The organism is Streptomyces sp. NPDC033270, assembly GCF_055576575.1.
In genome coordinates this window covers 33,998-91,668 of the sequence record NZ_JBVIRA010000018.1, presented here as the reverse complement: position 1 = coordinate 91,668, position 57,671 = coordinate 33,998, and the positions used below count along the sequence as shown (strand labels likewise).

40 protein-coding genes, 2 pseudogenes and 1 riboswitch (1 of these 43 cut by a window edge) are annotated in these 57,671 nt (G+C 70.7%); of the genes and pseudogenes, 31 read left to right on the top strand and 11 right to left on the bottom strand.

Features of this window, described 5'->3' with window-relative positions; translation table 11 throughout:
- The 15 genes from ACZ5XZ_RS24245 to ACZ5XZ_RS24175 form a co-directional block, all read left to right on the top strand.
- A protein-coding gene (locus ACZ5XZ_RS24245; RefSeq protein WP_468981385.1) for a non-ribosomal peptide synthetase crosses the window boundary here: on the top strand, window positions 1-4,534 show its 3' portion. It extends 10,259 nt beyond the left edge of the window; only the last 4,534 of its 14,793 coding nucleotides appear in the window; its start codon lies beyond the left edge, outside the window; the stop codon is at window positions 4,532-4,534.
- A complete protein-coding gene (locus tag ACZ5XZ_RS24240) occupies window positions 4,524-5,987 on the top strand; it encodes a methylmalonyl-CoA mutase family protein (RefSeq protein WP_468981543.1) in 1,464 nt (487 codons plus the stop codon). Before ACZ5XZ_RS24245 ends, ACZ5XZ_RS24240 begins: the two co-directional genes overlap by 11 nt.
- 121 nt (window positions 5,988-6,108) lie before the next feature.
- Window positions 6,109-6,354 carry an acyl carrier protein gene (locus ACZ5XZ_RS24235; protein ID WP_468981382.1) on the top strand — a complete coding sequence of 82 codons (246 nt, stop codon included), beginning with the start codon at window positions 6,109-6,111 and terminating at the stop codon, window positions 6,352-6,354.
- Entirely contained in the window at window positions 6,351-7,931 is a 1,581-nt protein-coding gene (locus ACZ5XZ_RS24230) for an amino acid adenylation domain-containing protein (RefSeq protein ID WP_468981381.1), read from the top strand. Before ACZ5XZ_RS24235 ends, ACZ5XZ_RS24230 begins: the two co-directional genes overlap by 4 nt.
- Window positions 7,928-9,751 carry a condensation domain-containing protein gene (locus ACZ5XZ_RS24225; RefSeq protein ID WP_468981379.1) on the top strand — a complete coding sequence of 608 codons (1,824 nt, stop codon included), beginning with the start codon at window positions 7,928-7,930 and terminating at the stop codon, window positions 9,749-9,751. Before ACZ5XZ_RS24230 ends, ACZ5XZ_RS24225 begins: the two co-directional genes overlap by 4 nt.
- Before the next feature lie 2 nt (window positions 9,752-9,753).
- Window positions 9,754-11,076 carry a crotonyl-CoA carboxylase/reductase gene (gene ccrA, locus ACZ5XZ_RS24220; protein WP_468981377.1) on the top strand — a complete coding sequence of 441 codons (1,323 nt, stop codon included), beginning with the start codon at window positions 9,754-9,756 and terminating at the stop codon, window positions 11,074-11,076.
- Window positions 11,077-11,119: 43 nt separating this feature from the next.
- Window positions 11,120-11,527 carry a cobalamin B12-binding domain-containing protein gene (locus ACZ5XZ_RS24215; protein ID WP_468981376.1) on the top strand — a complete coding sequence of 136 codons (408 nt, stop codon included), beginning with the start codon at window positions 11,120-11,122 and terminating at the stop codon, window positions 11,525-11,527.
- On the top strand, window positions 11,524-12,243 hold the full coding sequence (meaB, locus tag ACZ5XZ_RS24210) for a methylmalonyl Co-A mutase-associated GTPase MeaB (RefSeq protein WP_468981373.1): 720 nt from the start codon (window positions 11,524-11,526) through the stop codon (window positions 12,241-12,243). Before ACZ5XZ_RS24215 ends, meaB begins: the two co-directional genes overlap by 4 nt.
- A 302-nt stretch (window positions 12,244-12,545) precedes the next feature.
- Window positions 12,546-13,205, top strand: a complete 660-nt coding sequence (gene def / locus ACZ5XZ_RS24205; RefSeq protein ID WP_468981371.1) for a peptide deformylase — start codon at window positions 12,546-12,548, stop codon at window positions 13,203-13,205.
- 467 nt (window positions 13,206-13,672) lie between these two features.
- Window positions 13,673-15,274, top strand: a complete 1,602-nt coding sequence (locus tag ACZ5XZ_RS24200; protein ID WP_468981369.1) for a DUF4192 domain-containing protein — start codon at window positions 13,673-13,675, stop codon at window positions 15,272-15,274.
- Between the two features lie 215 nt (window positions 15,275-15,489).
- Window positions 15,490-17,493 carry a glycogen debranching N-terminal domain-containing protein gene (locus ACZ5XZ_RS24195; RefSeq protein WP_468981542.1) on the top strand — a complete coding sequence of 668 codons (2,004 nt, stop codon included), beginning with the start codon at window positions 15,490-15,492 and terminating at the stop codon, window positions 17,491-17,493.
- A 49-nt stretch (window positions 17,494-17,542) separates the two neighbouring features.
- Entirely contained in the window at window positions 17,543-18,301 is a 759-nt protein-coding gene (locus tag ACZ5XZ_RS24190) for an NUDIX hydrolase (protein ID WP_468981367.1), read from the top strand.
- 721 nt (window positions 18,302-19,022) lie between these two features.
- Complete coding sequence (locus ACZ5XZ_RS24185; RefSeq protein ID WP_468981365.1) at window positions 19,023-20,024, top strand: FadR/GntR family transcriptional regulator; 1,002 nt, start codon at window positions 19,023-19,025, stop codon at window positions 20,022-20,024.
- 403 nt (window positions 20,025-20,427) lie between these two features.
- Window positions 20,428-21,978 carry an RNA polymerase sigma factor gene (locus ACZ5XZ_RS24180; protein ID WP_468981362.1) on the top strand — a complete coding sequence of 517 codons (1,551 nt, stop codon included), beginning with the start codon at window positions 20,428-20,430 and terminating at the stop codon, window positions 21,976-21,978.
- Between the two features lie 137 nt (window positions 21,979-22,115).
- Window positions 22,116-22,925 carry a serine protease gene (locus ACZ5XZ_RS24175; RefSeq protein WP_468981361.1) on the top strand — a complete coding sequence of 270 codons (810 nt, stop codon included), beginning with the start codon at window positions 22,116-22,118 and terminating at the stop codon, window positions 22,923-22,925.
- Between the two features lie 124 nt (window positions 22,926-23,049).
- Here ACZ5XZ_RS24175 and ACZ5XZ_RS24170 read toward each other — a convergent pair whose 3' ends face one another.
- Entirely contained in the window at window positions 23,050-23,280 is a 231-nt protein-coding gene (locus tag ACZ5XZ_RS24170) for a DUF7455 domain-containing protein (protein ID WP_033267354.1), read from the bottom strand.
- Between the two features lie 444 nt (window positions 23,281-23,724).
- On the opposite strand from ACZ5XZ_RS24170, the gene ACZ5XZ_RS24165 reads away from it, so the two are divergent.
- Window positions 23,725-25,845 (top strand): DNA gyrase/topoisomerase IV subunit B, encoded by a 2,121-nt coding sequence (locus tag ACZ5XZ_RS24165; RefSeq protein ID WP_468981358.1) that lies wholly within the window; start codon window positions 23,725-23,727, stop codon window positions 25,843-25,845.
- Window positions 25,846-26,130: 285 nt separating this feature from the next.
- Here ACZ5XZ_RS24165 and ACZ5XZ_RS24160 read toward each other — a convergent pair whose 3' ends face one another.
- Window positions 26,131-26,298 (bottom strand): hypothetical protein, encoded by a 168-nt coding sequence (locus ACZ5XZ_RS24160; RefSeq protein ID WP_468981357.1) that lies wholly within the window; start codon window positions 26,296-26,298, stop codon window positions 26,131-26,133.
- Between the two features lie 295 nt (window positions 26,299-26,593).
- Between ACZ5XZ_RS24160 and ACZ5XZ_RS24155 the strand changes: the two are divergent.
- Both ACZ5XZ_RS24155 and ACZ5XZ_RS24150 read left to right on the top strand, forming a co-directional pair.
- Window positions 26,594-27,764, top strand: a pseudogene (locus ACZ5XZ_RS24155) (sensor histidine kinase).
- A pseudogene (locus tag ACZ5XZ_RS24150) lies at window positions 27,761-28,435 on the top strand (response regulator transcription factor). The pseudogenes ACZ5XZ_RS24155 and ACZ5XZ_RS24150 overlap by 4 nt, the downstream one beginning before the upstream one ends.
- A gap of 153 nt (window positions 28,436-28,588) precedes the next feature.
- On the opposite strand, the gene ACZ5XZ_RS24145 reads toward ACZ5XZ_RS24150, so the two are convergent.
- The 4 genes from ACZ5XZ_RS24145 to ACZ5XZ_RS24130 form a co-directional block, all read right to left on the bottom strand.
- Window positions 28,589-29,263, bottom strand: a complete 675-nt coding sequence (locus ACZ5XZ_RS24145; protein WP_468981356.1) for a DUF7342 family protein — start codon at window positions 29,261-29,263, stop codon at window positions 28,589-28,591.
- A complete protein-coding gene (locus ACZ5XZ_RS24140) occupies window positions 29,260-30,918 on the bottom strand; it encodes an ATP-binding protein (protein ID WP_468981541.1) in 1,659 nt (552 codons plus the stop codon). The genes ACZ5XZ_RS24145 and ACZ5XZ_RS24140 overlap by 4 nt, the downstream gene beginning before the upstream one ends.
- A 661-nt stretch (window positions 30,919-31,579) precedes the next feature.
- A complete protein-coding gene (locus ACZ5XZ_RS24135; protein ID WP_468981353.1) occupies window positions 31,580-32,578 on the bottom strand; it encodes a sucrase ferredoxin in 999 nt (332 codons plus the stop codon).
- Between the two features lie 136 nt (window positions 32,579-32,714).
- Window positions 32,715-33,962 carry a citrate/2-methylcitrate synthase gene (locus ACZ5XZ_RS24130; RefSeq protein WP_468981351.1) on the bottom strand — a complete coding sequence of 416 codons (1,248 nt, stop codon included), beginning with the start codon at window positions 33,960-33,962 and terminating at the stop codon, window positions 32,715-32,717.
- Between the two features lie 113 nt (window positions 33,963-34,075).
- Between ACZ5XZ_RS24130 and ACZ5XZ_RS24125 the strand changes: the two genes are divergently transcribed.
- Complete coding sequence (locus ACZ5XZ_RS24125; protein ID WP_468981349.1) at window positions 34,076-35,245, top strand: citrate synthase/methylcitrate synthase; 1,170 nt, start codon at window positions 34,076-34,078, stop codon at window positions 35,243-35,245.
- 107 nt (window positions 35,246-35,352) lie between these two features.
- Window positions 35,353-36,516, top strand: coding sequence for a CobW family GTP-binding protein (locus ACZ5XZ_RS24120; protein ID WP_468981347.1), 1,164 nt, complete (start codon window positions 35,353-35,355; stop codon window positions 36,514-36,516).
- Between the two features lie 230 nt (window positions 36,517-36,746).
- Here the strand turns inward: ACZ5XZ_RS24120 and ACZ5XZ_RS24115 are convergent, their stop codons facing one another.
- Window positions 36,747-39,194, bottom strand: a complete 2,448-nt coding sequence (locus ACZ5XZ_RS24115) for a DNA gyrase/topoisomerase IV subunit A (protein WP_468981346.1) — start codon at window positions 39,192-39,194, stop codon at window positions 36,747-36,749.
- A gap of 301 nt (window positions 39,195-39,495) precedes the next feature.
- On the opposite strand from ACZ5XZ_RS24115, the gene ACZ5XZ_RS24110 reads away from it, so the two are divergent.
- The 4 genes from ACZ5XZ_RS24110 to ACZ5XZ_RS24095 all read left to right on the top strand — a co-directional run bounded on the left by ACZ5XZ_RS24110 (window position 39,496) and on the right by ACZ5XZ_RS24095 (window position 44,330).
- Window positions 39,496-40,836, top strand: coding sequence for a M16 family metallopeptidase (locus ACZ5XZ_RS24110; protein ID WP_468981538.1), 1,341 nt, complete (start codon window positions 39,496-39,498; stop codon window positions 40,834-40,836).
- Between the two features lie 38 nt (window positions 40,837-40,874).
- Window positions 40,875-42,257, top strand: a complete 1,383-nt coding sequence (locus tag ACZ5XZ_RS24105) for a M16 family metallopeptidase (RefSeq protein ID WP_468981535.1) — start codon at window positions 40,875-40,877, stop codon at window positions 42,255-42,257.
- 232 nt (window positions 42,258-42,489) lie between these two features.
- Window positions 42,490-42,644: riboswitch (cyclic di-AMP (ydaO/yuaA leader) on the top strand.
- 13 nt (window positions 42,645-42,657) lie between these two features.
- Window positions 42,658-43,458 (top strand): M23 family metallopeptidase, encoded by an 801-nt coding sequence (locus tag ACZ5XZ_RS24100; RefSeq protein ID WP_468981344.1) that lies wholly within the window; start codon window positions 42,658-42,660, stop codon window positions 43,456-43,458.
- Between the two features lie 182 nt (window positions 43,459-43,640).
- Window positions 43,641-44,330 carry a GntR family transcriptional regulator gene (locus ACZ5XZ_RS24095; RefSeq protein ID WP_468981341.1) on the top strand — a complete coding sequence of 230 codons (690 nt, stop codon included), beginning with the start codon at window positions 43,641-43,643 and terminating at the stop codon, window positions 44,328-44,330.
- Between the two features lie 329 nt (window positions 44,331-44,659).
- On the opposite strand, the gene ACZ5XZ_RS24090 is transcribed toward ACZ5XZ_RS24095, so the two are convergent.
- Window positions 44,660-44,941: an HPr family phosphocarrier protein gene (locus tag ACZ5XZ_RS24090; RefSeq protein WP_026170334.1), complete on the bottom strand. Its 282-nt coding sequence runs from the start codon at window positions 44,939-44,941 to the stop codon at window positions 44,660-44,662.
- A gap of 135 nt (window positions 44,942-45,076) precedes the next feature.
- Here ACZ5XZ_RS24090 and ACZ5XZ_RS24085 point away from each other — a divergent pair, with 135 nt between their 5' ends.
- From ACZ5XZ_RS24085 to ACZ5XZ_RS24070, 4 genes are all read left to right on the top strand, one after another.
- Window positions 45,077-48,136: a bifunctional acetate--CoA ligase family protein/GNAT family N-acetyltransferase gene (locus ACZ5XZ_RS24085; protein ID WP_468981338.1), complete on the top strand. Its 3,060-nt coding sequence runs from the start codon at window positions 45,077-45,079 to the stop codon at window positions 48,134-48,136.
- Between the two features lie 59 nt (window positions 48,137-48,195).
- Window positions 48,196-48,789: a DUF5998 family protein gene (locus ACZ5XZ_RS24080; protein ID WP_384440098.1), complete on the top strand. Its 594-nt coding sequence runs from the start codon at window positions 48,196-48,198 to the stop codon at window positions 48,787-48,789.
- On the top strand, window positions 48,789-49,979 hold the full coding sequence (locus tag ACZ5XZ_RS24075) for an alkaline phosphatase family protein (protein WP_468981336.1): 1,191 nt from the start codon (window positions 48,789-48,791) through the stop codon (window positions 49,977-49,979). Before ACZ5XZ_RS24080 ends, ACZ5XZ_RS24075 begins: the two co-directional genes overlap by 1 nt.
- 122 nt (window positions 49,980-50,101) lie before the next feature.
- Window positions 50,102-50,761 (top strand): thymidine kinase, encoded by a 660-nt coding sequence (locus ACZ5XZ_RS24070; protein ID WP_468981334.1) that lies wholly within the window; start codon window positions 50,102-50,104, stop codon window positions 50,759-50,761.
- Between the two features lie 81 nt (window positions 50,762-50,842).
- On the opposite strand, the gene ACZ5XZ_RS24065 is transcribed toward ACZ5XZ_RS24070, so the two are convergent.
- Complete coding sequence (locus tag ACZ5XZ_RS24065) at window positions 50,843-51,844, bottom strand: ScbA/BarX family gamma-butyrolactone biosynthesis protein (RefSeq protein ID WP_468981533.1); 1,002 nt, start codon at window positions 51,842-51,844, stop codon at window positions 50,843-50,845.
- Window positions 51,845-51,953: 109 nt separating this feature from the next.
- Between ACZ5XZ_RS24065 and ACZ5XZ_RS24060 the strand changes: the two genes are divergently transcribed.
- A complete protein-coding gene (locus tag ACZ5XZ_RS24060) occupies window positions 51,954-52,598 on the top strand; it encodes a ScbR family autoregulator-binding transcription factor (RefSeq protein WP_468981331.1) in 645 nt (214 codons plus the stop codon).
- Between the two features lie 352 nt (window positions 52,599-52,950).
- Here ACZ5XZ_RS24060 and ACZ5XZ_RS24055 read toward each other — a convergent pair whose 3' ends face one another.
- Window positions 52,951-53,736: a VOC family protein gene (locus ACZ5XZ_RS24055; RefSeq protein ID WP_468981328.1), complete on the bottom strand. Its 786-nt coding sequence runs from the start codon at window positions 53,734-53,736 to the stop codon at window positions 52,951-52,953.
- Window positions 53,737-53,995: 259 nt separating this feature from the next.
- Here ACZ5XZ_RS24055 and ACZ5XZ_RS24050 point away from each other — a divergent pair, with 259 nt between their 5' ends.
- On the top strand, window positions 53,996-54,835 hold the full coding sequence (locus ACZ5XZ_RS24050) for a sulfurtransferase (protein WP_468981325.1): 840 nt from the start codon (window positions 53,996-53,998) through the stop codon (window positions 54,833-54,835).
- A gap of 88 nt (window positions 54,836-54,923) precedes the next feature.
- On the opposite strand, the gene sepH is transcribed toward ACZ5XZ_RS24050, so the two are convergent.
- A complete protein-coding gene (gene sepH, locus ACZ5XZ_RS24045) occupies window positions 54,924-55,976 on the bottom strand; it encodes a septation protein SepH (RefSeq protein WP_468981324.1) in 1,053 nt (350 codons plus the stop codon).
- A gap of 497 nt (window positions 55,977-56,473) precedes the next feature.
- Here sepH and ACZ5XZ_RS24040 point away from each other — a divergent pair, with 497 nt between their 5' ends.
- Window positions 56,474-57,577, top strand: a complete 1,104-nt coding sequence (locus ACZ5XZ_RS24040) for a hypothetical protein (RefSeq protein ID WP_468981321.1) — start codon at window positions 56,474-56,476, stop codon at window positions 57,575-57,577.
- The last annotated feature ends 94 nt before the right edge of the window (window positions 57,578-57,671 follow it).

Sequence of the window (57,671 nt, the reverse complement as noted above, 5' to 3'; positions counted from 1 at the left end):
CTCCGGCGGTGAGTTGGAGTATGTGGGGCGTTCGGACGACCAGGTGAAGATCCGTGGTTTCCGGGTGGAGTTGGGTGAGGTCGAGGCTGCTCTGGCGGGTGTGGCCGGGGTGGAGCGGGCCGCTGTGGTGGTGCGGTCGACCGATGCCGGTAAGCAGTTGGTGGGGTATGTGGTGCCCGCCGATGCGGTCGCCGGTGTGGATGGTGCGGTGGTGCGCGGCGAGGTGGCCGTGCATCTGCCGGAGTACATGGTTCCTGCGGTGGTGATGGTCGTCGAGGATCTGCCGCTGACGGTGAACGGCAAGTTGGACAAGCGGGCTCTGCCGGAGCCGGAGTTCACGGGTGGGGTGTATCGGGCGCCGTCGTCGCCGGTGGAGGAGATCCTCGCGGGGATCTTCGCCCGGGTGCTGGGTCTGCCGCAGGTGGGCGTGGACGACTCCTTCTTCGACCTGGGCGGAAACTCGTTGTCGGCGATGCGGGTGGTCGCGGCGATACGGGAGTCCTTCGACTCCGAGATCGGTGTGCGCTCGCTGTGGGATGCGTCGTCGGTGTCGAGACTGGCCCATGTGGTGGGTGCGCTGCCGGGTGCGGGTGCGGGTGCGGCGTGGGTTCCGGTGGTGCGTCCTGAGCGGTTGCCGCTCTCGTTCGCGCAGCGCCGGTTGTGGTTCATTCACCAGTTGGAGGGGTTGTCGGCGACGTACAACATTCCGCTGGTGCTGCGGCTGAGCGGTGAGTTGGACGTACTGGCGCTGGGTGCGGCCGTCGCCGATGTGGTGGGCCGGCACGAGAGTCTGCGGACGGTCTTCCCGGACGTGGACGGCGTGCCCGAGCAGCGCATCCTCGACGTGGCCGAGGCGGACTTCGGCTGGGACGTCGTCGAAGCCACCGCATGGACGGCACACCGGCTGGACGAGGCCGTCGGTGCGGTGGCACGCCACGAGTTCGATCTGGCGGCCGAGATCCCCTTCCGCGCCCGTCTGTTCGCGGTATCCGCCACCGAACACCGGCTGGCCTTGGTGGTGCACCACATCGCGGGCGACGGCTCGTCGCTTGCGCCGCTGGTACGCGATCTCCTCACCGCCTACCGGGCGCGTGGCGCCCATACGGCCCCCCAGTGGTCGCCGCTGCCGGTCCAGTACGCCGACTACACGCTGTGGCAGCACGAACTCCTCGGCGACGAGGCGGATCCCGAGGGCCGGCTCGGCCGGCAGACCCGCTTCTGGGAGCAGGAACTCGCCGGATTCGAGGGGCTGTTGGAGCTTCCGACGGACCGGCCGTATCCGGCGGTGGCCGACCACCGGGGCGGTCAGGTCCTCGTCGAGTGGCCCGCGGAGCTGCAGGAACTGGTGCAGCGGGTCGCACGGGAGCACGACGCGACGACGTTCATGGTGATGTCGGCGGCGCTGTCGGTGCTGTTGTCGCGGTTGAGCGGCAGTGCGGATGTGGCGTTCGGCGTGCCGACGGCGGGCCGTGGGCGGACCGAGTTCGACGACATGGTCGGGTTCTTCGTCAACACGCTGGTGCTGCGGACGCAGGTCTCGGGCGAGCAGAGCTTCGGTGAGCTGCTCGGTCAGGTCCGGGAGCGGAGCCTGGACGCCTTCGCGCACCAGGATGTGCCCTTCGACGCCCTGGTGGACCGGCTCAACCCCGTCCGCACCCAGGCGCACCACCCGCTGATCCAGGTGCTGTTCGCCTGGCAGAACATCACCCTGCCCGACCTGTCCCTGCCCGGCCTGGACATCTCCCCGGACCAGGCGGACACCCTCACCGCACGCATGGACCTGACGTTCAGCCTGCGTGAGCGGTTCGACGACTCCGGTCGGCCCGCGGGCATCGGCGGCGTCGTCGAGTACCGCACCGACGTCTTCGACGCCGAGACCGTGGCACGCGTGGTGGCCCGGTGGCAGCGGCTGCTCACGGTGATGGTCGCCGACGCGGACCGCCCGGTGATGTCGGTCGACCTCCTGGACGAGGAGGAGCGGGCGGAGCTGGACGTGCTCGGTCAACGCGCCGTGCTGTTCGAGCAGGCCGACGACCCGTCGATTCCGCAGCTGTTCGCCGGGCAGGTGGAGCGGCGGCCGGACGACGTGGCCCTGGTGTTCGAGGGCCGGTCATGGACGTACCGGGAGCTGGACGAGGAATCGTCGCGGCTCGCACACCTCCTGTCCGGCCGCGGTGTGGCTGCCGGGGATGTCGTGGCGCTGCTGCTGCCCCGTTCGGCGCACACCGTGATCGCCATCCTGGCGCTGCTGAAGCTGGGCGCGACGTACCTGCCGATCGACGTCAACCACCCCGACGAGCGCGTGGTGTTCCTCCTCGACGACGCAGCGCCCCTCGCGGTCCTGACCACCGCCGAACAGGCGCACCGCGTCGACGGATCCGGTGTCCCGGTGGTCGACGTCGAAGATCCCGACATCAGCGCGCAGCCGACCGCCGCACCGCCGCTGCCGGACGCACACCGCGTTGCGTACATCACCTACACCTCCGGAACGACCGGTGTGCCCAAGGGCGTTGCCATCACCCAGGCGAACGTGACGCAGATGTACGCCCCCTCGGAGCGGGCGTTCGTGCCGACCCCGGACCAGGTGTGGTCGCTGTTCCACTCCTACGCGTTCGACGTGTCGGTGTGGGAGATGTGGGGTGCGCTGCTGCACGGCGGACGCCTGGTCGTCGTCCCCGAGGACGCCGTCCACTCCGCCACCGACTTCCATCGGCTGCTCATCGACGAAGAGGTCACCACCGTCAACCAGACCCCGTCGGCGCTCGAAATGCTGTCGCCCGAGGGACTGGACGGCGTACGGACCGTCTTCGTGGGCGGCGAGGCGAGTTCGCCCGAGCTGGTCGAGCGCTGGGCGCCCGGCCGCGCCATGATCAACGGCTACGGCGAGACCGAGACGTTCTATGCGTCCATGAGCGGTCCCATGCAGCCCGGCAAGGGTGCGCCGATCGGTTCGCCGGTTCCGGGTGACGCGCTGTTCGTGCTGGATGCCGGTCTGCGCCGGGTGCCGGTCGGCGTGGTCGGCGAGCTGTACGTGGCGGGCCGCAGCGTCGGCCTGGGCTATGTGGGCCGCGGGGGTCTGACGGCCTCGCGGTTCGTGGCGAACCCGTTCGGCCCCCCGGGGTCGCGGATGTACCGCACCGGTGACCTGGTGCGGTGGAACGCCTGGGGCGAGCTGGAGTACGTGGGCCGCTCGGACGACCAGGTGAAGATCCGTGGCTTCCGGGTGGAGCTGGGCGAGGTCGAGGCCGCCCTGGCCGGTGTGGCCGGTGTGGACCGGGCCGCTGTGATCGTGCGGCCGACCGATGCGGGCAAGCAGTTGGTGGGTTACGTGGTGCCCGCCGACGCGGCGACCGGCCTGGACGGCTCGGCGGTGCGCGGCGAGGTGGCCGTGCAGCTGCCGGAGTACATGGTTCCGGCCGTGGTGATGGTCGTCGAGGACTTCCCGCTCACCGTCAACGGCAAGCTGGACAAGCGGGCGCTGCCCGAGCCGCAGTTCACGGGCGGTGCGTACCGGGCGCCGTCGTCGCCGGTGGAGGAGATCCTCGCGGGCATCTTCGCGCGGGTGCTCGACCTGCCCCGGGTGGGCGTCGACGACTCCTTCTTCGACCTCGGCGGGAACTCCCTGTCGGCGATGCGGGTGGTCGCCGCCGTACGGGAGTCCTTCGACTCCGAGATCGGCGTGCGCGCGCTGCTGGAAGCACCGACGATCAGGGGACTGAGCCGGCAGCTCTACAGCTGGTCGCAGTCGGACGAACTGCCCCAGGTCACCAGGCTCCGGCAGGGCCCCGGCGATCCACTGTTCTGCATTCACCCCGGTGGCGGCGTCAGCTGGGCCTACCAGGCCCTCGGCAACGTCCTGAAGCGCCCGATCGTCGGCATCCAGCAGACCGTCGACACCGGCGAACGGCCCCGCACCGTACGGGAGATGGCCGAGCTCTACGCCGACCTGGTGCAGTCGATCCGGCCCGAAGGGCCCTACGACCTGCTCGGATGGTCCTTCGGCGGCGTGGTCGCCCATCAGATGGCGGTCGAGCTGCAGCGCCGGGGCGCGCAGGTGCGACGGCTGGTGCTGCTGGACGCGGCCATGGTGGAGCCCGGTGTGACACGGGCGGCGGAAGAGGAGTTCGACGAGGTCGATGTGCTGCGGTACTTCGTCTCCAAGAACGTCGAGCTGCCCGCGCCGCCCGAGCTGACCTCCTCCGAGCAGATCGTGGAGTGGGTCGAAGGCCAGTCCTCCCTCGGCGCCGCCATCCCGCCGGCCTGGATCATCAGCCACGTCGTACACAACCTCCGATACAACTCGGAACTCTGGCACGGCCATACACCGGAAATGTTCGACGGCACCGCCGTGGTGTTCAAGGCAATGGGGGCGGAAGTCGATTCGGGCTACTCGCGCGACTGGACGCCCTTCGTCACCGGTCCGGTCAAGGAATACGAAGTCGCATGCGAACACAACGACATATTGAGTCCCGATGTGTTGGACGCCTATGGCGACCTTCTGAAAGCAGGATTGGCAGGTGTCGATGATGAGTAAAGCCGGTGAATTCCCCTACGAGGCCGGAATCCATCCCAAGGGGTATACGTCCCGGCCGTGGACGATCAGGCAGCTGGCGGGCCTGGGCGACGGCCTCGACACCAACAAGCGATTCCACTACCTCCTCGAACGCGGTGAGACCGGGCTCTCCCTGGCCTTCGACCTGCCGACCCAGCTGGGGCTGGACCCGGACGATGCGGCGGCAGTGGGAGAGGTCGGCCGCGCGGGCGTCTCGGTCGCCACCGTCGACGATCTGGCGGCGGTGTTCGACGGAATTCCGCTGGACCAGGTGTCGGTCTCGTTCACCATCAACGCGACCGCGCCGATGATCCTCGCCCTGTGGATCGTGGTCGCCGAGGAATCCGGCGTCGATCCCGCACTGCTGCGCGGCACGCTGCAGAACGAGATGCTGAAGGAGCACGCGGCCCGCAAGGCGTTCGTCTTCGACCTGGACGACAGCTTCCGCTTCTCGCTGGACGTCATCGAGTACTGCGTACGCCATCTGCCCAAGGTCAATCCCGTCTCGATCTCGGGCGGCCATGCCCGCGAGGCCGGCGCGAACCGGTCGCTGGAGGTGGCGCTCGGCATCGCCGACGCCGAGCAGTACCTCCAGGGCATGCTGGACCGCGGTTTCACCGTCGACGAGGTCGCGCCACGGCTGAGCTTCATCTTCGGCACCCATATGGAACTGCTCGCCGAGGCGGCGAAGTTCCGGGTGCTGCGGAGGATGTACGCGACGCGCATGGTGGACCGCTTCGGCGCCACCAACGACAAATCGACCCGCATGCGCATTCAGGTCAACACCTTCGGATCGGCCCTGGCCGCGAGTGAACCGCTCAACAACATCGCGCGTACCACCATTCAGGCGATGGCGGCGGTTCTCGGCGGGGTCCAGTCGCTGCACGTCTGCGGTTTCGACGAGGCGGCGCAGACCCCCGGCCAGCTCTCCGCGCGGGTCGCGCTGCGCGTGCAGCAGATCCTGCTGAAGGAAACCGACGTGGCCCGGTACGTCGACCCGCTCGGCGGATCGGACACGATCTCCCGCATCGCCGACGAAATCGAGCAGGAAGCACAGGGCTGGCTCGACGACATCGCCGCCCGGGGCGGACTGCTGAGCTGTCTGCGCAGCGGGTGGCTGGAGTCGCATATCGACGACATGGCCTACGCCGGCGGTGGTCCCACGGTCGGCGTCGCCGATGCCGAGGTGTCCGAGGAGGAGGAGTGGCTCACCGAACGGCAACTTCGCTCCGGCGTCGTTCCGGGGCGTCGACGGCCCTTCGAGCGGGGGACGTGTGAGGCCGAACTGCGCGCCCTGACCAGCGACGTCGCGGCGGGACGCAACGTCATGGAATCGATGATCGCGGCTGCGCGGGCACGGGCCAGCATCGGCCAGATGCAACGTGCGGTCGCGGACGGACTGGCGGCCGCCGCGAACGACGGCCAGGCCCGCTGAACGGCAGTGCCAAACGCCGTCCCCGTGAAGTGCGGTGACGCGCCGACGGCAATTCCGAACAGACAGCGAACAGTCAGCGAAATAGACAGCGAATAGGTAGCGAGTAGATATGAACCAGCAGATGACCTCCACCATTTCCGCGTTCTGGGAGCGCGCTCTCGGTGTGGACGGCCTCACGCCCGAGGACAACTTCTTCGACCTCGGCGGTGACTCCCTGGTGGCGGCGAAGATCCTCGCCCTGATCGAGCGGGAGTACGGCATCGAGGCGGAACTGCGCCTGATATTCAACAACCCCACCATCGAGGAGTTCGTGGACGCCGTCAACGAGGAGCTGACCGCGGTGCCACAGCGGGGGGCCGGTGCATGACCGCACAGGAATTCCTTTCGCTGTGGGGCGGCCCGACGAAGCCGGAGTGCTTCCTCACCGACTTCGCACGGCACGTCGAGGACGACCCCGATCGCACGGCGGTCGTCGACACCGGACGCCAGTACACCTACGGTGAGCTGGCGGCCTGGGCGCAGTGCGTGTCGGCCGACCTGGAGACGGCCGGAGTGGCCACCGCAGACCGGGTCGCGGTGTCCCTGCCGCGCGGCGCGGGCGCGGTCGCCGCGCTGCTCGGGGTGATGCTCCGCGGCGCCACCTACGTGCCGCTGGATCCCGAATACCCCGCCGAGCGCCTGCAGTTCATGATCGACGACTGCGCGCCGCGTGCCGTCATCGCCACCGAGCACACCAGCGTGCGCTACGACGGCCCGATGCTGCGGATCGGTGCGGCGCCCGCCACGACCGCGGCGCCGGACATCCGCCCGGTCCCCTGCGACCCCGAGCTGCCGGTCTACGTCATCTACACCTCCGGTTCGACCGGGTGGCCCAAGGGCGTGGCACTGACCCACCGCTGCGTGGACGCGATGGTCGACTGGCAGGCCTCGCACTCGCCGCGACCGGACCTGCGTACCGCCCAGTTCGCCCCGCTGAACTTCGACGTCTCGTTCCAGGAGATCCTCGGCACGCTGTGCGGCGGCGGCACGCTGGTGATCATGCCGGAGGAGCTGCGCCGCGAGCCGGCCCGCCTGCTGCGCTGGCTGGCCGACCACCGGGTCGAGCGGCTGTTCGTCCCGTTCGTCGCCCTGCAGATGCTGGCCGTGACGGCGCGGGCGGAACTGCTCGACAAGCTGCACCTGGTCGAGGTGAACACCGCCGGTGAGCAGATGGTCTGCTCACAGGACGTCCGGTCGATGTTCGCCGGCATGCCCGCCTGCCGACTGGTCAACCACTACGGGCAGAGCGAATCCGCCATGGTGACGTCGCATGTACTGGACGCCGACCCGGCGACCTGGCCCCATCTGCCCCCGATCGGCGTCCCCCTGCCCGGATGCGAGCTGCTCGTCGCACCGGAGGATCCGGACACCCCCCACATCGGCGAACTCCTCGTTGCCGGGCACCCGTTGTCCGAGGGATACCTGGGGCGGCCGGAGCTGACCGCCCAGCGGTACATCGACATCGCCCCCTCCCCGGCCGGGCACACCCGAGCCTTCCGCACCGGGGACCTGGTCGAACTCACCGCGGACGGCGTGCGCTTCCTGTCGCGCATGGACGACCAGATCAAGATCCGCGGAATCCGGGTGGATCTCCTGGAGGTCGATGCGCAACTGCTGTCGGCCCCCGAGATCGCCGCCGCCGCGACGGCCATGGTGCCGAGCAGGTCCGGTCACACCAGCCTCCGGGCCGCGGTCGTACTCCGCGAGAGCGGCGACGCGGCCATCGAGGCCGGCATCCTCGACCGCCTGCGCACGGTGCTGCCGGAGGTGTCGGTGCCGCTCTCGGTCACCGAGCTGCCCGAACTCCCCAGAACGCCCAGTGGCAAGATCGACCGAGAGGCCGTCGTGCAGGCGATCTCCGATGATCTGAGCCGGCGTCGACGCGGCCGGGTCGGTCGCGCATGACGACGATCCTGCATGACCGGCCCGCGGACGCCGGCCAGTACGCGCTGTGGGCGGAGGCGGAGATCGATCCGTCGATCAGCGGCGGCGGATACTTCGTGGCGACCTTCCACGGCGCCGTCGACGAAGACGATCTGAAGGCGGCGGCCCAGTCGGTGCTGCACCGGCACGAGCCGTTGCGGTCGGTGCTCCGGCTGATCGACGGGCAGCTGCGCCAGTGCGTGCTGTCGGCGCAGGACGCCTGCTCCTTCGGCCGCGCCGAACTCGCCTGCGAGCAGGGCACCGAGAGGGCAGCCGTCCGTGCCTGGACGGCGCAGCACCTCCAGCGCCGCCACTGGGACCTGTCCACCGAGGCACCGATCCGCTTCCACCTCCTGACGCACGGCGACGACCGCTGCTCGGTCGTGTTCGCGGCACATCACGCCGGCTTCGACGGGCGCAGCAAGTTCCTCGTGGCCCGGGACTTCTCGGCCTACCTCGGGGACATCCGGGCGGGCCGCCCGGTACGGCCGTCGCCACTGGCCGCGCCCACGACACCGGTCGCCCCCGGCGACGTGGTCGAGGAGGCGACGGCCTTCTGGCGCCGGACCGTCGAGACGGCCACGCCGATGGCCCTGCCCGAGGGCGGACGGCTGGGAGACCGGACGATCACGTCCTCGCCCACCATCGACCTGGACCCGTCCGCGGTCGCCACCCTGCGGGAGACGGCCCGGACGCTGAAGGTGAGCACCTTCACCATGCTCCTGGCGGCCTCGATCCGTCAGTTGGCGGTGTACGGCAACAGCACCGCTCTCCTGGCGCTGGCCTCCGACGTGAGCGACGAGCACACCGGCCATGTCGCGGGCCTCCAGATCAACGTGGTCCCCGTGGCCGTCGGGATCAGCCGGCAGGCGTCGATCGAGCAGTCGGTGGAGGCGGCCCGCCAGGCGCTCTCCCACCTGGCGCGCTTCCGCCGGGTTCCGTTCGTCGACCTGGTCGCCGGCGTGCCGGGCAAACCGCTGGCCCGGCTCGGCACCGAACTCGGCCTCTCCTTTCCCCGGCCACCGGCCGGGCTGGACCTGGACATCCCGGGCCTGCGCACCGACTGGGACTTCTTCACCCCGAACACCTCGGCGACGCTGGCCAGGACACTGCAGATCCGGGCGAACTGGCCGGACTGCCGGGTGCGCCTGGACTACCGCCAGGACCTCATGGGAGCGCAGGAAGCGGAGCAGCTCCTGACCGACTTCCGCACGGCCGTCTCGGACCTCGCGGCGAACCGTACGACGCCCTCGGTCACCACGGCGGTCGCGGACCGGCCGGACACCGCCACCGACGGGATCCCCTACACCCGCGGCGGTGTCCGCGCCGGAACACTGCTGGACGAGGACCCCCCGAATCCGCCGCGCCTGGTCCCCGCGGAGGGCGTGGCGTTCACGGCGCACGGCCCGTCGGGGCAGCCGTTGCCGCGATCGATCGCGGGTGCGCTCCAGGTCCGTCTTCCCGACGGCCGCGAGATGCCCACCGGCGACTGCGGATATGTCGCCGCGGACGGCGGCGTGCGGCTGCTCGGGCCGGAACACGGCCGATGGATCTGCACCCGCAGCCTGATCGACGCCTCGGCCGTCACGCGCATCGCCCGGACCCATCCATGGGTCCGGGAAGCGGAAGTGCGGCTCGAAAGGGCCCGGACCCAGACCGCGGTGCTGGTGGTGACCGGTCGGGGCCCGGATGCCCCGACCGTGCGCGAGTTCCGCGCGTATCTGCGGAAGTGGCTGCACGGAAGCGATCTGCCGGGACGTATTCAGATCCGCCATTCCGAGATGGACAGCAAGGAAGGATGACCATGGACGAGCTTTCGGCAGCGGTGGTAGCGGGAGCCTCTCCCGACGTACTGGAACGCATTCCGGTTCCGAGTGAGTACACCGCGGCCTACCTGCGGGCCGAAGATGTCGGCATGTTCGCCGGCGTCGAGGACAAGGACGTCCGCAAATCGCTCCACATCGGGGACGTCCCCATGCCGGAGCTCGCTCCGGATGAGGTCCTGGTCGCCGTCATGGCGGCGGCGATGAACTACAACACGATCTGGTCGGCCACCTTCGAGCCGATGCCCACCTTCAACTTCCTGCGCCACTACGGAAAGCAGGGCGGGTGGGCCGCACGGCACGACCAGCCTTACCACGTACTCGGCTCGGACGCCGCCGGAGTGGTCGTACGAGTCGGCAACGGCGTCCGGAACTGGAAGATCGGCGACCATGTGGCCATCGCGACGGCCCACGTCGACGACCAGGAGGCACTCACGCACGACGACGGCATGATGGGCGCCGAGCAGCGGGCGTGGGGATTCGAGACCAATTTCGGTGGACTCGCCCATTACGCGATCGTCCGGGCGAGCCAGCTGCTCCCCAAGGCCGCTCACCTCAGCTGGGAGGAAGCGGCCAGCAATCCACTGTGCGCCGGGACGGCCTACCGGATGCTCATCAGCCAGCGCGGCGCCAACATGCGCCAGGGCGATGTGGTGCTCGTATGGGGCGCGGCGGGCGGCCTGGGCGGCTACGCGGTGCAGTTCGTCCGCAATGGCGGTGGCATCCCGATCGGCATCGTCGGCTCGGACAAGAAGGCCGAACTCGCCCGCAAGCTCGGTTGCGAGCTGGTGATCGACCGGCGTGAGATCGGTGAGATCTCCGCCGACCCGGACGCCACCGTGGCGACCGGCAAGCGGCTGGGGAAGATCATCAGGCGTGAGATCGGCGAGGACCCGAATATCGTCTTCGAGCACGTCGGACGCGACACCTTCGGCATCTCGGTGTACGTGGCCAGGCGCGGTGGTGTCATCGTGACCTGCGGATCGAGCACCGGTTATCAGCACACCTTCGACAACCGCTACCTGTGGATGCGTCTGAAGAAGGTCATCGGCAGCCACGGAGCGAACCTCTACGAGCAGTGGCAGGCGAATCGCCTCATCCAGCGCGGGCGGGTGCTGCCGATGCTGTCCGAGGTGTACCCGTTCCACGAGACCGCCGAAGCCGCGCGCATGATCCAGCTGAACGGACACCTCGGCAAGGTCGGCGTGCTCTGCCTGGCGCCGTCCAGGGGCCTCGGCGTGACCGATTCCGTACTGCGATCGCACATCGGCGAGGACCGGATCACCCCACTGATGGCGGCATGACGACGCCGGTCATCATTCAGACACAGGAAAGGCCGGGGGACAGATGAATCGCGTCCGAGTGGTTGTCGCCAAACCGGGATTGGATGGCCACGACCGAGGGGCGAAGGTGGTCGCGCGGGCATTGCGCGACGCCGGTATGGAGGTGATCTACACCGGATTGCGCCAGACGCCCGAGCAGATAGTCCGCACCGCTCTGGAAGAGGGAGCCGACGCCATCGGCCTGTCCCTGCTCTCGGGTGCGCATATGGAGTTGGTGCCCAGGATCCTGAAGCTGCTCGCCGAGAACGACGCGGCGAACGTACCGGTGTTCTGCGGCGGAATCATCCCGCCGGAGGACGCCCGGCAACTCGTCGAAATGGGTGTGCTGAGGGTGTTCACCTCGCGTGACTCGCTGCCGGAGATCATCGAATGGGCCCAGGCGAATCTGCACCTCATCGAGGTGACGGATTGACCAGCCAACAGCTCCGGGAATCGCTGGAATCCGCACGGCACGGCAATGTGCGGGCGCTGGCGCGCCTCATGGCCCGCGCGGAGAACCACCACCTCACGGAGGCCGATCTCCCAGCGTCCGAACGCTCCGCAACGGTGATCGGCCTGACCGGTCCGCCGGGCGTCGGCAAGTCGACGTTGACGTCGTGCCTCATCGCCGAGTTCCGGCGGCGTGGGAGCCGTGTGGCGGTGCTCTGTTTCGACCCGTCGTCACCGGTGACCGGCGGCTCGCTGCTCGGCGACCGGATCCGGATGCAGGAGCATTCCGAAGATCCAGGGGTGTTCATCCGATCGGTCTCCAGCCGAGGCCATCTCGGCGGGCTCTCGGCCACCGCCCGGCCGATGGTCTCGATCCTGTCCGAGGCGGGATTCGACGTCATCCTCATCGAGACCGTCGGGGCCGGGCAGTCCGAGGTCGAGATCGCCTCCGTAGCCGACCGGACAATCGTCGTCCTCGCACCCGGAGCGGGCGACGGCATTCAGCTGGCCAAGGCCGGCGTACTCGAAATCGCCGACCTCTACGTCGTGAACAAGGCGGACCAGGACGGGGTCGGCACGATCCTGCGTGAACTCCGGGCAATGGTCGCACTCGGCACGCGACCCATACCCGTGGTCACCACCACCGCCAGCCGCCGCGAAGGAGCCGCGGACGTCATCGCGGCCCTCGGAGTCGACTGACGGGCCACTGCGCATCATGGGGCACGGCCGGCCTGGACTCCGGCGACGAACCGCCGTGCCCCAACACACCTTCAGGCCGCACCAAGGGGGCGGGGGCGACCAGAGCGAAGCGCACGGGATGACGTCCGAAAGTGACTGCCCCGCGAGTCGCAACGGCGGGCCCCCGAATGCTGCTTGACGGTTTCCGTCACGCGCTTTGCAAAGAGTGCTACTTTGGAAAGTATTCGATCAAGCTGGACTGCAGCCGGCCGGTGGGCCCGTCCCCGGTCGGCTCACGCATGTGTGGAAGGCGTTGAAACTCCATGGCTGTTCAATCCGGTGACACCTCGCAGGATCGCCGAGTACGAGTGCAGGGCGAGCCCGTCGAGTCCTACCCGCAGATGGCTCCCGAGGTCGAACGGGGTGCCGTGCGCCGCATCACCGTCGTCGGGGAGGAGATCCTGCACCGACGGTGCCGGGAGGTCACCGAGTTCGGCACGCCGGAGCTCTCACAGCTGATCGACGACATGTTCGCCACGAACCAGGTGGCGGAGGGCGCGGGGCTCGCCGCCAACCAGATCGACGTGGACCTGCAGTTGTTCGTATGGGACATCACCGATGAGTGGGGCGTGCGCCACGTCGGCCACATCGCCAACCCGGTCCTGGACGAGGTCGCGACCGAGGACCGCATGCTGATCGAAGAACCCGAAGGATGCCTGTCGGTTCCCGGCCCCTACCGTGTGGTGCCCCGCGTCGACCGCGCCGTCGTACGAGGCCGCGACAAGGACGGCAACCCCCTGGTGATCGAGGGCAGGGGCTACTTCGCCCGGTGCCTGCAGCACGAGACGGACCACCTTCACGGTCACCTCTATCTGGACCGCCTTGCCCAGCGGGAGCGGAAGTCGGCGCTCCGCGAGATGGCCGAGTCCAAGGAGAAGATGTTCGCCCGCCGCGCCGCCTTGGCCAAGGAATTGGGCAAGTGACCCTGCTCCCCGACCACGCAGGGGCGTAAGCGACGGAGAATCCTCGGGCGCCCGCCCACTCCGGCAGGCGCCCGAGACCAGCTCCCCACCCGTCACCTTTCTCCCGGGGAACGGAACGACACGCAATTCTCGGCCCGCCGTCCTGCGTCCGGTTACCGAGAGAGACGCGATGCGGGCTCACTCGACGCCGCCGCAGCGCGGTAACTCGCGCGCCTGGACGGCGCCTCGTATCCGTCCACTCTGCCCCGGGCCGCGGTCGCCTTCGCGGGGGCGCTGACACTGGCGGTCGCGATTACCGCGGCTCTTGCCGCCGTGCGGGGAAGCATCCACTGCGCTGCTCACGCCCCCATGCAACCCGATGCCACTGACACCGCGCGAACCCCCGCCCGAAGCTGTGGATAACCTCGTCGCCCGCGAGTTATCCACAGGGGTCGCGGAGCGACGGCCGGTCGCGGGATCTTCGAGCCATGAATCCGCACAGCGAACCGCGCAAGCGCAGCACCGACATCAACTCCGCGGGAAAGCCCTCGGCCTCATCCGCCGCGAATTCCCCGGACGCCTCCGGCCACCCGGCGGACTCCTCGCCTCCCTCACCCGCCTCCCGCGCCCTCGAACGGCCGGCCCCGGCCATCCCCACGCAAAGCACCACCCCGCCCAGTTCCTCCGGCCCCTCCCAACCCTCCCAGCCCGCCGGCCCTTCCCACTCCGCAACCGCCGCCGCCGACTCGGCCCGGACCGAGCATGCCGAAGCACAGGTCACCCTGCGCGGACCGGCCGAGCTCGCCGACGCCCTGCCGTACCTCATGGGCTTCTACCCGGACGACTCCATCGTGATGGTGGCGCTGCACGGCGAGCGCGGCCGCTTCGGCGGCCGCGTCCGGCTCGGCATCCCGACGGACACCACCCAGTGGCCCGACACCGCCGACCAGCTCGCAGACTGCCTGATCTCAGCAGGTCAGGAGCGTGCAGCCCGGCCCGCAGCGATCATCGTCTACCTCTGCCAGGAGCCCGCGGCGGGCGAGAGCGGCAAGGACGTCAAGGACCGCCTCCGCCCGCTCGCCCAACGGCTGCGCACCGCCTGCGGCGCACTCGACGTACCCGTCCTCGAAGCGCTCTGCATCTCCAACGGCCGCTTCTGGTCCTACTGCTGCCCCGACTTCCGGTGCTGCCCCGCAGACGGCACGCCCATGGTCATGCCGGGAACCTCCGTGATGGCCGCGGCCGCCGCGTACGCGGGAATGCAGGTGCGCGGCTCACTCAAGGAAATGGAGGCCCGGCTGACGCCCCGCAGGGGGCCGCGCGCCGCCGACCAGGAGAAGGCGCTGGACAAGGCGGCCGGTGCGCTCGTCCCCCGCATGCTGCGGGCAGACGGTGCGGTGGCCGTCCGCAGGGACACCCTCGACCTGGCCGCCGCCATGATCCACCGCTTTCGCCAGGACACCCCCTCGGGCAGCAACCGGGCCCGGGACGCCTGTGACGACGCGCTGATCACCGACGCCGAGGCCGCCGACCTCATCCTCGGCCTCCAGGACCGGATCACCCGCGACCGGGCGGCCGAGTGGATGGACGGCCCCGTCGCCGCGCCCGCCCTCCGGCTCTGGCGCGCCCTCGCCCGCCGCTGCGCGGGCGGCTACATGGAACACGCGGTGGCACCGCTCACCCTCGCCGGATGGGTCTGCTGGTCCACCGAGGACGGACCTTCGGCGCGGGTCGCCCTCAGCTGCGCCCTGGCCATCGACCCCGATTACACCTTCGCGCAGCTCCTGCACCGCGCGATCAACGAAGGCCTCGATCCGGAGCCGTTGCGCCGCTGCCTGCGCGAGCAGCACCGGGAGGCGGCGGCCGCCACCGACGGTGCCGCGCCCACCGCCGAGTCGACCCCTCCCGCCGAGTCGCAGCCCGCCGCCGACGAGGCGTCGCAGCACGCGCGGCGATCGGGCCGCCCGGCCCGCTCCGGGCCCGCCGGCCGCCCCCGGGGACCACGCGGCGGCACCGGCCCCGGCGCCCGTACGACCGACGGGCGCGGCAGGCGCCGCGCGCGCCGGGACGACGACCGGAGCAGGCGATGATCGCACCGGCGCCATGCGACCGGCGTGACCTGGGCACCGGCCGGACCGTTCACCTATTTGGAGCAGGCCGTACGGATCCCCGACCCCACCAGGGAGCGCAGAGCGTGCCAGGCATCGTCCCCACCACCCAGCCGGTCCACCGGCCATCCGGAGAGCGCCGCCCGGCGCCGCCCCGCGCCCCACAACCCCAACCCGTCCACTCCTCACTGGTCTGCGTGGCCCTCCCCGCGCTCGCCGTGTCCCCCGGCTCGGGCCAGCTGACCGGCCACGGCCTGGAGGGCTTCTACCGCGACGGCCGGCGGGTCCTGTCCCACTGCGAACTGCGGGCCGGGAGCGGCGAACCGCTCGTGGTCCAGGGGAGGCTGACCGGCGCGGACCGCGCCCGGTTCATCGGGACCGTCCGCAGGAGCGGCGAGCGCGGGCCGGACCCGGAGATCCGCATGGAGCGGCTGCGGTACGCCGACGGCACCGAGCGGATCACCTTCCGCAGCAGCGTGGCCCGGCCGGTCCGGCTACCCGTCGAGATCCGGCTCGGCACGGACCTCGCGGAGCTCGGAGCCGTCGCCGTCGGCCTTCCGGGCCCTGAACTCCGGGCCGTGGTCCACGGCTCCGGGCTCCGCTGGTCGGGGCCCGGGGTGCATGCGGTGGTGAGGGCGACACCCACACCCGAGGACGCCCTCGCCTCGGCGGGGTTGCTGCGCTGGGAGCTGAGCCTGCCGCCCGGCGGCAGCCGCACCATCGAACTGCACGCCGGACTGGAGCACGCCCCCGGTCGCCCCGGCGCCGGCGCTCCCGTCAGCCGGCGCGCCGGGGGCGTCCGCATCCCCGGCCCCCGCCGCGGAACGTTCGCGCCGCACAAACGCGGTGACCGGCCGCCGCAACCCTGGGCGGCCGCCCGGCTGACATGCGACGACCATCGGGCCGACGCCCTGATGGCAGGCAGCCTCGACGATCTGTACGGCCTGACGATGCGCGACCCGATCGCACCCGCGGACGTATATGTCGCAGGCGGTTTCCCCTGGCGCTGTGGTCTCGCCCCGGCCGAGGCGCTGTGGACCGCCCGGATGCTGCTGCCGCTCGGCACCCGGCTTGCCGCAGGCACACTGCGTGCGCTGGCCCGTAGTCAGCACGCCGCCCCAGGGGCGGATTTCGGCCGAATTCCCGGTGCCCTCCGGGACGCCGGACCGCACGCCCCGCCGAGCTGCACGGGCATCGAGGCGACCTTGCTGTTTCCCACCGTTCTCGCCGAGGCGCGTCGTTGGGGCCTGCCCGAGCGGGAGACCGAGTGGCTGATGCCCGCCGCGGAGCGCTGCCTGCGCTGGCTGCGCATCGTGACCGACCCGCCGCGCGGCGGCCGCGGCGGCTATGTGCCCGACCCCGCTCCCGGCGGGCCGTACCGCTGCGAGACCCAGGCCCACGCCCACCGCGCCGCCCTGCTGGGCGCCGACCTCCTCGAGGCGTACGGATCGTCCGAGGCGGCAGCGCTGCGGGAGTGGGCCGCGGACCTGCGCTCCCGATTCCGTACGGACTTCTGGGTCGAGGACCGCACGGGCGGCCGCCCCGCGGCTCTGCTCACCGCCGACGGACGGCCCGTCCCGCATCTCGCCTCCACCACCGCCCACCTCCTCGACACCGGCCTCCTCGGCGGCGGCACCCTCGCCCCCGGCCTGCTGGACGCGGCACAGACCGACCGACTGGCCAGACTGCTCGGCGGCCCGGCCATGGACTCCGGGTGGGGCCTGCGCGGGCTGGGCGCCAAGGAGAGCGGCTACAACCCGTTCGGCCACCGCAGCGGCGCGGTACGCGTCCACGAAACCGCGATCGCCGCCACCGGCCTGGCCGCGGCCGGCCACGAACGGGCAGCCGGCGCCCTGACCAAAGGCGTCCTCGACGCCGCCGACAGCTTCGGACACCGCCTTCCCGAGATGTACGCGGGGGAGCAGCGCACCACCGACGGTGCGCCCGTCCCGCACCCGGCGGCCTGCCGTCCGGCGGCCGTGGCGGCGGCCGGCGCGATGCAGATACTGATCGCGCTCGCCGGACTGCGCCCCGACGTCCCGGCCGGAACGGTGTCCCTGCGGCCGCTGGGCACCGCCCCGCTCGGCGCGATAGAGCTCACTGACCTGAGGGTCGCGGAGCAGCCGTTCGCCCTGCGGATCAGCAGACTCGGCATGGGAATGGTCGAGGCGGCGGCGGAAGGCCTGCAGCTGGGCACCTGAGGTGCCTCGTGGGCCTGTTTATCGTCAGGCGGACGACTATGATCACGCCATGCCTCCCTACGACCCGTCGGCCTTCCCGCCCTTCGCTGTCACCGTCGACCTGGTCGTGCTCACCGTGCGCCGCCACGCCCTGTGCGCACTGGCCGTGCGCCGCGGTGAGCCGCCGTTCCAGGGGCGCTGGGCCCTGCCCGGCGGATTCGTCCGGGCCGACGAGGACCTCGAGGACGCGGCAGCCCGGGAGCTCGCCGAGGAGACCGGCCTGCACGCCCAGTCCCCGGCGGACGCGTCGCCCGCTTACGGCGCGCACCTCGAACAGCTCGCCACCTACGGCGACCCCAAGCGCGACCCCCGGATGCGGGTCGTCAGCGTCGCCCACCTGGTCCTCGCTCCCGACCTGCCCGCCCCCACTGCCGGTGGAGACGCCCACAGCGCGCGCTGGGCACCGGTGGAGACCCTCCTGGAACAGGACGACACCCGCGAGGGCGAGCTGGCCGCGCCCCTCGCGTTCGACCACGCCCGGATCCTCGCCGACGGTGTGGAGCGCGCCCGCTCGAAGATCGAGTACTCCTCGCTCGCCACGGCCTTCTGCCCGCCCGAGTTCACCGTGGGCGAGCTGCGCCGGGTCTACGAGGCGGTCTGGGGCGTGGCGCTCGACCCCCGCAACTTCCACCGCAAGGTGACCGGAACACCGGGGTTCCTGGTGCCCACGGGCGGAACCACCACACGCCAGGGCGGCCGCCCCGCACAGCTGTTCCGGGCCGGCGGAGCGACCCTGCTCAACCCGCCCATGCTGCGCCCCGAGATCTGAGCCCGGGGCGCATACCGCGTGAGCGCCGGGCCGGCGTGCGCCCTCGTGGACACGACACAGCGTCAAGAAGGACCAATTACGAGAAAATAGGACATATTACAGTACCCTGGCCGGGTGAGTTCTTTCGTGCGCCCGATAGTCGACGCCCGGCCGGCGCCTCCGGCCGGGAGCGACCCGCGCCCGGCGCTCCGCGCCGCCCCGCCCTGACGCCTCGCGCACGGCCGGCCCCGGCGTCCGGGCTGGCCTGTGTCCGCCATGCCCTCCCGGCGTGCTGTGGCGCCTCGCCTGCTCACGGGGTGAGTGGCGCCCTCAACTGCCCATGCCTGCAATGGCCGTGGCGGCACCCGGATCCTGGCTGCCTCCGTACTCCGGTTCGCCGCAACAGGGTTGGCGCCGTGAAGTCCCCACCCCCGCGCGAGCCGACCCGGGCATCGGTCGCCGATCACGCGGCCGCCGTCAAGTGCCCCTCCGGAATCGACCGAGGCATATCGGTCGCGAGGTCGCTCGTAAGCCAACTTACGGACAGCGCAATGGTGTTGGCGTTCACCGGCCCTGGCCTGCGGTGATGCACGCTCGGCGTGATACGGCTTCGCCTTCTGACCGAGTAAGGCGCCTGTTTTGGCGCGGTGTTGTTATGGCTGTTGCTCACAACTCGCCATGGAGCGTGCGTTTCCTTCCGATAAAGCGTCAATTCGGAGATGGGGGGCGATCACCCTTTCGTGTGCTTTTCACCAAAGACCTCAAGGGTGTTCAGAGTGTCGCCGACAAAGGATGCGTGAGTACCCTTGCGCACACCATGATGACCGCGGCTCGCCCCGGCGACACCGGCCTTGCAGGCCCGGGCGAGCTTGACCGCTACCCCTACGCCAACGCCGCCAACGCCGCGAGCGCCAACCACACAGCCGGTCCGGAGCGTGCAGAGCGCGTTTCGCAGGTCTGGGACGGCCCCGAAACAGACATCGGCCGAGTCGGCCGTCGCGCCGCCGGCAGTCGCGGCCGCGGCCTGCACGGCCAACTCGTCCAGCAGCTCGGGCAGATGATCGTCTCCGGCGATCTCGGCGCCGACCGCCCGCTCGTCCCCGAGGAGATCGGCCAGCGCTTCGAGGTCTCCCGCACCGTCGTCCGTGAGTCGCTGCGCGTCCTCGAGGCCAAGGGCCTCGTCAGCGCCCGCCCCAACGTCGGCACCCGGGTGCGCCCGGTCAGCGACTGGAACCTCCTCGACCCCGACATCATCGAGTGGCGGGCCTACGGGCCGCAGCGCGACGACCAGCGCCGTGAGCTGTGCGAGCTGCGCTGGACGATCGAGCCACTGGCCGCCCGGCTCGCCGCCGGCCACGGCCGGGAGGACATCCAGCAGCGGCTCGCCGACATGGTCGAGATCATGGGCCACTCCGCGGCCCAGGGCGACACCATGACCTTCTCCCGCGCCGACGCCGAGTTCCACGCCCTGCTGCTGCAGCTCGCCGGCAACCGCATGCTCGAGCACCTCTCGGGCATCGTCTCCGCCGCCCTGCACGTCTCCGGCGGCCCCAGCGGCGGTTGCGAGCGGCCGGTCGAGACATCCGTGGGCCAGCACATGAGGGTCGTCGACGCCATCGGATCCGGCGACGCCACGGCGGCCGAATCCGCGATGCGCCAGCTTCTCGCCGCACACGGCGAGGCCGTCGGCCAGGGCTCCGGGACGCCTGTCGACCACGTCGTCCCCGCGCCCCGCGAGCACTGAAGGCCCGTACGCGACCGCGTACGGACCGTAGGCGCCGCGCGGCCCCCCGTGCCCCGCGTCTCCCTCGGGCGGGGCACGCCGTACGCGGCGAAGGCGCACATGATCGCCGGATCCGGACGTCGACCGGATCCGGCGGGGGACCTTGGGAGGATTGCATGTCATATGACTGGGAATGGGTCGTTATGGGGTGTGACTCGGGCCACGCAGATTGGGCGTAACGCTCTTCAGGGAAGCGCGATGACTTAAGAGGTGATAGCCGAGGAGGGAATACGGACGGCGTTCGTGACGCTGTTCAACTCCCCGGTTGCCCCTGCGCCGTCGGTCCATCCCCACCGGCGGTCGTCGGCTCCGATCCACACTGGACGGGGTCGGAAGCCGTTTCCATCGTTCCGAGAGGTTGTTCGTGTCGGCCAGCACATCCCGTACGCTCCCGCCGGAGATCGCCGAGTCCGAGTCTGTGATGGCGCTCATCGAGCGGGGAAAGGCAGATGGGCAGATCGCCGGCGATGACGTGCGTCGGGCCTTCGAGGCTGACCAGATTCCGCCAACCCAGTGGAAGAACGTTCTGCGCAGCCTCAACCAGATCCTCGACGAGGAGGGTGTGACGCTGATGGTCAGTGCCGCAGAGGCGCCCAAGCGCACCCGCAAGAGCGTCGCAGCGAAGAGTCCGGCGAAGCGCACCGCCACCAAGACCGTCGCGGCCAAGACCGCCACGGTCAGGAAGACCACCGCCGCCGCCCCCGCCTCCGTGGCGGACCCGTCGGCCGGTGAGTCCGAGTCCGCGCCTGCGAAGAAGGCAGCGGCGAAGAAGACGACCGCCAAGAAGGCGGTCGCGAAGAAGACCACGGCCAAGAAGGCCACCGCCAAGAAGACCGCGTCCAAGAAGGACGTCGACGAGCTGCTCGACGACGAGGTGACCGAGGAGACCCCGGCGCCCGGCAAGGGCGACGCCCCCGAGGCCGCCGAGGGCGCGGAGAACGCCGGCTTCGTCCTGTCCGACGACGACGAGGACGACGCCCCCGCGCAGCAGGTCGCCGCGGCCGGCGCCACCGCCGACCCGGTCAAGGACTACCTCAAGCAGATCGGCAAGGTCCCGCTCCTCAACGCCGAGCAGGAGGTGGAGCTCGCCAAGCGCATCGAGGCGGGCCTGTTCGCCGAGGACAAGCTGGCGAACTCCGACAAGCTCGCGCCGAAGCTCAAGCGCGAACTGGAGATCATCGCCGAGGACGGCCGCCGCGCGAAGAACCACCTGCTGGAGGCCAACCTCCGACTGGTCGTCTCCCTGGCCAAGCGGTACACCGGCCGCGGCATGCTCTTCCTGGACCTGATCCAGGAGGGCAACCTCGGTCTGATCCGTGCGGTCGAGAAGTTCGACTACACCAAGGGCTACAAGTTCTCGACCTACGCGACGTGGTGGATCCGCCAGGCCATCACCCGCGCCATGGCCGACCAGGCCCGTACGATCCGTATCCCCGTCCACATGGTCGAGGTCATCAACAAGCTGGCCCGTGTCCAGCGCCAGATGCTCCAGGATCTGGGCCGCGAGCCCACCCCGGAGGAGCTGGCCAAGGAACTCGACATGACCCCCGAGAAGGTCATCGAGGTCCAGAAGTACGGACGCGAGCCGATCTCGCTGCACACCCCGCTGGGCGAGGACGGCGACAGCGAGTTCGGTGACCTCATCGAGGACTCCGAGGCAGTCGTCCCGGCCGACGCGGTCAGCTTCACGCTTCTGCAGGAGCAGCTGCACTCGGTGCTGGACACCCTCTCCGAGCGCGAGGCCGGCGTGGTCTCCATGCGCTTCGGCCTCACGGACGGCCAGCCCAAGACGCTGGACGAGATCGGCAAGGTCTACGGCGTCACGCGTGAGCGGATCCGCCAGATCGAGTCGAAGACGATGTCGAAGCTGCGCCACCCGTCCCGCTCCCAGGTGCTGCGCGACTACCTCGACTAGTCCAACCTGCCCGGACAGCGTCACGAGCCCGGTTCCTCCAGCGTGGAGGGGCCGGGCTCGCGTCCGTCCGGGTGCGGGTCGAGGCTGCTTGGGGTCACTCTGGGTTGGCGAGCTATCTCCCAGAGTCAGGAGTCCGTATGCGTCCGACCGCACGCGCTGCCTTCGGAGCCCTCGCCCTGGTCCTTGCCCTGCCGGCGTCGGCGGCCGCGGACGAGTCGGTGATCGGTGGAAAGCCCACCCAGATGTCGCAGAGCCCCTGGGCGGTCGCGCTGGCCTCCCACGCTCGCTTCGGGGCCCAGCGCTCCGGACAGTTCTGCGGCGGCGTGCTCGTCGGGCACTCCACGGTGGTGACGGCCGCCCACTGCCTGAGCAAGGAGGTGCTGGGCGTGCCCTGGCAGCAGGTGCGGGATCTGCGGATCGTGGTCGGGCGCGACAACCTCACCGGCGGCGGTGGCCAGGAGCGTAAGCCCGCGAAGGTGTGGGTCAACCCGCGCTATGACAACTGGACGAACGACGGCGACATGGCCGTGATCACGCTCGACAAGCCCGTCCCGAACCGGCCCATTCCAATAGCCGGACGGCATGACGCCGCCTACCGGCCGGGAAGCAGGGCCACGGTCTACGGCTGGGGAGACACCACGGGTGAGGGCAGCTATGCGACGCGGCTGCGGTCGGCGCACGTCAACGTGCTGCGCGACGCCGTCTGCGCGCGGGCCTACCCGGGCAGCGCCGACGGTACCTACCGGTCGCCTTCGATGCTGTGCGCGGGGGAGCCGGCGGGCGGCCGGGACGCCTGCCAGGGGGACAGCGGCGGGCCGCTGGTCGTACGCGGGCGGCTCGTGGGGCTGGTGTCATGGGGGACCGGCTGCGGCCAGGCGGGCAGCCCCGGCGTCTATACGCGCGCTTCGGCGCTGCTTCCGGCGCTGTCGGCGCACGGAGCCGGCTGAGAAGTCCAGGGGAGCCGGCGGGTATGCGTGAGCGTACGAGTGCGGGCGGTCTCCCCGGTGGTGTCGGGGGAACCGCCCGCTGCACGGCCCTGGGCCGCTGCTCGCTCGTCGTGGATGCGAAGTGTCAGCGTTCCTCATCGGACGCGGACGCCGGAGGGGCGGTCAGCCGCTCCGTCTCGTCCTGTATTTCCGCGGCGATCTTCTTGAGTTCTGGCTCGAACTTGCGACCGTGGTGGGCGCAGAAGAGCAGTTCTCCGCCGGACATCAGGACGACGCGCAGGTATGCCTGGGCGCCGCAGCGGTCGCAGCGGTCAGCGGCCGTCAGCGGGCTCGCGGGTGTCAGAACAGTAGTCACGTCGCCTCTTCTCTAGCTCGACGAGCTGTCGTACCAGGGTCAACATCCAACCAGGCCGAAAACGTTCCCGCTCGTGCCTTTTCCTCGAAAAAAATTCTCCGAGGGGGCCGGGTGCTGCCGGGTGGCGGCGAATGAGCCGTATTGCTTGGTGGTCTGATTCACGTTGGTTGCTGGGTCCGTCCCCCCGGCTGGCTTGCCGGTTGTTGATGAGGACGTGCCCGGAGCCTAAATGGTTCATGCCTCGAAGGGAACGTGATGTGCACGTCACTCGGACGTCACCCCAACGAGGGATCGAACGTACGAGCGAAATTCTACTACCATGAGCATGCGTACGGGTGGCGTCACATCGGCTCTACTAGGCCTCGGTACGCTCTGACCGGCGACACCGCCACAACCGAGTCCGCGGAATGCGGACTGCCAGAAATTCAGCGAGGAGCGAACCGCGTGACCGCCGAGATGTCCGTGCCGTCCACCGCAGTGCTGACCGGGGCAGACCGGGACGGTTCCAACTACACCGCGCGGCATCTGCTCGTCCTCGAGGGCCTCGAGGCCGTCCGTAAGCGCCCCGGCATGTACATCGGCTCCACGGACAGTCGTGGCCTCATGCACTGCCTGTGGGAGATCATCGACAACTCCGTCGACGAGGCGCTGGGCGGCTACTGCGACCACATCGAGGTGATCCTCCACGACGACGGGTCGGTGGAGGTCCGGGACAACGGCCGCGGCATCCCCGTGGACGTCGAGCCCAAGACCGGTCTGAGCGGCGTCGAGGTCGTGATGACCAAGCTGCACGCCGGCGGAAAGTTCGGCGGCGGCTCGTACGCGGCCTCCGGTGGCCTGCACGGTGTCGGCGCCTCCGTCGTCAACGCCCTCTCCGCACGGCTCGACGTCGAGGTCGACCGCAACAGCAAGACGCACTCGATCAGCTTCCGACGCGGCGTCCCCGGCATCTTCACCGAATCCGGCCCCGACGCGCCCTTCGACCCGGGCAACGGCCTGCTCAAGGGCAAGCGGATCGCCAAGACCAAGACGGGCACCCGCGTCCGCTACTGGGCCGACCGGCAGATCTTCCTCAAGGACGCCAAGCTCTCCCTGGAGACGCTGCACGCCCGCGCCCGCCAGACGGCCTTCCTCGTGCCGGGCCTGACCCTCATCGTCCGCGACGAGCGCGGCATCGACGGCGCCGGAAAGACGGAGGAGACGTTCCGCTACGACGGCGGCATCAGCGAGTTCTGCGAGTACCTCGCGCAGGACAAGGCCGTCTGCGACGTGGTGCGGCTGACCGGCCAGGGCACCTTCAAGGAGACCGTGCCGGTCCTCGACGACCGCGGCCACATGACACCGACCGAGGTCACCCGGGAACTGGGCGTCGACATCGCCCTGCGCTGGGGCACCGGCTACGACGCCACGGTCAAGTCGTTCGTCAACATCATCGCCACCCCCAAGGGCGGCACCCATGTCTCCGGCTTCGAGCGCTCGGTCACCAAGACCGTCAACGAAGCCCTGCGGTCCAGCAAGCTGCTGCGCGTCGCCGAGGACGACGTCGTCAAGGACGACGCCATGGAAGGCCTCACCGCCGTGGTGACCGTGCGGCTCGCCGAGCCGCAGTTCGAGGGCCAGACCAAGGAGGTGCTCGGCACCTCTGCCGCCTCCCGGATCGTGGCCCAGGTGGTGAGCCGGGAGCTCAAGGCGTTCCTGACCTCCACCAAGCGGGACGCCAAGCAGCAGGCACGTGCCGTCATGGAGAAGGTCGTCGCGGCGGCCCGTACGCGTATCGCCGCCCGCCAGCACAAGGAGGCCCAGCGGCGGAAGACGGCGCTGGAATCCTCCTCGCTGCCGGCCAAGCTCGCGGACTGCCGCAGCGACGACGTCGACCGCAGTGAACTCTTCATCGTCGAGGGCGACTCGGCGCTGGGCACGGCGAAGCTGGCCCGGAACTCCGAATTCCAGGCACTGCTGCCGATCCGCGGCAAGATCCTCAACGTCCAGAAGTCGTCGGTCTCGGACATGCTCAAGAACGCCGAGTGCGGCGCCATCATCCAGGTCATAGGGGCTGGCTCCGGCCGCACCTTCGACATCGACGCCGCCCGCTACGGCAAGGTCATCTTCCTGGCCGACGCGGATGTCGACGGCGCCCACATCCGCTGCCTGCTGCTGACCCTCTTCCAGCGCTACATGCGGCCGATGGTCGAACAGGGCCGGGTCTTCTCCGCCGTCCCGCCGCTGCACCGCGTCGAGCTGACCAACCCCAGGAAGGGCCAGGAGAAGTACATCTACACCTACTCGGACAACGAGCTGCGCCAGACCCTGCTCGAACTCGAGCGCAAGAAGGTCCGCTACAAGGACAGCATCCAGCGCTACAAGGGCCTGGGCGAAATGGACGCCGACCAGCTCGCCGAGACGACCATGGACCCGCGCCACCGCACCCTGCGCCGCATCAACATCAGCGACCTGGAAGCGGCGGAGCAGGCTTTCGACCTGCTGATGGGCAACGAAGTCGCCCCCCGCAAGGAGTTCATCACCAACTCCGCGTCCACCCTGGACCGTTCGCGCATCGACACCTGAGCGCACCACGGCACCCGTCGGGCGCCTTTTCCACCCATGGGTGGAGAGGCGCCCGACGCCTTTTCCACCCACTCCCCACCCTGGCTCCGATCCGGAGGGCCGCCGCGCTCCATAGCGTCGGAAGGGTCGGAATTCCCCGTTCCACGGAGCCTCAGATCATGAGCGGCCTACTCCACATCGTTGTGATCACCGCGGCTGTCGTGTTCGTGTTCATCCAGCAGTTCAAGACGCAGCGCCTCGCGTCCGAGGGCAGGAGGTGGTGGCTGACCCCCGCCGTTCTGACGGTCATGGAGCCGCGTTCTGACGGTCATGGCGCCGCGGCAACCCGGTCTCCTCGACGCCCGGCACCACACGGCATCCGCTGCCCTGCTCGCCGTGGAGCTGCTCATCGGACTGGCCTGCGGCGCCCGGCTGGGCCTGGACGACGCGTATCTGGACGGACGCGGACGGCACGGTTGTGGACCAAGGGAGGCTGGACGGCGGCCGGTGTCTGGCTCTGCGGCATGGCGCTGCGCGCCGGCCTCACGGGTGTCGCCGCGGCCATGGGCATCCAAGGGAAGCGCGGCCGTCATGCTCGGTGTCGCCGCGATGCTGCTGACACGGACCGGTGTCACCGCCTGGCAGGCCCAGGACCTGTGGCAGACGTACCGTGTGCCCGCCGCCGGCTGATGCCCCTGGCTGTACGCCCCGGGACGGAGACCCATGGGGTGAACGCCTCGCACCGCGCTACGACGACGAAGGACCGCACGTGACGCTGAACGCCTGGACGAGCTGGCCCCTGAGGGAGTCACTGTCCCGTGAGGGCAGCGGCGCCCGGTTGTGGATCGGCCGATCCGTGCGCGTCCTGGTGGTCGCGGGACTGACGTGGGCGACCGTGACGGGGCCGCACTTCCACGGCTGGGCACTGATTGCGGCCGTCGCCGGCTTGGCCCTCACCATGCTGGCGTTCCGCGGCTTCTTCCGTGTGACGCTGCAACACCGTCTGCGGCCGTCCATCGCGCTGTTCGCCGTACTGGAGGCCGCGGCCTTCGGCTTCCGGTACGCCGACGAGCGCACGCCGGCGATCGTCCGGTGGTGCGCATGCGCCATGATCGCCATGGAGCGACTGCCGTCGAGCGTCGCCGTACCGTGCGCCGGAGCGGCACTCGGTGCGTACGGGGTGATGAACACCGACAACTGGCTGACGACCACCACGACCACCACGACCACCGCAGGCCTGGCGCTGGCGGGCCGCGTCGTACGGCTGGACGCCGAGGCACGCGGCAACGCCCAGCGGCTGCTGGCCCAGGAACGGGCCGCCTGTAAGGCCGAAGCCGAATCGGCGGCACTCACCGAACGGGGACGGATCGCACGGGAGAACCACGATGGGCTCGCCCACAGTCTCAGCGCCCAGCTGGTGCACCTGGAGGCGGCACGGCTGCTGATCCAGCGCAGCACCGACCTCGAGGCCGACCGTGAACAGCTCATGGAACGGGTGGTGGCGTGCCGGGGAATGGCCCGTGAAGGGCTGGAGGGCGCCTGTGAGGCGCTTTCCGCGCTCCGCGGAGGATGGGCCCGGTCGAGGACTTCCTGCGCCGCCTGACGGCCGCTGAGGGCGCTCGGCTGGACGTTTCGGGTGAGGTTCGCCCCCTGCCGGCCGAGGCGGGCCTCGCGGTGCGCAGAGTCGCCCAGGAGCTGCTGACGAACGTACGCAAGCACGCCCCGGGCGCCCGGGTGAACGTGCTGCTGGAGTACACGGCAGACGACGTGCGCCTTCAGGTGCGCGATTTCGGAGGCCGGGGCAGGCCGCCGAGCTCGCCGAGAGTGGCTCCGGCTACGGTCTGCTCGGGATGCGGTAGCGCGCCGAATTCCTTGGCGGAACGCTTGAGTCCGGGCCCGCTGAGGAGGGTTTCGTGGTGCGGCTGCGAGTGCCGGCATGACGGCGCGTAAGACGGCACGTGTCGTGGCCGCCGATGACCAGACCGTGGTGCGTGAGGGCATCGTGATGCTGCTGGGGCTGCTCCGGGCATCGAGGTCGTCGGATCGGCCGCAGACGGTGAGGAGGCCGTCCGTTTGGTCGCCGAACTGGCCCCCGACGTCGTCCTGATGGACCTGCGCATGCCACGCTGCGACGGCGTCGAGGCCGCCCGTCGCATCCGCGCGGACCACCCCGGCACCCAGGTCGTGGTGCTCACCACCTACGCCGACGACGACTCGCTCTTTCCCACCCTGCAGGCCGGCGCCCGCGGCTACGTGACCAAGGATGCCGACGGCGATGAGATCGTCCGCGCCATCGACGACGTGCTCTCGGGCGAGGCCGGAGCGTCGCCGAGGATCCAGTGCAGGCTCCTGGAGCGCGTCACGGAGCCCGTACGGAACTTGCCGCAACCGCCCGACGAGCCACCGAACGGGCTCGCCGCCCCGCGAGGTGGAGGTGCTGAGACTGGTTGCCGACGGACAGTCCAATCCGGAGATCGCGCGCATGCCGCACGTCCCCACCGCGACGGTGGAGACCCACGTCAACAATCTCTTCGCCAAAGCGGGACTGCGCGACCGGACTCAGGCCGTCCACTACGCCTATCGCCACGGTCTCGCGCAGCCGCCCGGATAGCTCATCACCTGATGGGGTGAAGGGACCAGAACAACGCACACCACCCGGGGCGGTCGGGCGATTTATCGACAAGTCTCGGCATGTGGGGGCGGAAGTACGGGCGTTGACGGGATCGAGCGGCTTAGCGCGCGCACCTGATGTGCCGTACCGGTCTCAGACCCAGTCATAACGGTGTTCCGGGCGGCCGGTCTCGCCGTACCTGAGAGTGAGGCGTACCCGTCCAGCCCGCTCCAGCAGCTTGAGGTAGCGCTGCGCGGTCTGCCGGCTCAGGCCGGCCTGGAGGGCGACGTCCTGGGCCGACAACGGGGAGTGGGCGGAGCGCAGTACCGAACGCACACGGTCGGCAGTGGCGGAGGAGTGGCCCTTGGGCAACTCGGCGGGGCCGGCGTTGGCGGCTCCCAACGCCCCGAAGATCCGGTCCACCTCGGACTGCTCCGCCTGCCCGCCATCCGCGAACGTACGATGCAGCGCCGCGTACCCCTCCAACTTGGAGCGCAGGCCCGCAAAGGTGAAGGGCTTGACCAGGTACTGCAGTGCGCCGTGCCGCATCGCGGCCTGCACGGTCGCGATGTCGCGAGCCGCCGTCACCATGATCACGTCAGTGAGTAGACCGCGCCGTCGCAGGTCGCCGACCAGTTGAAGCCCCGTTCTGTCGGGGAGGTAGTGGTCCAGAAGGATCAGATCGACAGGGTGCGTCTCAAGGGCGGCGAGGGCTTCGGCGGCGGTATGCGCGAGGCAACTGACCCGGAACCCCTCTACCTTGGCGACATACGCCGCGTTGATCCGGGCGACGTGCACATCATCGTCCACGACCAGTACGTCGATCATTGCCTGGCCTCCGTGACGCCTGTGGAGTGACGAGCGTCCTCGCCACGTCCGGCCCGCCCGGTGGCATGGGTGTTCATCGCTGCTTCCTGGGGTGCTCCACCCAGTCGGGGAATCTCTTTGGACAGTGCGTCAGGGAGGGTGATGGTGAACACCGCGCCACCACCGGGGCGCTCGTCGACCTCGGCGCTGCCCCCGTAGCGCTCGGCGAGTCGGCGGACGAGGGCCAGGCCGATGCCGCGCTGCCCGTGGGCGGGCGGCTCCTTGGTCGTCCAACCTTCCGTGAAGATCTCCGCACGACGCGCCTCGGGCACTCCTGGCCCGTTGTCGCTGACGCGGACGATGGCGGTGTGGCCATCGGCCCGGATCTCCACTTCCAGTTGTGCGTCACGTTCGCTCGATGTGGCATCCAGGGCGTTGTCGATGAGGTTGCCGAGTACGGTGACCAGGCTGTGCGGGTCGACCAGCCGGTCGGGCAGATGAGTTTCGGGCGCGATGCGCAAGGAGACGCCACGCTCGGTGGCGACCGTTGCCTTGCCCACCAGGAGGGCGGCGAGTAGCGGATCGTGGATGCGCTCGGTGACCTGCTCCGCAGTCGCCCGATGCACGCCCACGGCCCGTGTCACAAACTCCACGGCCTCTTCGTGCAGCCCCAGTTCGAGCAGCCCGAGGAGTGTGTGCAGCCGGTTGGCGTGCTCGTGATCCTGGGCGCGCAGGGCGTCGATCAGGCCACGGGTACCGTCCAGTTCGCGGCCCAGCCGTTCCAGTTCGGTGCGGTCGCGCAAAGTGACCACCGCGCCCCCGTCGTCGGTCGGCATGCGGTTCGCCACCAGAACCCGCTGTCCGCTGACGGCCAGCAGATCGGCCCCTGAAACACGGCCGGCCAGCACGTCGGTCGTACGGCCCGGTGGCAGGACGGTGTCCAGGGGGCGGCCGGTGTCCTCGGAGCGCAGGTCGAGGAGGCGCTGCGCCTCATCGTTCATCAGGCGGATCCGGCCGCGGACGTCGAGCGCGAGGAACCCTTCACGAATGCCGTGCAGCATGGCCTCCCGCTCGGCGAGCAGCGCGGAGATGTCGGAGAACGCCAGGTCATGGGTGCGGCGCTGGAGACGGCGGGAGACGAGGTAGGCGGCGAGTGCGCCCACGGCGAGAGCTCCGCCCGCGTAAGCGAGCAATTGCGGGACGGTGGAGAGCAGCCGTTCCTGCACGCTCTCGTACGCGATGCCGACCGAGACGGCCCCGATGACCTCGCCGTTCTCGTCGCGCAGTGGGACCTTGCCGCGCGCGGAGCGACCGAGGGTGCCCTCATCGATCTGCATGACCTCGTGGCCGGAGAGGGCGACGCTGGGGTCGGTGGAGACGTGGTGTCCGATCTCGTCAGGGTCGGTGTGGGACCAGCGCACTCCGCGCTTGTCCATGATCACTACGTACTCGGCGCCGGTGGCGGCACGGATCCGCTCTGCCTCGTTCTGGACGGGGCCGTGACGGCTGGGGTGTGAGGATGCCAGGGCGTCGTCGAGCGACGGTGCCGCGGCGGTGGTCTGCGCGATGGCCAGGGCGCGGCGCATCGCCTGATCGTCCAGCTGGGCGCTGAGCGGGGCGAGGAAGAGGCCGGTTGCCAGTGCGGTGACTCCCGTGGCGATGGCCAGCTGCATCATCAGCACCTGGGAGAAGACGCGGCGTGGCCAGCCCAGGCGCGGCCACTTCAGGCGCAACCCGGGTGCGGTGCCGGAGGCCAGCGCGTCGGCGGGGATGGCCGCGGAACCCGAGGGGCGAACGCCTCTCGGGCGCGGAGCCGACGCATCCTTCTCGCCCATACGAACGAACAGTAAGCGCGGTGGCGGCCGGGCGGTAATCGCCGACGGGGCCGAATTCGGAGGGTGTTCGGGCGGCGACTCGCAGCGCCGCTGTGGGCGGCGGAAAGGGTGCTCGAGTGGTTATCCACAGGCCTTTCGGTCGCAGATCGTACGCGCTTAGCCTCACAACGTGATGTCGATTCCGGCCGGATGAGGATCGTGCGCGCGTTGGGGCGCGAAGAGGGGAGCGGTCATGTGGTCCACGAGGGATGGCAAAGGGGTGTGGCGTGCAGCAGCGCGGGGCGATGGCCGCCGCATGGTGGCGTGGCGGGCAGCGGGAGCGATGCTGGGCCTGGGGCTCGCTGTGTTGGTCATTAAGCGACCTGGAGCCTCCGGGCGTCTGTCGAGCATTGCGGCCGTTGGCGATGCGTCCTTACGGCAGACTCCCGGTGAGTCCCGGGTGGCGAGCCGGCCGCGAGGCGCCGCCAACGGTTCGAGCGCGCCCCCGCGGAGGCCCGGGAGATCAGCTACAGGAGGCTGTTGTCCTTGCTCGTGTCGCACCCGCGATGGCGGTGATGGAGCCAACCGCCATCCGAGCCGGTGGACCGAGCGGCGCACCACAGCTAGCGGGCGCCGGAGCACCGTCGGTCCGCTCTTGGACGATCACCCGCCAGGCGCGGCCGTCCGTGTGCGCAATGACGACGGCCCAGGTGGGGACGGCACCCGCAGGCGTCCCGCTGTGAAGCGCCCGGTGGTCGGCCGGCAACAGTTCGGGCCGCACCGTGTCGGTCCTTACGACGTCGAGTGCGTCCGCGCGGTCCTCCCAAATGAGCTGGCGGACCGCGAGGTCGGCCGCCTGGGCCGGGCGGCCCCACGCCGAGCGGCCACGGCAGTGGTTGAGCGCGATCCGTCCGTCGCTCGCCGACTCCACGGCGCCCTTGACCAGAGGGGCCGAGGCGCGGCCGTAGGCGTAGCCGTAGGGGAGGACGAAGAGGGTGGGGGAGAAGCGGTGGCCGCCGATGTGGGTGACTTCCCACGCCCCGACTCCGCCAGCGACGAGCTCGGCGGCGAGCGGCCGGCCGAGGAGGGCGCAGCAGCGGTCCCGCTTGCCGTTGGTGCACACGAGGACCAGTGGTTCACCGGTGTACGGCTCCCAGAGGCCGCCATGCTCTCCGGCACCCAGGGCGGTGAAATTCAGCCCGAGGGCTGCTCGCGGGTCGGTGACCGTGGTCGTGCGGATCCATGAACGCCCTGGGGCGGTGTGCGCGAGGAACATGCGGCGCGGGGAGGCGTCGTGGCAGTCGGCATGACGTCCTGGCCTGCGGATGAGGGCGATGCGTACACCCGTGCCCTCTGCCGCGGCTTCCAGAGCCCGGCCGACGTCAGGGGCAAGGTGGCTGTCAGTCAGCGCATTGGCCCCCCACGGTCCGGACTGCTCGATGAGTAGCCAGGTCAGGGCGGTGGCCGCCGTCCCTGCGAGAGGTTCGGCCGATTCGAGGGAAGCGGAGGCGCAGGTACTCACAAAGGTGAGCCTAACCTCATCTGCTGTAGACGGCTTCTGGCAGGGGGCCCAGAGGCTCGGACGTCCATGGAAAACGCCCGGCTGAGGCCAGAGGCTTGAGCAGCCCAGGGCCACGTAAACGGGGAGTTCCTCGGCCTTACGGCAGCGGCTGCGGGGGCTTCGGGCCGCAGTACCTGCCGCTCGGGCGCATGCGGACGGGGGGCTCGCCGTACTCTTCCAGGGCGTGGGCGATCCAGCCGGCGGTGCGAGCGACGGCGAAGATGGTTTCGCCTGCCTCGGTCGGCATTCCGCTCGCGACGGTCAGCACGGCAAGCGCCAGGTCGACGTTGGCGTGCAGCTCCGTGTGTCGAGCGGTGGTGGTGATCACCTCGCGAGCAGCCTGTAGCGCGGGGCGGGCGCGTGGCACTTCTTCCAACAGCTCGAAGAGGGTGTGGGCGCGCGGGTCCTCGCCCGTGTAGAGGCGATGCCCAAGGCCGGGTACCCGGCGCCCGGCTCGCAGATGGTCGGCGACGACGGCTGCCGCGCTTCCCCGGTCCAGCACCTCGAGCAGCATCCGGTGGGCGAGTCCGCTTGCCGCACCGTGCAACGCGCCGTCCAGCGCTCCAAAGCCGGCCGAGACAATCGCGTACGGATGCGCGCGTGCTGAGGCGGCGACTCGTACCGCGAGGGTGGAGGCGGCGAGGTCGTGATCGATGAGCAGAATCAGTGCGGCGTCCAGGATGCGCAGCGATTCAGGGTCGGCCGGCTCAGAGGTGAGGCGTGACCACAGGCGTGGTGCCAGTGGTGCGGCGGCGGACTGCTCGGCGGCCTGTGACGGCAGGGCGTCGACAAGGGTCGGGATCAGGGTGCGGGCCGTGTCGAGGACGACGTTCTCGGACAGGTCGAAGCGGAGTGGGTCAGCGGCTGCCGCAGCGATCACCGCGACGCGCAGATGGTCCATCGGTCCGCTGTGAGCCGGCAGTGCGTGTACGGCGCGGCGGGCCGCCAACAGGGCGTCGTGTGGTGCGGTGAAGCGGATGCCACGGCGCATCTCACCGGTCCACAGCCACTCGGCCACTTCCTCGTAGCTGTAGTGGGCGGCGAGTTCGGATGCATCGACGCCACGGAAGTAGCAGTGGTCGCGGTCGATGAGGGTGATGCCGGTGTGGACGGCCAACTCGCCACTGGAGGCGGACGGTTCGCGCCGGCCACTGCGGCGAGCCAGTGTCTCGACCTCCTTCGCGTCGAAGGTGCTGCCACGGCTGCCCGGCTCGCGGCGGCTGGTCAGCTGGCCGCGGCTGACATACGCGTACACCGTCTCGGGCTTCACGCCGAGCCGGTCGGCCGCCTCCCGGGTGTTCAGCCGTCGCCCGCCCGCGTCCTGCGTGGTGTCTTGATCCGCCATGAGGTCACCGTATCCAGACTCATACATATTGATTCAATCAATATTGACGACTGTTGAGTCAAGCATAGATAGTCGGATCAATATTCGGGGAGGAAGAACAAAGGAGATCCGCCATGCCGATCGCCGAGGCGAACGCACCGATCGACGCGCCCCGTGGACTCGCGGGTGTCATCGTCACCGAGACCCAACTCGGCGATGTCCGGGGCCTCGAGGGCTTTTACCACTACCGCCAGTACTCCGCAGTCGAGCTGGCCGCGAGCCGCAGCTTCGAGGACGTCTGGTACCTGATGTTCCACGGTGAGCTGCCCGACGCGGCGCAGCTGGCGGCATTCACAGCCCAGACCGCCGCACTGCGGCCACTGCCCGCCGCCGTGCGCGACGCACTTCCCGCCCTCGCCCAGGCCGGTGCGCTCGCCGGCCCGCTCGCCGGGCTGCGTACCGCGCTCTCGCTGCTCGGTGCGACGGCCGGCTTCCGGCCTCTGTACGACATCGATGCCGACCAGAGGCGGGCCGACGCACTTGCCGCCTGTGCCGCCGTACCAACCCTGCTCACCGCGCTCCACCGGCTCGGCCAGGGGCAGCAGCCTGTGGAGCCGCGCGCGGATCTCGGCCACGCCGCCAACTACCTCTACATGCTCACCGGCGAAGAGCCTCGGCCGGAACAGGTGCGCGCGATCGAGGCGTACCTGATCTCCACCATCGACCACGGGTTCAACGCCTCGACCTTCACCGCCCGCGTCATCACCTCCACCGGCGCCGACCTCGCGGCCTGCCTCGTCGGTGCCATCGGTGCGCTCTCCGGCCCGCTGCACGGCGGTGCGCCCAGCCGCGCACTGGACACCCTCGACGCCATCGGCACACCGGACCGCATCGACGCCTGGATCCGCGACCGCGTGCTGCGCGGCGAGCGGATCATGGGATTCGGGCACCCCGTCTACCGCACCGAGGACCCGCGCTCCCGGATGCTGCGTGGCATCGCCGAGGGCTTCGGTGGACCTCTGGTGGAGTTCGCCCTCCAGGTGGAGGCGAGGGCCGAGGCACTGCTGGCCGAGCTCAAGCCGGGTCGCGAGCTGCACATCAATGTGGAGTTCTACGCGGGCGTCGTCATGGAGCTGTGCGGACTGCCCCGTGAGATGTTCACACCCACGTTCTGCGCGGCCCGCGTCGTCGGCTGGAGCGCCAACATCCTGGAGCAGGCGGAGGATTCGAAGATCATTCGTCCGGCGGCCCGGTACGTCGGCCCGCCCCCGCCGCAGCCGCTGCCCGCCGCCGCGGCCCTCTAGGAGCCGACGGGGCGGGCCGAGCCCGGGGCGGCCGGCGGTCCGTTACGATCGACAGCTCGTTCGCCGCCGGTCCGGGCGGCCCGCCACCCGCACCATGGAGGCGCCCCTTGGCCACGCAACAGATCCCGGTCGTCGTGCTCGCGGGATTCCTCGGGTCGGGCAAGACCACCCTCCTCAACCATCTGCTCGGCGCCGGCGACGGCACCCGTATCGGCGCGATCGTCAACGACTTCGGCAGCATCGAGATCGACGCCATGACCGTCGCCGGGCAGGTGGACTCGATGGTGTCGCTCGGCAACGGCTGCCTGTGCTGCGCGGTCGACACCAGCGAACTGGACACCTACCTGGAGCGGCTGGCCCGCCCCGCCGCCCGTATCGACGTGATCGTCATCGAGGCCAGCGGGCTGGCCGAGCCGCAGGAACTCATCCGGATGATCCTCGCCAGCGACAACGACCGGATCGTCTACGGCGGGCTGATCGAGGTCGTGGACGCCGCCGAGTTCGATGACACCCGTGCGCGGCATCCCGAACTGGACCGGCATGTGGGCATCGCCGACATCGTGGTGCTCAACAAGGCCGACCGGATCGGGGAGGCGGCGCGGCAGGCACTCATGGACCGGCTCGCGCAGCTCGCTCCGGGACGGCCGGTGATCTGCACGGCGTACGGCCGGGTCGACCCCGAGCTGTTCTTCGATCGCGGGACGGGGGAGGACCTCGACGCGTCCGTGCGTCAGCTGTCGTTCGAGGATCTGCTGCGAGAGGCCGCGGCGAAGGGCGGGCCCGCCGGTCAGGACGACGATCACTGCGATGGCGGCCAAGGCCACTGCGATGACGGCGAAGGCCACTGCGATCACCCGGAGCACGCGCATCACCCCGATCACGCGGGTCATCTGCACGCCGCCTATCAGAGCGTGGAGTTCACCTCGTCCGAGCCGATGCACCCGCGCCGGCTCATGGGTTTCCTCGACAGCCGCCCGACCGGCCTCTACCGCATCAAGGGCTTCGTCCACTTCGACGTTCCGGAGAACCGCCAGAGGTTCACGCTGCACGCGGTCGGCGACTTCCTGCGCTTCTATCCCGAGCCGTGGCCGAAGGGCGAGGAGCGGTGCACCCAGCTCGTCATGATCGGCAGCGGCATCGACGCGCCGGCGCTGCGCAAGGAGCTGGAGAACTGCCGGGAGACCGGCCCGTCGGATGCCGATGTGAACAGCATGTGGGGCGTGCTGCGCTATGTGGCTGCCCGTGATGAAGACATCGGAGCAGACCTCTGAGGGTGATGTCTGAAGACGTCTGAGGGCGATGTGTGCAGAGGGCTGAGGGCGACGTCTGAAGAGGGCACACGTCGGAGGAGGGCGGTCGAGACAGACGTCGGAGGGGGACGGTGAGGCAGACGTCTGAGGAGAGTGGCTGAGGGGAGTGGCTGAGGAACGCGGACGGGCGCTGTCGGGCCGGTAGACGTCCGGCTCGACAGCGCCCGTCCGCGTTGCGCGCGGTGCGCCGCCTACATCGGGCCCGCCAGTGCCGCCACCGGCTTCGTCAGGGGCACGCCCGAGCCGTCCCGTCGCGGATCGACATCCGGCAGCGTGACCGGGGCGCCCTTGGCGTCCGCGGCCCGCACCGGCGTCGGCCCCGCCCATGCCTGGGTCAGGCAGTCCTCGCCCTTCAGGAAGCGCTGGCAGCGCACGCCGCCGGTGGCCCTGCCCTTGCGCGGGTACTGGTCGAACGGGGTGAGCTTGGCCGTCGCCACGGAGTCGTCGAGCGTGCCGTGTGAGCCGGCGACGGTGAACACCATGGCGTCGGAGGCCGGATCGACGGCCGAGAACGAGATCACCTTTGCGCCCTCGCCCAGCTTGATACCCGCCATACCGCCGGCCGGGCGGCCCTGCGGCCGTACCTGCGACGCCTGATAGCGCAACAGCTGCGCCTCGTTGGTGATGAAGACCAGGTCCTCCTCACCGGTGCGCAGCTCGGCGGCGCCCACGATGCGGTCGCCTTCCTTGAGGGTGATGACCTCCAACTCCTCCTTGTTGGCGGGGTAGTCGGGCACCACCCGCTTGACGACGCCCTGCTCCGTGCCGAGGGCCAGGCCCGGCGAGGACTCGTCCAGTGTGATCAGGCAGATCAGCTCCTCGCCGTCCTGCAGCGTCAGGAACTCCGAGATCTGGGCGCCACCGGAGAGGCTGGGTGCGGCCGCCGTCTCCGGGAGCTGCGGCAGATCGATCACCGAGAGCCGCAGCAGCCGGCCCAGGGACGTCACCGCGCCCACCTCGCCGCGGGTCGTCGCCGGCACCGCCGAGACGATCACATCGTGCTTGACCCGCTTGGCGTCGACGTCGAAGGGCACCTCGCCGGTGACCGTGCGCGCCAGCAGGCCCGTAGAGGACAGCAGCACCCGGCACGGGTCGTCGGAGACCTCCAGCGGCACCGCGCCGACCGAGGGGCCCGCCGACTCCAGCAGGACCGTGCGCCGGTCCGTGCCGTACTTCTTGGCGACCGCGGCCAGCTCGTTGGAGACCAGCTTGCGCAGCTCGGCGTCCGACTCCAGGATCCGGGTCAGCTTCTCGATCTCGTCCTGCAGCCGGTCGCGCTCGGACTCCAGCTCGATACGGTCGAACTTGGTCAGCCGGCGCAGCGGCGTGTCGAGGATGTACTGCGTCTGGATGTCGCTCAGCGAGAAGCGCTCGATCAGCCGCTCCTTGGCCTGTGCGCTGTTCTCGCTGGAGCGGATCAGGCGGATCACCTCGTCGATGTCCACCAGGGCCGTCAGCAGGCCTTCGACCAGATGGAGCCGGTCGCGCCGCTTGCTGCGCCGGAACTCGCTGCGCCGGCGCACCACCTCGAAGCGGTGATCGACGTAGACCTCCAGCAGCTCCTTCAGGCCCAGCGTCAGCGGCTGGCCGTCCACCAGCGCGACGTTGTTGATGCCGAAGGACTCCTCCATCGGCGTGAGCTTGTAGAGCTGCTCGAGGACGGCCTCGGGGTTGAAGCCGTTCTTGACCTCGATCACCAGCCGCAGGCCGTGCTCACGGTCGGTGAGGTCCTTGACGTCCGCGATGCCCTGGAGCTTCTTGGAGCCGACCAGGTCCTTGATCTTGGCGATGACCTTCTCGGGGCCGACCGTGAAGGGGAGTTCGGTGACGATCAGGCCCTTGCGGCGAGCGGTGACGTTCTCCACCGTCACCGTCGCGCGGATCTTGAACGTGCCGCGGCCCTTCTCGTACGCGTCCCGTACGCCGCCCAGGCCCACGATCCGGCCGCCCGTCGGCAGGTCGGGACCGGGCACGAAGCGCATCAGGGTGTCGAGGTCGGCGTCGGGGTGCTTGATCAGGTGGCGGGCCGCGGCGATGACCTCGCCCAGGTTGTGCGGCGGCATGTTCGTGGCCATACCGACCGCGATACCGGACGAGCCGTTGACGAGGAGGTTCGGGTACGCGGCGGGCAGGGCGACCGGCTCCCGCTCCTGGCCGTCGTAGTTGGGCGCGAAGTCGACGGTGTCCTCGTCGATCGACTCCGTCATCAGGGACGTCGTGGGCGCCATCCGGCACTCGGTGTACCGCATGGCCGCGGGCGGGTCGTCGTTGCCCAGCGAGCCGAAGTTGCCGTGGCCGTCCACCAGCGGCACCCGCATGGAGAACGGCTGCGCCATGCGCACCAGCGCGTCGTAGATCGACGCGTCGCCGTGCGGGTGAAGCTTACCCATGACCTCGCCGACGACCCGGGCGCACTTGACGTAGCCGCGGTCGGGGCGCAGGCCCATCTCGTTCATCTGGTAGAGGATGCGGCGGTGCACGGGCTTGAGACCGTCGCGGGCGTCCGGCAGGGCGCGCGAGTAGATGACCGAATACGCGTACTCGAGGAAGGAACCCTGCATCTCGTCGACGACGTCGATGTCGAGGATCCTCTCCTCGAAGTCGTCCGGCGGCGGGGTCTTCGTGCTGCGGCGGGCCATCGCGGCTGCGGCTCCTTCTGCTGCGTCTACTGCCGATGTCGGGTGCGACGTCAGGGCGACGTCGGTCAATCAGTCGGGTCAATCAGCTGGGGGATCAACCGGCGAGTATCTCTGAGTCTGACGCGGACCATTGTGGACCGCCCCACTGACAACGCCCACCGCGACTCCCCCTTCGCCTCCCGGGGGCCCCGGGCACGACGCTCGATCGGGGCCGGTCGCCCGGGAACTTCGCCAGATGCCGACGCGCTTGCATACAGTGACAGAACTTCCTCGCAAGCGGATCGAAGGGACGTACATGCCCATGGGTCACACGGCCACAGAACAAGCCGGCTCCGGCGGCCTGACAGCGACCGAGCACCGGCTGGCCAACGGCCTGCGCGTGGTGCTCTCCGAAGACCACCTGACCCCGGTCGCAGCGGTGTGCCTGTGGTACGACGTCGGCTCCCGCCACGAGGTCAAGGGCCGTACGGGCCTGGCTCACCTCTTCGAGCACCTGATGTTCCAGGGCTCCGCGCAGGTGAAGGGCAACGGCCACTTCGAGCTGGTGCAGGGCGCCGGCGGCTCGCTCAACGGCACCACGAGCTTCGAGCGCACCAACTACTTCGAGACCATGCCCACCCACGAGCTGGAGCTCGCGCTCTGGCTGGAGGCGGACCGGATGGGCTCGCTGCTGACCGCGCTCGACGAAGAGTCACTGGAGAACCAGCGCGACGTCGTCAAGAACGAGCGCCGCCAGCGCTACGACAACGTCCCCTACGGCACGGCCTTCGAGAAGCTGACGGCCATGGCGTACCCGGAGGGCCACCCGTACCACCACACGCCCATCGGGTCGATGGCCGACCTGGACGCCGCCTCGCTGGAGGATGCCCGGGCGTTCTTCCGTACGTACTACGCGCCCAACAACGCCGTCCTGTCGGTCGTCGGCGACATCGACTCCGCGCAGACGCTGGCCTGGATCGAGAAGTACTTCGGCTCGATCCCCTCGCACGACGGCAAGCAGCCGCCGCGGGACGGCACGCTGCCCGACGTCATCGGCGGCCAGCTGCGCGAGGTCGTCGAGGAGGACGTGCCCTCCCGCGCCCTGATGGCGGCCTACCGCCTGCCGCACGACGGCACCCGTGAGGCGGACGCCGCGGACCTGGCGCTGACCGTCCTGGGCGGCGGCGAGTCCTCCCGCCTGTACAACCGGCTGGTGCGCCGCGACCGCAGCGCCGTGGCGGCCGGCTTCGGCCTGCTGCGGCTGGCCGGCGCGCCCTCGCTGGGCTGGCTGGACGTGAAGACGTCCGGCGGCGTGGAGGTCCCCGACATCGAGCGCGCCGTCGACGAGGAGCTGGCCCGCTTCGCCGCCGAGGGCCCGACCCCGGAGGAGATGGAGCGCGCGCAGGCCCAGCTGGAGCGCGAATGGCTGGACCGTCTGGCGACGGTCAGCGGCCGCGCCGACGAACTGTGCCGCTTCGCCGTCCTGTTCGGCGATCCGCAGCTCGCACTGACCGCCGTAGAGCGGGTTCTGGACATCACCCGCGAGGAGGTGCAGGCGGTCGCCAAGGCCCGGCTGCGCCCCGACAACCGCGCGGTGCTGGTCTACGAACCCACCGAGCCGACCGACGCCGCCGACACCGAGGAAGGGGAGGCGGACCAGTGAGCGACGCCACCAACCGCGCAGGGTCCCCCATGAGCACCATGGAATTCCACCCCCAGCCCCGGGGCGGCGCGCCCAAGCCGTGGGCCTTCCCCGCCCCCGACCGCAGCCAACTCCCCAACGGGCTCACGCTGCTGACCAGCCACCGCCCCGGCCAGCAGGTCGTCGCCGTCGAGGTCAACCTCGTCGCGCCGCTGGACGCCGAGCCCGAGGGCCTGGACGGCGTCGCCACGATCATGGCGCGTGCGCTGTCGGAGGGCACCGACAAGTACGACGCCGAGGAGTTCGCCGCCGAGCTGGAGCGCTGCGGCGCCACGCTGGACGCGCACGCCGACCACCCCGGGGTACGGGTCTCCCTGGAGGTCCCGGCCTCCCGGCTGCCGCGCGCGCTCGGCCTGCTCGCCGACGCGCTGCGCGCCCCCGCCTTCCCGGACAGCGAGGTCGAGCGGCTGGTGCGCAACCGCCTCGACGAGATCCCGCACGAGCTCGCGAACCCGGCCCGGCGTGCCGCCATGGCGCTGTCCAAGGAGCTGTTCCCGGCCACCGCCCGCATGTCGCGGCCCCGCCAGGGCACCGAGGAGACCGTGGCCCGCATCGACGCGGCGGCCGTCCGGGCCTTCTACGACGCCCATGTGCGGCCCGCCACGGCCACCGCCGTCATCGTCGGCGACTTCACCGGTGTCGACCTGGACGCGGCGCTCGCCGAGACCCTCGGCGCCTGGAGCGGCTCGACGGCCGAGCCGCTGAAGGCCGCGCCGATCGTCGCCGACGACACCGGCCGTGTGGTGATCGTGGACCGCCCCGGAGCGGTCCAGACGCAGCTGCTCATCGGCCGGATCGGGGCCGACCGGCACGACCGGGTGTGGCCGGCGCAGGTCCTCGGCACGTACTGCCTGGGCGGCACCCTCACCTCCCGGCTGGACCGTGTGCTGCGGGAGGAGAAGGGCTACACCTACGGGGTGCGCGCCTTCGGCCAGGTACTGCGCTCCACCGCCCCCGCCTCCCCCGAGGGGGCGACGGGCGCGGCCCTGCTGGCCATCAGCGGCTCGGTGGACACCGCCTCCACCGTCCCGGCGCTCCAGGACCTCTGGCAGGTGCTGCGGACCCTCGCGGCGGAGGGGCTGACGGACGAGGAGCGCGATGTCGCCGTCCAGAACCTGGTCGGCGTCGCGCCGCTGAAGTACGAGACCGCGGCGGCCGTCGCGGGCACGCTGGCCGACCAGGTGGAGCAGCAGCTCCCGGACGACTTCCAGGCGCAGTTGTACGTCCGGCTCGCGGAGACCGGCACGGTCGAGGCGACCGCGGCGGCGGTCAGCGCCTTCCCGGTGGACCGGCTGGTGACGGTCCTGGTGGGTGACGCGGCCCAGATCGCCGAGCCCGTCAAGGCGCTGGGGTTGGGCGAGGTGACGGTGGTCGGCGGCTAGCCGACCCGGAAGGCACGCCCCTTCCGCCCCGTATGACGGCGGATCAGTTTCGAGCGACGGCTCCCGTGGTGCTCTCTGCCACGGGAGCCGTCGTATGTCCGGTTTATGACGACTGGCTGCGCTGCCTCTTGTGGCATCCCGCACAAAAAAGCGGTTCTGTTTGGCGATCGAAAGTTGCCCCGATTAGCGTCGGTCCGGCTGTTCGTCACAACTCCGCCACAACAGTGGCACCGGACAGTCATCGCCGAGTCCCCGTACGGCGCGAGCCAGGGGAGCCGGGGACCCACACGTCCCTGGGGTGAATCGGACCCCTCTCCGGAGGAGCCCGTAGGAGACCTTCCTGCTCCGAACCCGTCAGCTAACCCGGTAGGCGAGAAGGAAGGAAAGGACAAGCCAGTACATGGCGTTCATACGTGCCAGCGGGAAGCACCGTCGTGCGAGCCGCACCGCCCGCTCGACCCGCAACATCGCAGGCATAGCCACCCTCGCGGCCTCCGGCGTTGTGGCCTCGGTGGCCTCGCCGGCGCTGGCCGCCACGGACGAGGCGCGCACCCACGACACCGGTCTGCAGCAGGCCGTCGTCCTCGGTGACGAGCTCGCCAACCGCATCGAGGCCCAGGCCGACGCGCAGCAGGCCGACGCCGAGGCCGCCGCCGCGAGGGCGAAGGCCGAGGCCGTCGCCAAGAAGCAGGCCGAGGAGGCCCAGCGGCGCGCCGAGGCGGCCCGGAAGAAGGCCAAGGCCGAGCGCGAGGCCAAGGAGCGCGCCGCCCGTGAGGCCGAGCGCAAGCGCCTCAACGCCTTCGTCGCCCCGATCGCCGGCTCCTACGTGTCCACCGCCTACAAGGCGTCCAGCGGCCTGTGGTCCTCGGGCAGCCACACCGGCATCGACTTCCACGCCGCCTCCGGGACCTCCGTCCACGCCGTCGGCGCGGGCACCGTCGTCGAGGCCGGCTGGGGCGGCTCGTACGGCAACAACGTCGTGATCAAGATGAGCGACGGCACGTACACCCAGTACGGCCACCTGTCGTCGATCTCCGTCTCGGTCGGCGAGAGCGTCACCCCCGGCAAGCAGATCGGGCTCTCCGGCGCCACCGGCAACGTCACCGGCCCGCACCTGCACTTCGAGGCCCGCACCACCGCCGACTACGGCTCGGACATCGACCCGATCGCGTATCTGCGCACGCACGGCGTCGACGTCTGATGCACCGCAGCCGCCTCCGCCTCGCCTGACACACCGCTTCGCCCGATGCCGGCGCCGTCCGCTGGCCAAAAAATATCCATGGATAAGCGGAGTCCGTCGGAAAAGCCGTCCCGGTCGAATAGAGTCACGGAAAAGTCGTCAACCGGCGGCTTTTCCAGGGGATTACGGCGGAGGCACGGACGATGCGAGGCCATATTTCCGCGCATGCGGTGTGCACGGCGATTCGCGAGGACATTGTCTCCGGTGCGCTGGCGCCGGGGAGCCGGCTGATCGAGGAGATCCTGGCGGCGCGTTACGGCGTCTCCAGGGTGCCGGTCCGCGAAGCGCTGCGCACCCTGCAGTCGGAGGGCTTTGTCACCACCCGCCACCACGCGGGCGCCTGTGTCGCCGAGCCCACCGAGCAGGAGGCCGCCGACCTGCTGGATATCCGCGCGCTGCTGGAGCCGCTGGGCGCCGCCCGCGCGGCCGCCCGCCGCAGCCCGGCCCACCTCAAGGTGCTGCGCGGACTGGTGCGGCTCGGACGTGAGCGGGCGCGCCACGGCAACGCCGCGGACCTGCGCCAATTGGACGGCTGGTTCCACGAGACGCTCGCCCAGGCGGCCGGCAGCCCCAGCCTGACCGCGCTGCTGACCCAGCTGCGGCGCAAGATCGAGTGGATGTACGCGGTGGAGCCGCCGGCCAGGGCCGGCGAGTCCTGGGACGATCACGGCGCGGTGCTGGACGCGGTGGCCCGGGGGGACGCCGAACGCGCCCGCGCCCTGATGGCGGCCCATATCGAGCGTTCACTGCCGGTCTACCGGCTGCGGCGCCCGACCAAGGCCGAGGTGAGGGATCCGAAACGGCCCGTCAACACAGCGCGCGCCCGCTCTTAACAGGGGCCCCGTATACAAAGAGGTGTGCGGGGGGAATGGCACGCGCGGGGGAATAGGCGCGAGGGCTGCGGCGATTTCTCGTGTGGCGCCGGTATTCCGTCGCCGCGCACCCGTATTCGGATTTCCGGTGCTCTTGTGCCGGGCGCCGAACCGTACGGCCTTTTCCGGGGAATTGATTCAGTGGCGGCGGGGCACGGCGCCGCTGTGCGGCATTTCAGGTGGATGCCGGCCGGGGTGAAGAATCGCGACGGCAGCGAAACGGCCCCGCCGCGACGACCGGGTTCCGGTCACCGCGGCGGGGCCGCCGCATACAGAGCGTCCTGGAGGACTCAGACGGTCTCGGGAAGCTCCTCGAGACCCTCGGCGACGAGCTTCGCCAGGCGGTCGAGCGCGGCCTCGGCACCCTCGGCGTCGGAGGCCAGCACGATCTCCTCGCCGCCCTGGGCGCCCAGGCCCAGCACCGCGAGCATGGAGGCGGCGTTGACGGGGTTGCCATCAGCCTTGGCGATCGTCATCGGGACGCCGGAGGCGGTGGCCGCACGGACGAAGATCGACGCGGGGCGGGCGTGCAGGCCCTCGGCCCAACCGACATTGACGCGGCGCTCTGCCATGGTGTTGCCCTTCAAAGTCGTGACAGTTGTCTAGACCAGTCTCTCACGCTGTCGGGAGTGCTCCGGCAGCCCCGAGTCCTGTCCCGAGCGTACGCGCGCGGGTCGGTTGTCAGTGCCCGGTCGTACTCTGTCCGCATGCAGAAGCCGCCGGATCATGCATACCCGACCCACTGGGAAGCCGACGTGGTGCTGCGCGACGGCGGCACGGCGCGGATCCGCCCCATCACCCCCGATGACGCCGAGCGGCTGGTCTCCTTCTACGAACAGGTCTCGGACGAGTCGAAGTACTACCGCTTCTTCGCCCCCTACCCGCGGCTGTCCGACCGCGATGTACACCGCTTCACCCACCACGACTACGTCGACCGCGTCGGACTGGCCGCCATGGTCGGCGGCGAGTTCATCGCCACCGTCCGCTACGACCGGATCAACGACCAGGGACTGCCCGCCAAGGACCCCGAGGACGACCAGGCCGAGGTCGCCTTCCTCGTCCAGGACGCCCACCAGGGGCGCGGGGTGGCCTCCGCCCTCCTGGAGCACATCGCGGCGGTCGCCCGTGAGCGCGGCATCAGGCGGTTCGCCGCCGAGGTGCTGCCCGCCAACTCCAAGATGATCAAGGTCTTCACGGACGCCGGGTACACCCAGAAGCGGACGTTCGAAGACGGCGTGGTCCGGCTGGAGTTCGACCTGGAGCCCACCGAGCAGTCCGTGGCCGTGATGCGCGGCCGCGAGCAGCGCGCCGAAGCCCGCTCGGTGCAGCGGCTGCTGGCCCCCGGCTCGGTCGCCGTCATCGGGACCGGCCGCGCCCCCGGCGGCATCGGCCGCACCGCGCTGCGCAACATCCTCACCTGCGGTTTCACGGGCCGGGTGCACGCCGTCAACCACGCCTTCCCCCAGGACATGCGGCGGCTCGACCCCGAAGGGGTACCGGCGGTCCGCGCGCTCGCGGAGATCCCCGAGCCCGTCGACCTCGCGGTCATCGCCGTCCCCGCCGACAGCGTCCCCGACGTCGTCCGGGACTGCGGCGAACACGGCGTCCAGGGCGTGCTGATCCTTTCCTCCGGCTACGCCGAGTCGGGCCCCGAGGGCAGGGACCGGCAGCGCGCCCTGCTCCGCCAGGCCCGCTCGTACGGCATGCGGCTCATCGGGCCGAACGCCTTCGGCCTGATCAACACCGCCGCCGACGTCCGGCTGAACGCCTCCCTCGCCCCCCGGATGCCCGGCTCCGGCCACATCGGCCTGTTCACCCAGTCCGGCGCCATCGGCATCGCCCTGCTCAGCGGACTGCATGCGCGCGGCCCCGGTGACGGCGGCATCGCCGGCATCTCCGCCTTCGTCTCGGCCGGCAACCGCGCCGACGTCTCCGGCAATGACCTGCTCCAGTACTGGCACGACGACCCGGACACCGATGTCGTGATCCTCTATCTGGAGTCCATCGGCAACCCCCGCAAGTTCGCCCGGCTCGCCCGCCGCACCGCCGCCGTCAAGCCGGTCGTGGTCGCCAAGGGAGCCCGGCACAACGGCACCGCCCCCCTCGGCCACGCCGTGCCCACCGTCCGTGTCCCCGACAGCACGGTCGCCGCCCTGATGCGCCAGGCCGGGGTGATCCGCGTCGACACGGTCACCGAGCTGATCGACGCCGGGCTGCTGCTGGCCTCCCAGCCGCTGCCGGCCGGCCCGCGCATCGCCATCCTCGGCAATTCCGAGTCGCTGGCGCTGCTGGCCTACGACGCCTGCCTGACCGAGCGGCTGCGTCCGCTGCGCCCCCGAGTGCTGGCCTCCGCGGCCACACCGGAGGACTTCCGTACGGCGCTCGCCGAGACGCTCTCCGGCGACGGCTGCGACGCCGTGATCGTCACGGCCATCCCCTGGGTGGGGGAGCAGGACGGCGCCTCCCCGGGCGCCGGTGAGGGCATCGCGCTCGCCGCCGCCCTGCGGAGCGCGGCCGCGGCCCATCCGCACAAGCCCGTCACGGTTGTCCACCTGGCGATGGACGACCTGGCCGAGACGCTGGCGGCGCCGGCGGCGTCCCCCGAGCCCCATGAGCCCCCGGCATCCGCCGCCTCGGCTGCCGGCCCCCAGGCCCCGTCCCCGGACGCCGCCCCGGCCGAGCCCCGCCCCGCATCAGCCCCGCCGAATCCACCGGTCCCACCGGCCCCACCGATCCCGCCGATTCCGCCGGTTCCGCCCGCCCCGGCGCACCGGGCGGCCTCCGCCCGCCCCCCGATCCCTCCCGGCCCGCCCCCTGCCGCCCGCACCGCACCTGCGCCGCCCGCCCGCGACGCCGAGACCGAGGTCGCCCCCCGTACCGCCCCGCTCCGCATCCCCGCCTACCCCGCCGCCGAGCGCGCCGTACGCTCCCTCGCCGAGGCCGTCCGCTACGCCGCCTGGCGCCGCGAGGCCGCCGAGCCGGGCCGGGTGCCCGAGTACGACGACATCCAGGAGGCGGCCGCCGGCGCCGACATCGAGCGCCTCCTCGCCCGGCTCGCCCCCGACGTCCCCAGCGGCCGTTCGGTCCCGGTGCCGCCCGAGGATGCCGCCGACCTGCTCGCCCGCTACGGCATCCACACCCGCCCCGTCCTGCCGGCCCCCGACCCCGACACCGCCGTGCGCGCGGCCGCCCGCCTCGGCTACCCGGTGGCCCTGAAGACCACCGCCCCTCATCTACGCCACCGCGCCGACCTCGGCGGGGTCCGCCTGGACATCGCGGGCGAGGCCGAACTCCGCCGTACATATACCGAGTTGACCGACTTCCTCGGCTCTCCCGAGGAGCTGCGCCCGGTCGTGCAGGCGATGGTGCCGCGCGGGGTCGACACGGTCATTCGCGCCGCCATCGACCCGGCCGCCGGCGCCGTCCTCTCCTTCGGCCTGGCCGGCGCCCCCTCCCAGCTGCTCGGCGACATCGCCCACCGCCTCATCCCCGCCACCGACAAAGAGGTCGCCGAGCAGATCCGCTCGATCCGCGCCGCCCCGCTGCTCTTCGGCTGGCGGGGCTCCCAGCCCGTCGACACCGCCGCGCTGGCGGAGCTGCTGCTGCGAGTCTCCCGGCTCGTCGACGACCACCCCGAGGTCGTCGGCGTGGACCTCGAACCGGTCGTGGTCGCCCCCCAGGGCCTCTCCGTCCTGGGGGCCGCCGTCCGCCTGGCGCGGCCCCCCGCCACCACCGACCTGGGCCCCCGCCGCCTGCCCGCGTACTGAGCGGCCCCTCAGCCCCCACCGGGCCCGTGGCGCCCGGCAGGCCCCGTAGGATGGACCCCATGGCGAAGACCGGTACGACGACCCAGGGGCTGCGCGCGGCGATCGAGCGCAGTGGCTACTACCCGACGCTCGTGGCCGAGGCGGTGCAGGCAGCAGTCGGCAGTGAGCCGGTGGTGTCGTACCTCGTCCATCAGGAGACGACCTTCGACGCCAACGAGGTCCGCCGCCATGTCACGGTCCTGGTCCTGACCGGCACCCGCTTCATCGTCAGCCACACCGACGAGCAGGCCGCCGACGCCACCTCCCCCTCGCCGTACGCCACCACCTCCACCGAGTCGGTCAAGCTGGGCCGGATCTCCTCCGTGGTGCTCAGCCGCGTGGTCGCCAACCCCGAGTCCTACACCCCGGGCCAGCTGCCCCGCGAGGTCGTGCTGACCATCGGCTGGGGTGCCGTCGCGCGCCTGGACCTGGAGCCCGCCGCCTGCGGCGACCCCAACTGCGAGGCGGACCACGGCTACACCGGCTCCTCCACCGCCGACGACCTCTCGCTGCGGGTCAGTGAGGCCGGCGACGGTCCGGACTCGGTCCGCGAGACGCTCACCTTCGCCCAGGCGCTCTCCGAGGCCACCGCGGCCACCACGAACCCGCGCTGATGGTCGACATCGCCCCCGTCTGGCCGGAACCCGAACCGCTCGACCCGCTCGGCGCCCCGGTGCCCCTCTACGGCACCGGATCGCTCGCCGATCTGCTGCCCACCGTCGCCGCGGGCCTCGGCGTTCCCGGCCTCGCCTCGACCATGGAGCTGGCCCCCGCCGACCGGGTCTGCGTCTTTCTGATCGACGGCCTCGGCTGGGAACTGCTGCGGGCCCACCCGGAGGAGGCGCCGTTCCTCACCTCGCTCCTGGGCACGTCGTTCAACGGCAGCGGCCGCCCGCTGACCGCGGGCTTCCCCTCCACCACCGCCACCTCGCTCGCCTCGGTCGGCACCGGCCTGCCGCCGGGCGCCCACGGCCTGCCCGGATACACCTGTGAGGACCCGGCGACCGGCGAGCTGATGAACCAGCTGCGCTGGTACCCGTGGACCGACCCGTATGTCTGGCAGCCGCATCCGACGGTCTTCCAGCTCGCGGACGCCGCCGGCATCCACACCTGCCAGGTCTCGGCGCCGAACTTCGAGCAGACACCGCTCACCAAGGTCGCGCTCAGCGGCGGCACCTTCCACGGCCGGCTCTCCGGTGAGGACCGCATGGACCTCGCCGCGGAGCAGCTCGCCGCCGGCGATCGCTCACTGGTCTATACCTACTACTCCGAGGTGGACGGCAAGGGGCACCGCTACGGTGTCGACTCCGACGCCTGGCGCGGCCAGTTGATGTACGTCGACCGGCTCGCCCAGCGGCTGGCCGAGCAACTGCCGCCGCGCAGCGCCCTCTACGTCACCGCCGACCACGGCATGATCGACATCCCCTTCGACCCCGAGTCCCGGATCGACTTCGACGAGGACTGGGAACTGCGCGCCGGCGTACGCCTGCTGGGCGGCGAGGGCCGGGCCCGGCATGTGTACGCACACCGGGGCGCGGCCGCCGATGTGCTCGCCGTATGGCGCGAGGTGGTCGGCGAGCAGATGTGGGTCGCGAGCCGCGAAGAGGCCATCGCGGCCGGGTGGTTCGGGCCGCAGGTCGACGACCGGGTGCGGGCCCGGATCGGTGATGTCGTCGCGGCCGCGCACGCCGACATGGTGATCATCGCCAGTGAACGAGAGCCCCGTGAATCGGAGATGGTCGGGATGCACGGCTCGATGACCCCCATGGAGCAGCTGGTGCCGCTCCTGGAAGTCCGTACCTGACCCGTACGTCCGCACCCCCGTACTTCAGCACCCCGTACCCGACCCGCACGCCCGACGGCGCCGCCCGCGGCCCGCGCCCGCTGCGCCGCCTGTGACCCGACACGAAAGGCCACCCCACAGCCGTGTCCGAATTGGTATTTTTCTCCGGAACCATGGATTGCGGGAAGAGCACCCTGGCCCTGCAGATCGGGCACAACCGCTCGGCCCGGGGCCTGCAAGGAGTGATCTTCACCCGCGACGACCGCGCGGGCGAGGGCCGGCTGTCGTCGCGGCTGGGTCTGGTGACCGACGCGGTGGAGGCCGACGAGGGGATGGATCTCTACGCCTACCTCGTCGACCACCTCTCCCAGGGAGGCCGCGCGGACTACGTCATCGTCGACGAGGCCCAGTTCCTCGCCCCCGAGCAGATAGACCAGCTCGCGCGGATCGTCGACGATCTCGACCTGGACGTCTTCGCGTTCGGGATCACCACCGACTTCCGGACACATCTCTTCCCCGGCTCCCGGCGCCTGATCGAGCTGGCCGACCGGATCGAGTCGCTGCAGGTCGAAGCGCTGTGCTGGTGCGGTGCGCGAGCCACGCACAACGCCCGTACGGTGGGCGGGGAGATGGTGGTCGAGGGCGCCCAGGTGGTGGTCGGCGACGTCAACCACGCGATGGGGGAAGTGGGTTACGAGGTGTTGTGCCGACGCCACCATCTGCGCCGGATGACCAGTGCGACGGCCCGCGCCGGTGCGCTGTCGCCGGACGTCCTGCCGGTGTCGGCCGACGCTCCCGGATAGGCCACGGCGAACGTCAACGCGCTGGCGCTCACCCCACCCCTTCGAGTCATCGCGCCGACTGTCGGTGGACGCGGGCACTAGTCAATCAGTGACCCCCGGGGTCTGTTCGGTAGCCCGGACCGCCCCCGGAAGCGGCGCCCCGCTCAGTCCGGCACGGAAGACGGTCCGCCCGCCCTGGACTCCGGTGACCTGGACCGCGAGCGGTCCGGCCGCGGAGCGGGGCAGCAACTCGGTCTCGATCCAGCAGGGTTCGTCGAACTCGACATAGCGCGCGAAGCTGCTGGTGATGACGGCGGGGGCGAACCCGCCGGGCGCGATGGTGGCGTGGGCGGCCTGGTAGGCGGCCTCCAACAGCGCCAGGCCCGGCACATGGTCGACCGGGTGGTCGAAGAGCAGGGTGTTGCCGGTGTCGTTGCGCAGCTGCCAGCGGCGCGGACGATCGCTCGGTGCGAGCACCACATCGGCCACGCTGGACCGTCCGACCAGCTCGGGTGCGACCGGCGCGGGAAGTGTCCAGCTTCCCCAGCCCACGCCGAGGTGTGCGCCGCGCAGCCGCCGGTACGCCGCCGGCGAGGACCATGCGCACTGGAAGTCCGCATGCGCCACGGTGGTCCGGCCCTGGCGGATGTGGAGCTTCATGTCCAGTGCGCTGCCGACGCGTCCGCTGGGGCCGGTGCCCGAGACCGTGACATCGATGTCCAGATCCGTAGGCCGGTTCTGCGGAAGGTTGAATTCCGGATTGACGGTGAAGTTGAAGTCGTGCAACAACATCTGATGGGACAGCGGCACGCCGTACTCGGCATGGGTGATGACCAGACCGCTCTGCCGGATTGTCTGGGCGAGCACCCGGGGGTCGCACTGCCGCCCGCCATGGACGGCAGGCCACTGGGCGGTGAGCGAGAATTCGCCGGATCCGCGACTGTTCCAGCCGGTGACGAAGAGTCTGTCCGAGTTCTTGAGGTGAGCGTATTCCTGGAGATTCCCGGACGGTGCGCCGGGCAGGGCACCGGAAGAGCCATCGGACCGAAGCGGGGACCTGCGGTCATGTTGCGGTGTATCTATGCGTGCGGCGGCTTCGGCCATCAAGTCCCCCTGGGTGCGGCCCATCTGACAGAAGTTGACGCTGATAAAATAAACCGGGTCCGCGGTCTTTTTCAACATAGCCGTAAATACTTGGCACGGGAGACATGAGTTGGCGAAACAGGAACGGGCGATCCGGACGCGCAGGGCCTGCCTGGTGGCTGCCGCAGAGATTTTCAACGAATGCGGCTACGAGGCCGCCACGATCGCCGCCATCATCGACCGCGCCCAACTCACCCGTGGGGCGCTGTACTTCCACTTCACGTCGAAGGAGGAGCTGGCGCGCGGAGTGCTCGCCGAGGCGGTGACCACCGAGGGCCTGGTGCCGCAACCGCTCAAACTCCAGGAGTGGGCGGACATAGCGCTCCTGTTGGCCCACCGGCTGCCCAGAGAGCCGCTGCTCAGTGCCTCCATACGGCTGTCCGTCGACTCCAAGGCGCGCAGCATGTTCGGCACCCGCTGGCCCGACTGGATCGAGCTGGTCGGCAAGGTGCTCCTGGAGGCCAAGGAGCGCGGGGAGCTCTTACCGCATGTCGACCCGGCCGACACCGCCCGGCTGTTCGTCGGCGCCTGGACGGGCGTCCAGCTCGTGTCCGAGGTCATGCCGGAGGGGCGGGACCTGTCCTGCGAGATCTCCCGGCTCCTGGAGCTGATACTCCCCAATATCGCCGTTCCCGGCGTGCTGGCGAGGCTGGACACCTCACCCTTCCGCGCCGAACGCCTCCTGGGGGCGGAACGTTCCACCGCGGTCTCGTAGGCGTCGCGGGGTGTCACGTTTCTCCGTGCCGGTGAATGCCGGCCGGGCATTACGCGGTCAGCCCCGGCCTGCATCCCACTAACAAGTGGACCGTTCGGTATGTTTTGCCTTGGCGGCACGCCCCCCGGCTCCGAAATCCCTTTCCGCCGACGGTTTTGTCGCCGATGTGCACCGAATTCCGGAGAAGCCCCCGCGAGAAACAGGGCGGGTGGTTTCCTGGAGAATCGGAAAACGCACCAAAAGTGCACCGAACGCACGCCGGGGGCACGCGTCACAGCGGGATTGCCTCCCGTGAACTTCGACTTCCGCGGAAATCCGGGGCGCACCCGCGGCGCGGGGCGAGCGGTGGCGCTCAGCCCCGTTCGACGATGCTGAAGACCGCGCCCTCGGTGTCGGCGACCGTCGCCTCGCGCCCGTGGAGTGCATCGTGGGCCGGCTGGAGCACACGGCCGCCCAGATCGGTGACCCGGCGGACGGCCGCGTCCGCATGGGGCACGGCGAAGTACGTCATCCAGTGCGGGCCCCGGTCGCGGGGCAGCGCGTTGCCCACCCCGTGGATGCCGGCCACCGCTTGGCCCTTGAGGTGCAGCGTCAGATAGTCGGCGCCGGACGGGTCGGACGCGGGTGGGGCCTCCGCCTCGAAGCCGAAGACGTGTTCGTAGAACGGGCCGACGGAGTCGGTGTCCTGGGTGACCAGTTCGTTCCACACCGGAGTGCCCGGTTCGCCGGTGAGCGCGGTGCCCATCATCGACTTGCCCTGCCAGATGCCGAAGATCGCGCCCTGCGGGTCGGAGGCGATCGCCATCCGCCCCGCGTCGTCGTCCGCGTCCAGCGGCCCGACGCCCACCGTCCCTCCGCAGCAACGAATCTGCTCCGCGGTCACATCCGCGTCGTCGCTGGCCAGATAGGTCGTCCAGGCGACCGGCAGGTTGCGGTCGGGTGCCAGCTCGCCGAGCCCGGCGACCTCCCTGCCGTCGAGGAAGGCCCGGGAGTACGGACCGAAGTGCTGCGGCCCCGGGCGGAACTCCCAGCCGAACAACGCGCCGTAGAACTCCTGCGTCACGGGCAGGCTGTGGGCCAGGAGGCTCACCCAGCAGGGCGCCCCGGGCTTTCGCCGAGTCGCGGCCTCGGTCGTCATTGTCACTCTCTCCTCGGAGCATCGGTGTGCGGACCCTGTGCGGTGTGTGCGGTACGGGCGCGGGTCCCGAGCAGATGCTCGCACCCGGTGACCTGGTGTGCGCCCCGGCCGCGCCGTCCACGGCGCGTTCGCGAGGGAGAATGCCCGTTTTGATGTTTCCCATCCGTTTCGGCGACGTTACGGCAGGCTGCAACTGCGCCATACGGAGGGTGGGCACCCGCCTTCTGTACGTAGTCATCGCTACGCAAGGATGAGTCCCATGAATGCCATCATCACCGCTACCGAACTCGCGAGCGAGTTGGCGAAGCCCACCCCTCCGGTGCTCCTTGACGTCCGCTACCAGCTCGGTGGCCCGCCCGGCCGCCCCGAGTACGCGGCTGGCCATCTGCCCGGCGCGGTCTATGTCGACCTCGACAGCGAGCTGGCCGCACCCCCCGGCAAGGCCGGCCGGCACCCGCTCCCCGACCTCGCGACCTTCGCCGAGGCCATGCGGGCCGCCGGCGTACGGACGGACCGCCCGGTGGTCGTCTACGACGGCGGCCAGGGCTGGGCGGCCGCCCGCGCCTGGTGGCTGCTGCGCTGGAGCGGTCACCCGGACGTGCGGGTGCTGGACGGCGGCCTCGCCGCCTGGCGGGCGACCGGCGGCGCCCTGAGCACCGACCAACCGCAGCCGCCGGCGGGTGACTTCACTCCGGTGCCCGGCGCACTGCGGCTGCTGACGGCCGACGACGCCGCCGCGCTCGCCCGTCGGGGTGTTCTGCTGGACGCGCGGGCCGGCGAGCGCTACCGGGGCGAGGTCGAGCCCATCGACCCGGTCGCCGGCCATATCCCGGGCGCGGTCTCCGCGCCGACGACCGAGAACGTCGCCGAGGGCGGCACGGTCTTCCGCGCCGCCGGGGAGCTGGCCGAACGGTTCGCGGCGCTGGGTGCCACGGCGGACGCGGAGGTGGGCGTCTACTGCGGCTCGGGGGTCTCCGCGGCCCATGAGGTGCTGGCCCTCGCGGTCGCGGGCGTCCCCGCCGCGCTCTACGTCGGTTCCTGGAGCGAATGGACCGCGGACCCGTCCCGTCCGGTCGCCACCGGCCCGCAGCCCGGCTGAGCCCCCGCCACGGCCCTGTACGACGCCGTCCGCCCGCCCCCTGGGAGCCAGGGAGCGGGCGGACGGGTGGTGTGCGGTGGCCGGCCCGTTACTCCGGCTTCTTCCTCCGGGTGCCGAAGACGATCTCGTCCCAGCTGGGCACGGCCGCCCGGCGTCCGGGCCGTACGCCGTCCGCCTCGGCCTGCCGGTCCGTCGTCCCGGTCAGCCGGTCGCGGTGGCCGGCCACGGCCCGCGGCATCAGCACATCGGCGTACGCGGAACCCGCGCCCGCGCTGGCGGCCGGGGCCGGCGGCTCCTCGACCTCGGCCTCCGGCTCCTCGTCGACCTGCGGCGCCTTGGCGCTCTCGGGGACGACCATGTCACCGCGGAAGCTGGGCACCGCCTCCAGCAGGCTGGTCAGCGAATCCCGCTCCCGCTCGCCGACGGCCTCCTCGTTGCCGCGCTGCTCGCTCTCCTCGCCACCGGTCTGCGCGCGCTCGGACGTCTGCCGGTCCAGCGTGCGGTCCAGCGGTCGGTCGCGCGGCAGCCGGGCGATGCGCGGGACGAACGGGAAGCTCGGCTCGGGCGTGTCGTCGCTCTCGCCGATCAGCGCCCGGGCCTCGTCGTCCACGGCCTGCACCAGCCGCCGCGGTGGGTCGTAGGTCCAGCTCGCCGAGTGCGGCTCGGCCGCGACGCGGTAGACCAGCAGCACCTCCCAGGTGCCGTCGTCCCGGCGCCAGGAGTCCCACTGGACGCTCTCCTTGTCGGCGCCGCGCAGCAGCAGCCGCTCCGCGACCGCCTCGCCGAGCTGCGGACCGGTGTTCTCGCCGGGGCGCCGTACGGGTGTCTTACGGGCCCGCTCGGCCATGAAGGCGCGCTCGGCGAGGACCGGGCCCTCGAAGCGGCGCACCCGATCGACGGGGATGCCGGCGAGCTGGGCGACCTCTTCGGCGGAGGCACCTGCTCTTATCCGCGCCTGGATGTCCCGCGGCCGCAGATGGCTCTCGACCTCGATCTCGATCTGGCCGAGCCGCGCACGGTCATTGCGGACGGCGGCGCGCAGCCGTTCGTCGATCGGAAGCGTGTACTCGGTGCTGTCCGCAGCTTTGAGCACCAGCCGTGTGCCGTCGTTGGAGACGGCCACGACACGCAGTTCGGGCATGGGGACCTCCCGGGTGGTGCCTGCCGACGTCACGTGCGTCGCTGCTTCCGCTAGTCGAGTGTGGCCTGCCCGGGTGCAGCCTGCCACAACATTGCCGAGTTGCCCGGCGTGTCGAGGCTTGGCCCTCAAACGCCGTTATGACACGGTTACCAGTTTGCAACGCTCAGTGACCATGCCGCTTGCCCTGTCGCCGATCACCCGTGCCGAGCGGCGGCGCCCCAGGGTGAGTGCCGCCTTGAAGGCCCCTCCCGCGGGTTCCGGGCAGCCGGACGGGAACCGGGGCCAGGGTTCGCCACAGTACTCCATTCGGGCCACTGAGGTGGACCGCCGCGCCGCCGAACTTCTGGGCGGGCAGCGGAGTTCGGTCGCCTTGTCGATCTCTCTACCTGCCGCGCGGGTGGCGAGTTTCACAGATTCCCCAAATTCGGAACTGTTGACTCCGCCAATTGGTCACTTCTCCATGCAAGATGGATCGAAGGGGCTATCAAAGGTTGGAGATGGACGAAGAAACCGAAACCGCCACGAAGAAGAAGGAGAAGCGGATCGACCTGAGCGTCGCTCAGGTGTCCGGCAGCGCACTCGCTGCGGCCGTCGCCGCGTACCTCGCGGGGCAGCTCGGTGTTTACGGAACCATCATCGGCGCGGGTGTGGTCAGTGTCGTGGCCACGACCGGCGGTTCGATATTCCAGCACCTGTTCCGGCGCACCGGCGAACAGATCAAGGAGGCATCGGTCGCCACCCGGCCGAAGCCGCGCCGTTCTTCTCTCCACACTCGATCCACCACCCAGCAGGCACGGCAGGCCGGCCCGACCATGGTGCTGCCGACCTTCGACAAGCAGGGCACGGAGGACAAGGTCACCTCCGTCGCCGCCAGAACCCCCGGGCCCGCCACGGCCCGTACCCAGCTGGTCCCGCGAGCCGAACAGGCCCGGCGCCGCGACCCGGCGAGCGCCCACCCGGCGGAGCGGACCCAGCTCGTACCGCAGCTGGAGCAGCCGACCATGGCGCTGGGCCGGGTGGACGCCCGCCCCGCCGAGGCCGCTCCCGCGCCACCCCGCCCGGCCGCACGGCCGGAGGAGGTCAGCGCCACGACGTACGGCACCCGGCTGCGCGGCTGGAAGCGGCCGGCGCTGGGCGCGCTCGTGGTCTTCCTGCTCGCCATGGGCGGGGTCACCGCCACCGAGCTGCTGGCCGGGCAGACGGCGAGCGGCGAGAAGGGCACCACGCTGGGCAACATCACCCACACCGGTGGCTCGAGCCGGCACCGACCCGAAACCCCGCAGTCGCCCGGGCCCGGCCACTCGCCCGGTGACGGCGGCCAGAAGGGCGGCGGCGACGAGCCGACCCCGCACCCCGGGAAGTCCGACGACGGCCGCACGGGCGAGGGCGCGGACAGCGGCACGCCCGCGCCGACCCCGAGCCCGTCCGACGGCGGCAGGACCTCGCCGGACCCGGACACGTCACCGTCCACGAAGCCGTCTCCCGACGGCTCCACCGGGAGCGACGGCGACACCGGCTCCGGTGACGGCTCGACCGGTGGCGAACACCAGGAGAGCGGGCAGCGACCCGAAGGGCAGACACCCGACCCGGGCGCTTCCTGACCCCGGCGGACCCGTGACGGCCGCGGGGGGGGGGGGGGGGGGAGAGGGGAGAGACGAGGCCGACAGTCAGGCGCCCGAAAACCACACCCGCGCA

Excerpts from the sequence above, each read along its gene's own strand:
- ACZ5XZ_RS24240 (WP_468981543.1), top strand. The coding sequence starts at position 4,524 with ATGATGAGTAAAGCCGGTGAATTCCCCTACGAGGCCGGAATCCATCCC.
- ACZ5XZ_RS24235 (WP_468981382.1), top strand. The coding sequence starts at position 6,109 with ATGACCTCCACCATTTCCGCGTTCTGGGAGCGCGCTCTCGGTGTGGAC.
- ACZ5XZ_RS24230 (WP_468981381.1), top strand. The coding sequence starts at position 6,351 with ATGACCGCACAGGAATTCCTTTCGCTGTGGGGCGGCCCGACGAAGCCG.
- ACZ5XZ_RS24225 (WP_468981379.1), top strand. The coding sequence starts at position 7,928 with ATGACGACGATCCTGCATGACCGGCCCGCGGACGCCGGCCAGTACGCG.
- ccrA (WP_468981377.1), top strand. The coding sequence starts at position 9,754 with ATGGACGAGCTTTCGGCAGCGGTGGTAGCGGGAGCCTCTCCCGACGTA.
- ACZ5XZ_RS24215 (WP_468981376.1), top strand. The coding sequence starts at position 11,120 with ATGAATCGCGTCCGAGTGGTTGTCGCCAAACCGGGATTGGATGGCCAC.
- def (WP_468981371.1), top strand. The coding sequence starts at position 12,546 with ATGGCTGTTCAATCCGGTGACACCTCGCAGGATCGCCGAGTACGAGTG.
- ACZ5XZ_RS24200 (WP_468981369.1), top strand. The coding sequence starts at position 13,673 with ATGAATCCGCACAGCGAACCGCGCAAGCGCAGCACCGACATCAACTCC.
- ACZ5XZ_RS24190 (WP_468981367.1), top strand. The coding sequence starts at position 17,543 with ATGCCTCCCTACGACCCGTCGGCCTTCCCGCCCTTCGCTGTCACCGTC.
- ACZ5XZ_RS24175 (WP_468981361.1), top strand. The coding sequence starts at position 22,116 with ATGCGTCCGACCGCACGCGCTGCCTTCGGAGCCCTCGCCCTGGTCCTT.
- ACZ5XZ_RS24145 (WP_468981356.1), bottom strand. The coding sequence starts at position 29,263 with ATGATCGACGTACTGGTCGTGGACGATGATGTGCACGTCGCCCGGATC.
- ACZ5XZ_RS24140 (WP_468981541.1), bottom strand. The coding sequence starts at position 30,918 with ATGATGCAGCTGGCCATCGCCACGGGAGTCACCGCACTGGCAACCGGC.
- ACZ5XZ_RS24130 (WP_468981351.1), bottom strand. The coding sequence starts at position 33,962 with ATGGCGGATCAAGACACCACGCAGGACGCGGGCGGGCGACGGCTGAAC.
- ACZ5XZ_RS24125 (WP_468981349.1), top strand. The coding sequence starts at position 34,076 with ATGCCGATCGCCGAGGCGAACGCACCGATCGACGCGCCCCGTGGACTC.
- ACZ5XZ_RS24115 (WP_468981346.1), bottom strand. The coding sequence starts at position 39,194 with ATGGCCCGCCGCAGCACGAAGACCCCGCCGCCGGACGACTTCGAGGAG.
- ACZ5XZ_RS24110 (WP_468981538.1), top strand. The coding sequence starts at position 39,496 with ATGGGTCACACGGCCACAGAACAAGCCGGCTCCGGCGGCCTGACAGCG.
- ACZ5XZ_RS24105 (WP_468981535.1), top strand. The coding sequence starts at position 40,875 with ATGGAATTCCACCCCCAGCCCCGGGGCGGCGCGCCCAAGCCGTGGGCC.
- ACZ5XZ_RS24100 (WP_468981344.1), top strand. The coding sequence starts at position 42,658 with ATGGCGTTCATACGTGCCAGCGGGAAGCACCGTCGTGCGAGCCGCACC.
- ACZ5XZ_RS24095 (WP_468981341.1), top strand. The coding sequence starts at position 43,641 with ATGCGAGGCCATATTTCCGCGCATGCGGTGTGCACGGCGATTCGCGAG.
- ACZ5XZ_RS24090 (WP_026170334.1), bottom strand. The coding sequence starts at position 44,941 with ATGGCAGAGCGCCGCGTCAATGTCGGTTGGGCCGAGGGCCTGCACGCC.
- ACZ5XZ_RS24085 (WP_468981338.1), top strand. The coding sequence starts at position 45,077 with ATGCAGAAGCCGCCGGATCATGCATACCCGACCCACTGGGAAGCCGAC.
- ACZ5XZ_RS24080 (WP_384440098.1), top strand. The coding sequence starts at position 48,196 with ATGGCGAAGACCGGTACGACGACCCAGGGGCTGCGCGCGGCGATCGAG.
- ACZ5XZ_RS24075 (WP_468981336.1), top strand. The coding sequence starts at position 48,789 with ATGGTCGACATCGCCCCCGTCTGGCCGGAACCCGAACCGCTCGACCCG.
- ACZ5XZ_RS24065 (WP_468981533.1), bottom strand. The coding sequence starts at position 51,844 with ATGGCCGAAGCCGCCGCACGCATAGATACACCGCAACATGACCGCAGG.
- ACZ5XZ_RS24055 (WP_468981328.1), bottom strand. The coding sequence starts at position 53,736 with ATGACGACCGAGGCCGCGACTCGGCGAAAGCCCGGGGCGCCCTGCTGG.
- ACZ5XZ_RS24050 (WP_468981325.1), top strand. The coding sequence starts at position 53,996 with ATGAATGCCATCATCACCGCTACCGAACTCGCGAGCGAGTTGGCGAAG.
- sepH (WP_468981324.1), bottom strand. The coding sequence starts at position 55,976 with ATGCCCGAACTGCGTGTCGTGGCCGTCTCCAACGACGGCACACGGCTG.
- ACZ5XZ_RS24040 (WP_468981321.1), top strand. The coding sequence starts at position 56,474 with ATGGACGAAGAAACCGAAACCGCCACGAAGAAGAAGGAGAAGCGGATC.